Source organism: Streptomyces sp. KR80 (assembly GCF_052245555.1).
Lineage (GTDB): Bacteria > Actinomycetota > Actinomycetes > Streptomycetales > Streptomycetaceae > Streptomyces.
This window is the reverse complement of sequence record NZ_JBQQCD010000031.1, coordinates 1-50222: the sequence shown is the minus strand read 5'-3', so window position 1 is coordinate 50222 and position 50222 is coordinate 1. Positions and strand designations below refer to the sequence as shown.

At 70.5% G+C, this 50222-nt stretch carries 43 protein-coding genes and 2 pseudogenes; 27 read left to right on the top strand and 18 right to left on the bottom strand.

All coding sequences use genetic code 11. The annotated features are described in order from the left end of the window. The 4 genes from ACTWQI_RS28270 to ACTWQI_RS28255 form a co-directional block, all read left to right on the top strand. On the top strand, positions 1-2393 hold a 2393-nt coding region (locus ACTWQI_RS28270; protein WP_443274705.1), incomplete at its 5' end, for an ABC transporter ATP-binding protein. A gap of 387 nt (positions 2394-2780) precedes the next feature. After that, complete coding sequence (locus ACTWQI_RS28265; RefSeq protein WP_443274713.1) at positions 2781-3794, top strand: glycoside hydrolase family 5 protein; 1014 nt, start codon at positions 2781-2783, stop codon at positions 3792-3794. A 237-nt stretch (positions 3795-4031) separates the two neighbouring features. After that, positions 4032-4439 (top strand): hypothetical protein, encoded by a 408-nt coding sequence (locus ACTWQI_RS28260; RefSeq protein WP_443274703.1) that lies wholly within the window; start codon positions 4032-4034, stop codon positions 4437-4439. Positions 4440-4551: 112 nt separating this feature from the next. Further along, positions 4552-5982 (top strand): S28 family serine protease, encoded by a 1431-nt coding sequence (locus ACTWQI_RS28255; protein WP_443274701.1) that lies wholly within the window; start codon positions 4552-4554, stop codon positions 5980-5982. A 134-nt stretch (positions 5983-6116) separates the two neighbouring features. Here ACTWQI_RS28255 and ACTWQI_RS28250 read toward each other — a convergent pair whose 3' ends face one another. Together ACTWQI_RS28250 and ACTWQI_RS28245 are read right to left on the bottom strand one after the other, a co-directional pair. Then, on the bottom strand, positions 6117-7952 hold the full coding sequence (locus ACTWQI_RS28250) for a glycoside hydrolase family 3 protein (RefSeq protein ID WP_443274711.1): 1836 nt from the start codon (positions 7950-7952) through the stop codon (positions 6117-6119). 360 nt (positions 7953-8312) lie between these two features. Then, on the bottom strand, positions 8313-8933 hold the full coding sequence (locus ACTWQI_RS28245) for a TetR/AcrR family transcriptional regulator (RefSeq protein WP_443274699.1): 621 nt from the start codon (positions 8931-8933) through the stop codon (positions 8313-8315). Between the two features lie 58 nt (positions 8934-8991). Here ACTWQI_RS28245 and ACTWQI_RS28240 point away from each other — a divergent pair, with 58 nt between their 5' ends. The 3 genes from ACTWQI_RS28240 (at position 8992) to ACTWQI_RS28230 (ending at position 11992) form a co-directional block, all read left to right on the top strand. After that, positions 8992-9519 carry a hypothetical protein gene (locus ACTWQI_RS28240; protein WP_443274697.1) on the top strand — a complete coding sequence of 176 codons (528 nt, stop codon included), beginning with the start codon at positions 8992-8994 and terminating at the stop codon, positions 9517-9519. Continuing rightward, on the top strand, positions 9516-10988 hold the full coding sequence (locus tag ACTWQI_RS28235) for a methyltransferase family protein (protein WP_443274695.1): 1473 nt from the start codon (positions 9516-9518) through the stop codon (positions 10986-10988). The genes ACTWQI_RS28240 and ACTWQI_RS28235 overlap by 4 nt, the downstream gene beginning before the upstream one ends. A 245-nt stretch (positions 10989-11233) precedes the next feature. After that, positions 11234-11992 (top strand): heparin lyase I family protein, encoded by a 759-nt coding sequence (locus ACTWQI_RS28230; protein ID WP_443274693.1) that lies wholly within the window; start codon positions 11234-11236, stop codon positions 11990-11992. A gap of 57 nt (positions 11993-12049) precedes the next feature. On the opposite strand, the gene ACTWQI_RS28225 is transcribed toward ACTWQI_RS28230, so the two are convergent. After that, positions 12050-12481 (bottom strand): nuclear transport factor 2 family protein, encoded by a 432-nt coding sequence (locus ACTWQI_RS28225; protein WP_443274691.1) that lies wholly within the window; start codon positions 12479-12481, stop codon positions 12050-12052. 86 nt (positions 12482-12567) lie between these two features. On the opposite strand from ACTWQI_RS28225, the gene ACTWQI_RS28220 reads away from it, so the two are divergent. Next, the gene (locus ACTWQI_RS28220; RefSeq protein ID WP_443274689.1) at positions 12568-13137 is read left to right on the top strand and encodes a PadR family transcriptional regulator; all 570 of its coding nucleotides are present in this window, start codon (positions 12568-12570) and stop codon (positions 13135-13137) included. A 69-nt stretch (positions 13138-13206) separates the two neighbouring features. Here the strand turns inward: ACTWQI_RS28220 and ACTWQI_RS28215 are convergent, their stop codons facing one another. After that, on the bottom strand, positions 13207-13746 hold the full coding sequence (locus ACTWQI_RS28215; RefSeq protein WP_443274687.1) for a GNAT family N-acetyltransferase: 540 nt from the start codon (positions 13744-13746) through the stop codon (positions 13207-13209). A 215-nt stretch (positions 13747-13961) separates the two neighbouring features. Here ACTWQI_RS28215 and ACTWQI_RS28210 point away from each other — a divergent pair, with 215 nt between their 5' ends. Continuing rightward, positions 13962-14228 carry a hypothetical protein gene (locus ACTWQI_RS28210; protein WP_443274685.1) on the top strand — a complete coding sequence of 89 codons (267 nt, stop codon included), beginning with the start codon at positions 13962-13964 and terminating at the stop codon, positions 14226-14228. 19 nt (positions 14229-14247) lie between these two features. Further along, positions 14248-15429: an RNA-guided endonuclease InsQ/TnpB family protein gene (locus ACTWQI_RS28205; protein ID WP_443274684.1), complete on the top strand. Its 1182-nt coding sequence runs from the start codon at positions 14248-14250 to the stop codon at positions 15427-15429. A 104-nt stretch (positions 15430-15533) separates the two neighbouring features. On the opposite strand, the gene ACTWQI_RS28200 is transcribed toward ACTWQI_RS28205, so the two are convergent. Continuing rightward, positions 15534-16442: a LysR family transcriptional regulator gene (locus tag ACTWQI_RS28200; protein WP_443274682.1), complete on the bottom strand. Its 909-nt coding sequence runs from the start codon at positions 16440-16442 to the stop codon at positions 15534-15536. An 89-nt stretch (positions 16443-16531) separates the two neighbouring features. On the opposite strand from ACTWQI_RS28200, the gene ACTWQI_RS28195 reads away from it, so the two are divergent. Further along, a complete protein-coding gene (locus ACTWQI_RS28195; protein ID WP_443274681.1) occupies positions 16532-17545 on the top strand; it encodes an EamA family transporter in 1014 nt (337 codons plus the stop codon). Here the strand turns inward: ACTWQI_RS28195 and ACTWQI_RS28190 are convergent. Together ACTWQI_RS28190 and ACTWQI_RS28185 are read right to left on the bottom strand one after the other, a co-directional pair. Next, positions 17541-18173, bottom strand: a pseudogene (locus tag ACTWQI_RS28190) (sugar phosphate isomerase/epimerase family protein); the annotation flags it as partial. The gene ACTWQI_RS28195 and the pseudogene ACTWQI_RS28190 sit on opposite strands and share 5 nt — an antisense overlap. A 419-nt stretch (positions 18174-18592) precedes the next feature. Continuing rightward, on the bottom strand, positions 18593-19681 hold the full coding sequence (locus tag ACTWQI_RS28185) for a LacI family DNA-binding transcriptional regulator (RefSeq protein WP_443274679.1): 1089 nt from the start codon (positions 19679-19681) through the stop codon (positions 18593-18595). A gap of 173 nt (positions 19682-19854) precedes the next feature. Here ACTWQI_RS28185 and ACTWQI_RS28180 point away from each other — a divergent pair, with 173 nt between their 5' ends. Genes ACTWQI_RS28180 through ACTWQI_RS28170 form a run of 3 tightly spaced genes read left to right on the top strand, consistent with a single transcriptional unit; the run spans position 19855 to position 23156 of the window. Then, positions 19855-21006 (top strand): Gfo/Idh/MocA family protein, encoded by a 1152-nt coding sequence (locus ACTWQI_RS28180; protein ID WP_443274677.1) that lies wholly within the window; start codon positions 19855-19857, stop codon positions 21004-21006. 54 nt (positions 21007-21060) lie between these two features. Next, positions 21061-22308 carry a dihydrodipicolinate synthase family protein gene (locus ACTWQI_RS28175; RefSeq protein ID WP_443274675.1) on the top strand — a complete coding sequence of 416 codons (1248 nt, stop codon included), beginning with the start codon at positions 21061-21063 and terminating at the stop codon, positions 22306-22308. A gap of 2 nt (positions 22309-22310) precedes the next feature. Next, positions 22311-23156: a sugar phosphate isomerase/epimerase family protein gene (locus tag ACTWQI_RS28170; protein WP_443274709.1), complete on the top strand. Its 846-nt coding sequence runs from the start codon at positions 22311-22313 to the stop codon at positions 23154-23156. 125 nt (positions 23157-23281) lie between these two features. Here the strand turns inward: ACTWQI_RS28170 and ACTWQI_RS28165 are convergent, their stop codons facing one another. Together ACTWQI_RS28165 and ACTWQI_RS28160 are read right to left on the bottom strand one after the other, a co-directional pair. Further along, positions 23282-23590 (bottom strand): DUF937 domain-containing protein, encoded by a 309-nt coding sequence (locus tag ACTWQI_RS28165; RefSeq protein ID WP_443274674.1) that lies wholly within the window; start codon positions 23588-23590, stop codon positions 23282-23284. Positions 23591-23814: 224 nt separating this feature from the next. Beyond that, entirely contained in the window at positions 23815-24798 is a 984-nt protein-coding gene (locus ACTWQI_RS28160) for a ribokinase (RefSeq protein WP_443274672.1), read from the bottom strand. A 67-nt stretch (positions 24799-24865) separates the two neighbouring features. On the opposite strand from ACTWQI_RS28160, the gene recD2 reads away from it, so the two are divergent. Both recD2 and ACTWQI_RS28150 read left to right on the top strand, forming a co-directional pair. Beyond that, positions 24866-27211 (top strand): SF1B family DNA helicase RecD2, encoded by a 2346-nt coding sequence (recD2, locus tag ACTWQI_RS28155; RefSeq protein WP_443274671.1) that lies wholly within the window; start codon positions 24866-24868, stop codon positions 27209-27211. A 280-nt stretch (positions 27212-27491) separates the two neighbouring features. Next, positions 27492-28781, top strand: coding sequence for a citrate synthase (locus ACTWQI_RS28150; RefSeq protein ID WP_443274670.1), 1290 nt, complete (start codon positions 27492-27494; stop codon positions 28779-28781). A 529-nt stretch (positions 28782-29310) separates the two neighbouring features. On the opposite strand, the gene ACTWQI_RS28145 is transcribed toward ACTWQI_RS28150, so the two are convergent. Both ACTWQI_RS28145 and ACTWQI_RS28140 read right to left on the bottom strand, forming a co-directional pair. Next, positions 29311-31734, bottom strand: a complete 2424-nt coding sequence (locus ACTWQI_RS28145; protein ID WP_443274668.1) for a heavy metal translocating P-type ATPase — start codon at positions 31732-31734, stop codon at positions 29311-29313. 39 nt (positions 31735-31773) lie between these two features. Then, positions 31774-32013, bottom strand: coding sequence for a heavy-metal-associated domain-containing protein (locus tag ACTWQI_RS28140; RefSeq protein ID WP_443274666.1), 240 nt, complete (start codon positions 32011-32013; stop codon positions 31774-31776). Positions 32014-32325: 312 nt separating this feature from the next. On the opposite strand from ACTWQI_RS28140, the pseudogene ACTWQI_RS28135 reads away from it, so the two are divergent. Continuing rightward, positions 32326-32745: pseudogene (locus ACTWQI_RS28135) on the top strand (DedA family protein); the annotation flags it as partial. A gap of 172 nt (positions 32746-32917) precedes the next feature. Here the strand turns inward: ACTWQI_RS28135 and ACTWQI_RS28130 are convergent. Beyond that, positions 32918-33127 carry a helix-turn-helix transcriptional regulator gene (locus ACTWQI_RS28130; protein WP_443274665.1) on the bottom strand — a complete coding sequence of 70 codons (210 nt, stop codon included), beginning with the start codon at positions 33125-33127 and terminating at the stop codon, positions 32918-32920. Positions 33128-33490: 363 nt separating this feature from the next. Between ACTWQI_RS28130 and ACTWQI_RS28125 the strand changes: the two genes are divergently transcribed. Further along, positions 33491-34984 carry a CoA-acylating methylmalonate-semialdehyde dehydrogenase gene (locus tag ACTWQI_RS28125; RefSeq protein ID WP_443274664.1) on the top strand — a complete coding sequence of 498 codons (1494 nt, stop codon included), beginning with the start codon at positions 33491-33493 and terminating at the stop codon, positions 34982-34984. A gap of 215 nt (positions 34985-35199) precedes the next feature. Continuing rightward, on the top strand, positions 35200-35937 hold the full coding sequence (locus ACTWQI_RS28120; protein ID WP_443274662.1) for a flavodoxin family protein: 738 nt from the start codon (positions 35200-35202) through the stop codon (positions 35935-35937). 64 nt (positions 35938-36001) lie between these two features. On the opposite strand, the gene ACTWQI_RS28115 is transcribed toward ACTWQI_RS28120, so the two are convergent. Continuing rightward, complete coding sequence (locus tag ACTWQI_RS28115; RefSeq protein WP_443274661.1) at positions 36002-37300, bottom strand: ArsB/NhaD family transporter; 1299 nt, start codon at positions 37298-37300, stop codon at positions 36002-36004. A 27-nt stretch (positions 37301-37327) separates the two neighbouring features. Further along, positions 37328-37798 (bottom strand): CBS domain-containing protein, encoded by a 471-nt coding sequence (locus ACTWQI_RS28110; protein ID WP_443274660.1) that lies wholly within the window; start codon positions 37796-37798, stop codon positions 37328-37330. Positions 37799-38219: 421 nt separating this feature from the next. On the opposite strand from ACTWQI_RS28110, the gene ACTWQI_RS28105 reads away from it, so the two are divergent. From ACTWQI_RS28105 to ACTWQI_RS28095, 3 genes are read left to right on the top strand one after another with little or no spacing between them, the layout of a single operon-like run. Next, positions 38220-39617, top strand: coding sequence for a TrkH family potassium uptake protein (locus tag ACTWQI_RS28105; protein ID WP_443274658.1), 1398 nt, complete (start codon positions 38220-38222; stop codon positions 39615-39617). Next, positions 39610-40329: a potassium channel family protein gene (locus tag ACTWQI_RS28100; protein ID WP_443274656.1), complete on the top strand. Its 720-nt coding sequence runs from the start codon at positions 39610-39612 to the stop codon at positions 40327-40329. The genes ACTWQI_RS28105 and ACTWQI_RS28100 overlap by 8 nt, the downstream gene beginning before the upstream one ends. Positions 40330-40383: 54 nt before the next feature. Continuing rightward, the gene (locus ACTWQI_RS28095) at positions 40384-42291 is read left to right on the top strand and encodes an NAD-binding protein (RefSeq protein WP_443274654.1); all 1908 of its coding nucleotides are present in this window, start codon (positions 40384-40386) and stop codon (positions 42289-42291) included. A gap of 16 nt (positions 42292-42307) precedes the next feature. On the opposite strand, the gene ACTWQI_RS28090 is transcribed toward ACTWQI_RS28095, so the two are convergent. The 3 genes from ACTWQI_RS28090 to ACTWQI_RS28080 form a co-directional block, all read right to left on the bottom strand. Then, the gene (locus ACTWQI_RS28090; RefSeq protein ID WP_443274652.1) at positions 42308-43414 is read right to left on the bottom strand and encodes a PucR family transcriptional regulator; all 1107 of its coding nucleotides are present in this window, start codon (positions 43412-43414) and stop codon (positions 42308-42310) included. Positions 43415-43832: 418 nt separating this feature from the next. Next, positions 43833-44021, bottom strand: a complete 189-nt coding sequence (locus ACTWQI_RS28085; RefSeq protein WP_443274651.1) for a hypothetical protein — start codon at positions 44019-44021, stop codon at positions 43833-43835. Positions 44022-44260: 239 nt separating this feature from the next. Continuing rightward, entirely contained in the window at positions 44261-44533 is a 273-nt protein-coding gene (locus tag ACTWQI_RS28080) for a GlsB/YeaQ/YmgE family stress response membrane protein (RefSeq protein WP_443274650.1), read from the bottom strand. Positions 44534-44796: 263 nt separating this feature from the next. On the opposite strand from ACTWQI_RS28080, the gene ACTWQI_RS28075 reads away from it, so the two are divergent. Then, positions 44797-45207: an ATP-binding protein gene (locus tag ACTWQI_RS28075; protein ID WP_443274648.1), complete on the top strand. Its 411-nt coding sequence runs from the start codon at positions 44797-44799 to the stop codon at positions 45205-45207. 190 nt (positions 45208-45397) lie between these two features. Next, a complete protein-coding gene (locus tag ACTWQI_RS28070) occupies positions 45398-46591 on the top strand; it encodes a Glu/Leu/Phe/Val dehydrogenase dimerization domain-containing protein (RefSeq protein ID WP_443274707.1) in 1194 nt (397 codons plus the stop codon). A gap of 39 nt (positions 46592-46630) precedes the next feature. On the opposite strand, the gene ACTWQI_RS28065 is transcribed toward ACTWQI_RS28070, so the two are convergent. Beyond that, positions 46631-47170 (bottom strand): extensin, encoded by a 540-nt coding sequence (locus ACTWQI_RS28065; RefSeq protein ID WP_443274647.1) that lies wholly within the window; start codon positions 47168-47170, stop codon positions 46631-46633. Positions 47171-47742: 572 nt separating this feature from the next. Between ACTWQI_RS28065 and ACTWQI_RS28060 the strand changes: the two genes are divergently transcribed. The 3 genes from ACTWQI_RS28060 to ACTWQI_RS28050 all read left to right on the top strand — a co-directional run bounded on the left by ACTWQI_RS28060 (position 47743) and on the right by ACTWQI_RS28050 (position 50104). After that, entirely contained in the window at positions 47743-48291 is a 549-nt protein-coding gene (locus tag ACTWQI_RS28060; protein WP_443274645.1) for a thioredoxin family protein, read from the top strand. Positions 48292-48533: 242 nt separating this feature from the next. Continuing rightward, the gene (locus ACTWQI_RS28055) at positions 48534-49550 is read left to right on the top strand and encodes an S-adenosylmethionine:tRNA ribosyltransferase-isomerase (RefSeq protein WP_443274643.1); all 1017 of its coding nucleotides are present in this window, start codon (positions 48534-48536) and stop codon (positions 49548-49550) included. A 98-nt stretch (positions 49551-49648) separates the two neighbouring features. Then, positions 49649-50104: an RpiB/LacA/LacB family sugar-phosphate isomerase gene (locus ACTWQI_RS28050; protein WP_443274641.1), complete on the top strand. Its 456-nt coding sequence runs from the start codon at positions 49649-49651 to the stop codon at positions 50102-50104. Positions 50105-50222: the final 118 nt, after the last annotated feature.

Genomic DNA, 50222 nt, shown 5'->3' with positions numbered 1-50222 from the left:
CCGGCGGGCACCCCGAGGCGAGGCGGGAGGAGGCCGATGGTCTGGCGCGCCGGGACTCGGGCCGTGCCGGGACGTTCGATGGCGATGGCTCGCCGACGGGGCTCGCATCGTCGGAGCGCGATGGCGACGATGCCGGTCTGCAGGCGTCGGACCGTGCCGGGGGCTCCGGAGGCAAGGCGTCGGCCACCGGGCCCGGCGAGCCGGAGTTCGTCGAGCCGGAGTTCGTCGAGCAGAAGGAAGATGACTGGTGGCGGCGCGTCGAGCCCGCGTGGCGCCGTGAGCGGGCGTACGCCGCGGACCGCCGGGCATCCGACGCGGATCTGCGGCTCGACGTCGGCATCGAGGTCGAGGCCGAGATCGACTGTGAGCCCGTCAACGCCCGGCGCCGCGTCGTGGACGGCGTGACGCCCGAGCTGTGGGGCCGGGACAGCTCCGGCGCGAAACCCCGCACGGGCTCGACCGCGGTGGGCACGGCCGACGCCGTCGTGGCCCCGAAGCCCGCCGCCGGCGTCGCCGCGGGCCCCGGGATCGCCGGGGCGCTGGCCGGGATGCCGGCCACGCCCGAACTGCTCGCGCAGGTCGCCGCGCTGCCGCCCGCCACCGACACCCCGCAGGTGGACGAGGAGCGAGCGGTGCGGTCCGAGAAGGACTACGGGCTGCGGCAGTTGCTGCGCGGCTTCGGCGCGCCACTGCTGCTCAGCCTGGCGCTGGTCGCCGTCGACGCCGTCGCCGGTCTCCTGCTCCCCCTCCTCATCCGGAACGGCATCGACGACGGCGTCCAACGGCTCGCCCTCGGCGCGGTGTGGACCGCCTCCGCGCTCGCGCTCTTCGTGGTACTGGCCCAATGGGCCGCCCAGATCGGTGAGACCCGGATGACCGGCCTGACGGGCGAGCGCGTCCTCTACAGCCTTCGCGTCAAGATCTTCGCCCAGCTGCAGCGGCTCGGGCTCGACTTCTACGAGCGCGAGCTGTCCGGCCGCATCATGACCCGGATGACGACCGACGTGGACGCGCTGTCCACGTTCCTCCAGACCGGCCTGGTCACCGCGGTCGTCTCGCTGCTCACCTTCTTCGGCATCCTGGTCGTGCTGGTCCTCATCGACGCGGGTCTCGCCCTCGTCGTCTTCGCCACGCTGCCCGTCCTCGTGGTCGGGACCGTCGTCTTCCGGCGCAAGAGCGTCGTGGCGTACGAGCTGGCGCGGGAGCGCGTCAGCGCGGTCAACGCCGACCTCCAGGAGAGCGTCGCCGGGCTGCGCATCGTGCAGGCGTTCCGCCGCGAGCGCAGCGGCGCCGAGCGGTTCGCCGCCCGCAGCGACGCCTACCGGCAGGCGCGGGTGCGCGGACAGTGGCTGATCTCCGTCTACTTCCCCTTCGTCCAGCTGCTGTCGTCGGTCGCCGCGGCGCTGGTGCTGATCGTCGGGGCGGGCCGGGTGAGTGCGGGGACGCTGACGGCGGGCGCGCTGGTGGCGTACCTGCTCTACATCGACCTGTTCTTCGCGCCCGTTCAGCAGCTCTCACAAGTCTTCGACGGCTACCAGCAGGCGACCGTGTCGCTCGGCCGCATCCAGGAGCTGCTGCGGGAACCCGCCACGACCGCGGTCCCGGAGCAGCCCCGGCCCGTACGGTCGTTGCGCGGCGAGATCGCCTTCGAGGGCGTGCACTTCCGGTACGGCACCGCGGACCCGCCGGCGGGCGACGAGGCGCTGGCGGGCATCGATCTGCGCATCCCGGCGGGCCAGACGGTCGCCTTCGTCGGCGAGACCGGCGCGGGCAAGTCGACGCTGGTCAAGCTGGTCGCGCGGTTCTACGACCCGACGGCCGGCACGGTCCGGGTGGACGGCACCGATCTGCGCGAGCTCGACCTCACCGGCTACCGGCACCGGCTCGGTGTCGTGCCCCAGGAGTCGTACCTCTTCCCGGGCAGCGTGCGCGACGCCATCGCGTACGGCCGCCCGGAGGCGACCGACGCCGAGGTGGAGGCCGCCGCCCGAGCGGTCGGCGCGCACGAGATGATCGCCTCGCTCGACGGCGGTTACCTCCACGAGGTCTCCGAGCGGGGCCGCAACCTCTCCGCGGGCCAGCGGCAGTTGATCGCGCTCGCCCGCGCGGAGCTCGTCGACCCGCGCATCCTGCTGCTCGACGAGGCCACGGCCGCCCTCGACCTGGTGACCGAGGCATTGGTCAACCGGGCCACGGACCGGCTCGCGGGGCGGCGTACGACGCTGGTCGTCGCCCATCGCCTGACCACGGCGGCGCGTGCGGACCGGGTGGTGGTCATGGACCACGGCCGCGTCGTCGAGGACGGCACGCACGCCGAACTCCTCGCGGCGGACGGCCACTACGCGCGCCTCTGGCGGACCTTCGTCGGCGAGCCGGAGGCCGCCCCGGCGTGAAGTGATGGCCTGCGACCGTACCGGAAACTGCAGGGGCCGCCGGTGGGACGGCAGGCTGCCCTCATCGTCTTGCACGCGGGTGCACAGTCGCCGGTCGGGCCCGCCGGCCGGCCCATTGCCCCACCCCGCCCCGGGCAATGGGCCGTGTCCGTGCGGCGGCACGGACACGGCCCGCACCGCGTCCTCCTCCGAACCGTCCGGCCGGCTCAACGTGAGCTGACCGGATGGTTCGTTTCATACGCCGGTGTCGGATGTCTTGACGGGACACTGTCATCGCTGCTCTCATCCATTGAAAAGTTCGGAAACTTTCCTAACAGTTAGGAGAGTCACGTGCGAACCCCCATGTCCGGACGCTCGCGCACCGCGCGGGTGTTCACCGGTCTCGCCATGACCCTGACGCTCGGCCTCGGCGCGGCACTTCTGGCCACGACTTCCGGGAGTGCCGCCGCCGCCCCGGCCGCCGACACCCCCGTCGGCATCAACGGCAAGGTCTCGGTCTGCGGGACCAAGCTCTGCAACAAGGACGGCAAGCCGATCCAGCTCCGCGGCATGAGCACCCACGGCACCCAGTGGTACAGCCAGTGCGTCACGGACGGCTCACTCGACGCCCTGGCCACGGACTGGAACGCCGACATCCTGCGTGTCTCGACGTACGTCCAGGAGGGCGGCTACGAGAGCAACCCCAAGAGGTTCACCGACCTCGCCAGCCAGATCGTCGACCAGGCGACGGCCCGCGGCATGTATGTGATCGTCGACTGGCACATGCTCGACCCGGGAGACCCGAACTACAACCTCGACCGCGCAAAGACCTTCTTCACCGAGATGACGAAGCGTCACGGCAGCAAGACCAACGTCCTCTGGGAGATCGCCAATGAGCCGAGCGGCGTGAGCTGGGCGAAGGTCACGAGCTACGCCGAGAAGATCATCCCGGTGATCCGCGGCAACGACCCGGACGGAGTCGTCCTCGTCGGCACCCGAGCCTGGTCCTCGCTCGGCGTCTCCGAGGGCAGTGACGAGAAGGAGGTCGTGAACAGTCCGGTCAACGCCTCCAACATCATGTACACCTTCCACTTCTACGCCGCCTCGCACAAGGACGAGTACCTCCAGACGCTGTCCCGCGCGGCGGACCGCATCCCCATGTTCGTCACCGAGTTCGGCACCCAGAACTACGCCGGCGAGGGCGCGAACGACTTCACCATGTCGAAGAAGTACCTCGACCTGATGGCCCAGAAGAAGATCGGCTGGACCAACTGGAACTTCTCCGACGACCACCGCTCCGGCGCGGTCTTCAAGCAGGGCACCTGCAAAGGCAGCACCTGGGCCGGGACGTCCGTCCTCAAGCAGGCGGGCGTCTGGGTCCGCGACCATATCCGCACCCCCGACAACTTCCCCACCGGCTGACCCTCCCCTGGGGGTACTCCCCCAGCTAACGCCGGGGGTGCCCCCGCCCGGGCCGTTAGGCCCAGGGGGACTACCGCTGGGAGGTGCCCCCACCCCCAGGGTGGGGGTCCCCCCGGCGAAGCCAAGGGGGCGTGCCCCCAGGATCGGCCGGCCCGGGGACCCCGGGAACCATCCGCACCACCATGCGCGTGTAGCTTGGCGATCGGCCTTGTGTCCGAACGTCGGACACCTGACCCCGTGGGGGAGGCACTCGTGCGCGGTGGTGCGGTAAGCCGTCGAATAGCGCTGGGGGCGGCGGCCGTCGTGGCCTTCGGGATGGTCGGACTGGCCGGGGCCGGTGCCGCCCGGGCAGCTGAGGCCGCCCGGTGCCCCGGGTGGAAGGTGAAGACGCTGACCTTCGCCTCCGGTTACGTCCGTATCTACAAGAGCAACAACTTCGTGTGCGCGGTCACGGTGGCCAAGAATCCGGGACCGAAGCGGAAGATGAGCGTCAGCGTTCAGGCGCGCGGCGGCCACCCGTACACGGACAGCGGCTGGTACACGCGCCACGCGGGCCCGGTCCGGGTGTCGGCGGGCGGGCGCTGTGTCCTCGTCCGCGGCTCCATCGGCAGTCATCGGGTGAGCTCCGGCTGGATCCTCTGCTGAGCCGAAACCGTGTCGAACGCATTCGCGTATCAGGTCTGGCGGCCGCGGGAGTTGCACCGGTAGGTTCGCGGCGACCTTTGCATACCCATGTGCAAAACCCAGGGGAGGGCGAATGCGCAAGTCGCTCAGATGGCTGCTGGCGCTCGTGGTGCTCATAGGCACCGTCGGGGCCGGCAGTGCGGCCGGAGCGGTTACCGCCGCGGAGCCGAACGAGGACATAAAGGACCGGATTCTCGCGATACCCGGTATGAGTCTCATCGAGGAGAAGCCGGTCGTCGGATACCGGTACTTCGTCCTCAATTACACCCAGCCGATCGACCACCGACGCCCGTCCAAGGGCACCTTCAAGCAGCGGCTCACCGTGCTGCACAAGGCCACCGACCGTCCGACGGTCTTCCATACCTCCGGCTACAACGTCTCCACGAACCCCGGCCGCAGCGAGCCGACCCGGATCGTCGACGGCAACCAGGTCTCTATGGAGTACCGCTTCTTCACACCGTCCCGTCCCGACCCGGCCGACTGGTCCAAACTGGACATCTGGCAGGCCGCCAGCGACCAGCACCGCATCTTCAAGGCGCTGAAAGAGATCTACGGCAAGAACTGGCTGGCCACCGGTGGCAGCAAGGGCGGCATGACGGCCACCTACTTCCGCCGCTTCTACCCGAACGACATGGACGGCACCGTCGCGTACGTCGCTCCGAACGACGTGAACAACCGCGAGGACTCCGCCTACGACACATTCTTCGAAAAGGTCTCCACCAAGGCGTGCCGCGACGCCCTCAACGCGGTCCAGCGCGAGGCGCTCGTCCGCCGCAAGGAGATGGTCGATCTCTACGGCAAGTGGGCCACGGAGAACAGCGCCACCTTCAACACCGTGGGCAGCCTGGACAAGGCGTATGAGAGCGTCGTGCTCGACTTCGTCTGGGCCTTCTGGCAGTACAGCTCCGAGAAGGACTGCGCCACCGTGCCCAAGCCGACCGCCTCCACGAAGGAGCTGTACGACTACGTGGACGAGAAGTCCGGCTTCTCCTTCTACACCGACCAGGGCCTCGCGCCGTACACGCCGTACTACTACCAGGCGGGCACCGAGCTGGGCGCACCGACGCTGGAGTACCCGCACCTGAAGGGCCTGCTGCGCTACCCCGGGTACTTCACCCCGCGGGCCTTCGTGCCGCGCGACATCCCGATGAAGTGGAAGAACAGCGTCATGCGGGACATCGACCGCTGGGTCATGGACCGCAGTGAGCGGATGCTCTTCGTCTACGGCGAGAACGACCCGTGGGGCGCGGAACCGTTCCGGCTCGGCGAGGGCTCCGAGGACTCGTACGTCTACACCGCTCCCGGCGCCAACCACGGCGCGAACATCCTGGGCCTGAGGGCCGACGAGCAGGCCAAGGCCACTGCCGAGGTGCTCGAGTGGGCGGGCGTCGCCCCGGCCGGCGTCCTGCAGGGCAAGATCCTGCCGAAGCCGCTGGCGAAGGCCGACAGCAAGCTCGACCGCCAGCCGGTGGAGCGCGAACTCCGGCAATTCCTGCGCCCGTAAGGCGCGGCCGTTGCCTCTCGGCGCTTCGCGCCGATCTTCCTACCTGCCCGCTCCGCTCAGGGCGGGCAGGTAGGAAGGACACCGCGCCGCAGGCGCAGCCGCGGGTTCCCGCCACCGCCGGGGTCTCCCGGGAGTCAGTACGACAGCCCGTACCCGATCGGGTACAGCACCTGGTCCGGATCGTCCCCCCGGGGGACGGGCACCGGCAGCTTGCCCACCGGACGGGCCCGGCCGGCGATGACCCGCGCAGCCGCGCGCAGCTCGACGTCCGTCCAGGAGTACGTGGCGAGCGACGCCCGGGCGCCGGTGATCCGCGCGATGTCGTACGGATTGCGGATGGCCAGGTGGATCACGGGTACGCCGGTCTCGGCGAGCGACGAGACCAGCGAGCGCTGCGAGGACTTGGCGGACACGTTGTACGTCGCCACGATCACCGCGTCCTTGCCCTTCGCCGCCGCGACCGCCGCGTCGATCTTCTCCTGCGTCGGGTCGGGCCGGCTTCCCGTGCTGGTGGACAGTGCGGTGGCGGTGAACCCCAGTTCTTTGAGGGCCTTGGCGAGAACGGTGGTCGGTGGGCCGCCGGTGCCGGACGGCGCGGCCGGATCGACGCCGACGACCAGCAGGTTCCGCTGCTTCCGGCGGTTCAGCGGCAGCAGACGGCCGGTGTTCACCAGCAGGGTCGTGGTGCGCTCGGAGACCCGGTCGGCGGCGACAAGGTGCGGCCTTATGCCCACGGTCCGGTCCACGCCCTTGTGGGTGACGTACGGGTCGCGGAACAGGCCGCGGCGGGTCTTGAGTTCCAGGATGCGAAGGATCGATTCATCGATCCGCTTCTCCTCGATCTCGCCGTTCCGTACGGCCTTCAGGACCGCGTTCCAGGCGACGGACAGAACCGGCGGGTTGAGCAGCTGGTCGACACCCGCCTTGAGCGCCAGCACCGGCACCCGGTCGTCGCCGTACTTCTGCCGTACGCCCGCCATGCCGAGTGAGTCCGTCACCACCACGCCGTCGTAGCCCAGCTTCTCGCGCAGGATGCCGGTCAGGATCGGCCGGGAGAGGGTGGCCGGGTCGTCGGCCGGATCGAGGGCGGGGAAGAGCAGGTGCGCCGTCATGATGGAGTCGATGCCGGCGGCGATCGCGGCCTTGAAGGGCGGCGCGTCCAGCCGCTCCCACTGCTCCCGGCTGTGGGTGATGAGCGGCAGGCCGTAGTGGCTGTCGACGGCGGTGTCGCCGTGCCCGGGGAAGTGTTTGGCCGTGGCCGCGACGCCGGAGCTCTGGTAGCCCTCCACCTGGGCGGCGACCAACCGGGCGACGGCCTCGGGGGCGGCGCCGAAGGACCGCACGCCGATGACCGGGTTGGCCGGGTTCACATTGACGTCCGCGACCGGCGCGTAGTTCTGACGGATGCCCAGGGCGGCCAGCTCCGCCCCGGCGACCCGCGCGGCGATCCGGGTGTCCTCGCGCGAGGCGTGCGCACCCAGGGCCATGGCTCCCGGCATCAGGGTGGCGGGCGCGCCGACACGGGCCACTATGCCGTGCTCCTGGTCCGTGGAGATGAGCAGCGGTACGGGGGTGGGCTGGGCGAGTCCGGCCTTCTGGATGCCGTTGGAGAGGTCCGCGATCTGGTGCGGATCCCGGGTGTTGTGCGCCCAGGTGAAGTAGATGATGCCGCCGACGTGGTACCGGGCGATGAGCTCGGCGGCGTTCTTGACGCCGATCTCCTTCTGGTTCGAGGCGACGTCGGCCGGGTCGGGGTCGGTGGCGGAGTGCCCGAAGACCCGCATGACGAAGAGCTGGCCGACCTTCTCCTCCAGGCTCATCCGGGAGATGAGCCGGCGGAGGCGCTGTCGGTCGGCTTGGGACGGCGTGCTCAGGGCGTGGGCGGCGGAGCCGGTCGCGGCGAGGGATACGGCCGCGGTGGCGGCCGTGGCGCCGGCGAGGACGGCGCGTCGGGAGGGCCGGGACGTCACCGACGTTCCGGCGTCGGGTCTCGCGTCGGGTCTCGGGGAGGACGTTTCTTCGGGGAGCACGTGCACTCCTTCCGGGAGGAGGTGCGTGGCGGTCGAAGGGGCGGCCCGTAGGGCCTCGGTTGAGGGCGGTGGTGGGAGACGGGTGGGAGACGGGCGGGCGCGTGAAGGAAATTTCCAAGGAATCGTCAGGAAACACGCATAGCTGGAAAGTTATCGCCAGTCAATGGGGAGCGCCGCGATCGCCACTCTGGGGCGACGACCGTCACCGGCGACTGCGGACAGGGGGCGCGAGCAGGCCGCCCGGCATGGCTGCCTGCGACCGCTGCGATGCCGCTGAGCGGGCCCCACGCACGGCTGCGCTCACCGAGGTCCGCCGGCCGTCCGGCGCCGGCTGGGCAGGCGCATCGTCAGCAGCTTGGCGCGCGGGGCGATCCGGCGGGCCATGGCGAAGACCGAGTCGGTGCGCGAGCGGTCGGTATCCAGCACCGTGAAGAGGTTCACCCCGAGATAGAAGGTGATCGCGGCATTGGCCAGATCGCGGGGCGGGGTGAGCCGGGCGAGCGCGGTACCGCCGATCACGCGCTCCAGGGTCGCCTCGATGAACTCCAGCCAGGGCTCGGCGCGCTGCGACAGCGGCTCGCGCAGCTCCGGCTTGGCTACGGCCGCGGCGACCAGCTCGGAGAAGAGGGTGATGTGGCCCCCGTCGAGGTCGTCGCGGTAGATGCGGGTGGCCGCCTCGGCCAGCTCCTCCAGGGTCCGGACGTCGGCGACGGTGGCGCTGTGCCGGGCCATCCGTTCGGCCGACGAGCGGTCCAGTGCGGCGAGCAGCAGCTGGTCCACGCCGCCGAAGTGGTAGAAGACCAGCGCCGAGTTGACCCCGGCCTCCTTGGCGACCGTACGGGCGCTCGTACCGCTGTAGCCCTGGGTCTTCAGGACGGCCGTCGCCGCGTCGATCAGCCGGTCCTTGGTGTCCACCGTCATTGACCATCCTCCCGTTGTGTCTTCATCATACGGTTTAATCGAGTGATTAAACCGGTCGATGAAAACGCTGGAACGACACTTCGGCGTGGGTCCCGCGCGGTACGAGGCGGCCCTCGCCGCGCCACCCCGCTTCGCCGCGCCGGAACCCGTCTTCCTCAAGATCCCCTTCCCTCACCCGCAGAAGGCCGAAGGCTCGGGACTCGACGTCGGCGACGACCGGGTCATCACCTTCAACCCGCGCAAGTCCCTCGGTATCGGCGCGCGCCCCACACCGCGCTCCATGCGCCTGGTCGTCGCCGAACGGGCCCCCGGGCGCGTCCTCTTCCGCGTCGAGCGCGACACCACCCTGGCCCGCTGGCTCGACCTCGGATCCGCGGAGGTGACCTGGCGGCCCACGGCCGGGCGCCGTACGGAGGTCACCTGGACTCTCCACTACCGGCGCACGTACGACCCGGGCTGGTACTTCGGCCCCCTGCAGAGTTACGGCATGGAGCAGGCCGCGGCGTATCTGTCCGACACGTTCGACGCATCGGCTTCCGAGCTCGCTTCCGTCTCCGGCTCATCGTCCGCGGTGGCCGCCCGATGAGTGCGACGAGCGGCGCAGACCCCGTGCTCATCCGTGCCGTATGCCTCTTCGGGCCGCTGCTCGCGACCGCTGCCGCCGTCGCTTTGCGGCCGCCGCCCGGACGCCCGGCCATCGGCGCCGCGATTCTCGCCACCGCCTGGAACGCGGTCTGGCTGCCCGCCGTCAACCTCCTCGCACTACGCACCGGGTGGTGGACCTTCCACGCCGACGGCGGCACCGTGGCCGGTCTCCCCGTCGACCTGTTGATCGGCTGGGCCCTGCTCTGGGGTGCACTGCCCGTTCTCGCGGGCGCCGAGCGGATGCCGCTGCCGCTCCTCGTCGCCGGACTCGCCTGGTTCGACCTCCTCGTGATGCCGCTCGCCGACCCGGTCGTACGGCTCGGCGGCAACTGGCTCGCGGGTGAGGCGGTCGCGATGGCCGCCGCGCTCGTGCCCGGACTGCTGCTGGCCCGCTGGACCGTACGCGGCACGCATCTGCCCCTGCGTGCCGCCCTCCAGATGCTGCTCAGCGGCGTGCTGATGTTCGCGCTGCCCCTGGGCCTGATCCGCCCGGAGATCCCGGGCGGAACAGCCGGTCTTGCGGTCACGGTCCAGCTCCTCGCCGTCCCTCTGCTGCTCGGCGTCGTCGCCGTCCGCGAGTTCGTCCAGCGCGGCGGCGGCACGCCCGTGCCGTACGACCCGCCGAGCCGACTCGTCACCAGCGGCCCGTACGCGTACGTCCGCAACCCCATGCAGCTGTCGATCGTGCTCAGCCACAGGCTGCTGGGCCTGATCGCGCTGGACTGGCGGCTGCTCGCCGCTGCCGTGGTGTCCTTCGCCTACGGCGCGGGGCTCGCCGACTGGCACGAGTCCGCCGGGCTGCGTGCGGCGTACGGCGAGCACTGGGCCGCCAACAGGGCCGGGGTGCGCGCCTGGCTGCCGCGCTGGAAGCCGTGGAGCGGCAGCGCACCGGCGCGGCTGTACGTGTCGCAGACCTGCGGCCCGTGCAGCCGGTTCGGCCGCTGGGTGGCTCATCGTCGGCCGGTCGCGATGGAACTCGCACCGGCCGAGCACCATCCCCGCCCGCTGCGCCGGATGAAGTACGAGACGGACGACGGCGCCGTACGGGCGGAGGGCGTCGCCGCGCTGGGTCGGATGCTGGGTCATCTGCATCTGGGGTGGGCGGTGGTGGGCTGGCTGCTCGCGGTGCCGGGCGTGCGCTGGTTCGCCCAACTGTGCGCCGATGCCTTCGGCGCGGGCCCGCGCGACATCCCCCATCAGGGGCAGGCCAATCCCCGTGCCCTGCAAGGGGTGAGTGGCTGGGAGTCCCGGCGTGGAACGCCGAGATGGACGCGGTCCTGCGAAAGTCCCGCTGCGGGCCGGGAGGTCCGCGTGCAGATCGAGTTCCCCCCGGCGCAAGCGGCGTCTCCGCTGAATTGCCCCCGCCCGAGCCTGGACGTGTCAGTCGGGCAGCGCTACGTTGCGAATTAGTCTAGACCAATACTCGGTCCACGGGTGAGCTCGAGTCCCCACCGCCCGGATCCTTACGCCGACCACGGCTGCTGTGCCCGCCGCGGTGCAGCTGTCGCTTCGGAATCGATCGGCGGCCCTCCCCCTTGGCTCCGCCGGGGTGTCCCCTGTCGGCGAGCGGCTGGGGGGGCGTGTCCGGGGACTTCGGCCACACCCCATGATGCCGAGCGCGGCCATGGCTTTCCGCTTCGCAAAGGAGTGATCACGTGTTCAAGAACCGCATCACCGTGTTCCTCGCCGTTGCCGCGATGGCGGGCGGGTTGGTGGTCGTCGGGTCCACCGACCCTGCCGAGGCCGCCCTGCCGCCCGGGGTGTTCTTCGAGGACACCGGCAACGTCCAGAACTGGAACAATTACCCGCAGAAGCCGCAGAAGAAGGGAGTCCTGCGCAACGTCGGCAACCCCGTGTACAAGGGGAACAGTGCGATCGAGGCGCAGCAGACCTATATCAACGAAGGCGGTGGCTACCACTCCGAGACCGTCCAGCACGGTTCCCAGGTCGTGGGCCAGGACCGCTACTACGGCCAGGCGATCTACATTGCGCCGAACTGGCAGTTCCACGACCAGAACGTGACCTTCCAGCAGTGGTCGCCGGAGAACCCCTCCGGACCCTGGGAGTTGATGTTCATCCAGAACGACGAGCTGAGGTACGGAGGGTCCGGCGGCTTCAGGGGAACCATCAGCAAGATCACGAACTTGCGCGGAACGTGGATCCGGATTGTCACCCGGCTCAAGTTCCATGAGACCGACGGCGCGATCGAGATCTGGGTCAACGGCGCGAAGAAGGTGAGCAGGACCGGTATCCCGGTTCTGCCGAAGACGTCCAAGTCGATCCGGTGGTCGTCGGGGATCTACTGCACCGGTTGGCGTGACGGCCTTCCCAGCGGACAGCGGGTGCTGTCCGTCTTCCACGACCACGCGCGGATCGCGTCCTCGTACAACCTGGCGGAGCCGGCGAACTGGTGACCCGGACCGGGCGGCGTCCCGTCCGCGCCTTCGGGCGCGGATGGGCTGCGTCGCTTCTTACTGATCGGCGGGCGCTGGGAGCAGACCGTCGGCGATCAACCCGGCGAGGACTGCCTCGCCCAAGGCGTGGACGGCGGACTGTGGCCGGACCATGACCGTGAACTCCTTGATTCGGCCGTCGTCGTCGAAGTGCAGCAGGTCGATGCCGTGGATCTGCTTGCCGTTGGCGGTGGCCCGGAAGAGCAGGACCGCCGAGGGGGAGGTGGTGCCGTCCGTGCTCGTCTCAGCGGTACCGGTGTAGTGGCCGATGTAGCGGAAGTCCTCGAAGGTGCGCAGCAGGACTGCGAAGAGGCCCAGCACCATCGGCTTGCCTTCGAAGGGCGTGAACTTGACGGGGCTGTAGAAGCGGATGTCGTCGGTGAACAGGTCGTCCAGGGCGGCGAGGTCGCGGTTGTCGACGGCGGCGCGGAAGCGGTCGGCTGTGGTCACGACTCCTCCTCATACTCATGAATGTGACTAGTCAGAATCATGAGTATCATGCGGGTGAGCCCATGGGTAGAGGAGGAGGCGATCCGATGGCGTTGCGGCACGCCGTGCTGGCCGCGCTGCTCGACGAAGAGCTCAGCGGGTACCAGTTGGCCAAGGCGTTCGACCTCGGGGTGGCGAACTTCTGGCACGCCCAGCCGCAGCAGCTGTACGCGGAGTTGACCCGGCTGGAGAAGGACGGGCTGATCACGGGCCGGGAGGTGGTCCAGGACACCCGGCCCAACAAGCGCCTGTTCAAGGTCACCGATGCAGGCCTGGCCGAACTGGACGACTTCACCGCCACCGCAGCCAAGCCCTCCTTCATCCGCGATGACCTGCTCGTCAAAGTCCAGGCCGCCGACCACGTCGACCCCGAGACACTGGTCGCGCAGCTCACCGAGCGGGCTGCCTTCGCCCAGGCCAAGATCGACTTGTTCGGCAAGCTGCTGCGCACCATGCGGGGAGAGCGCACCGAAGAGGACTTCCTGCGGCACGGCGAGCGCATCGGCCCCTACTTGACCTGCCTACGCGGCCTCGCTTTCGAGCAGGGCAACCACGACTGGTGCGAACGCACGATCGCCATCCTGCGCAAGAGGCAAACTGCCCGTGCCCGGCGCTGACCCGCGCTACCTGCGCTATGTGGGCCCTGGGCGACAGCCAGACCGAGGGCGCCCAGCCGGGGACTCTGTTCAGTCGGGCAGGTTCGCCGCAAAGATCCAGTCGAAGCCGTCGTAGCCGGTTCCATCGAGGTGTTCCGCCCGGGTCAGGCCGGCACGGATCGCCACGCGATGGGAGGCGACGTTTGCCGGCCTGACCCGGGCGATCAACGGGAGATCGGGAACGTGCCGGGATGCCCAGGTGGCGACTGCGGTCGCCGCCTCGCTGGCCAGGCCCTGACCCCACGCCTCGCTGTCGAAGCGGTAGAAGAGGTTGAGGACCTTCATGTCGCTCAGTGCCATGGGCTTGACCCCGCAGAACCCCAGTTGCAGGGGAGAGCCGTGGCGTCGGACGACCCAGTACCCGTATCCGCAGCGCTGCCACTGGTCGTTCCAGCGTTGATAGAGCTCCTCGGCCTCTTCGTGCCGAGCGAGCGCGTCGGAGGGATTGTGCAGGCAGGTAAGGGGGTCACTGTGGATCACATGAATCGCGTCGATGTCAGTTGCGGTCGGGCGCCGCAACGACAGTCGGGCCGTCTGCAGCTCTTCGTCGGCGAGGCTCCGGTCAGTCATGCCGAGATCGTAGGGCCGTGGCACGCGGCTCCGGGGGGATAGTCGGCCCAGGTGCGGATCGCCGCGTCCGGGGGCGCCCGCCGGCCGAGTGGCGGCCGGGCGCCAGGGCCAGCCCTTTCTGCTTCGCCGTGTGGTGACGCCGCTGGTGAAGACGGTGCTCAAGGACATCTACGCGGACTTGGCGGCCATGGAGGACGAAGATCCGGCACAGTGCCGTGGACTGGACCGTCGTACGCCCGCCGCGGCTGCTGAACAAGCCGGTGACGGGCACGTACCGGACCGCCCTGAATGCGAACCTGCGGGGCGGTCGCGCCGACGTGACGCACGCGATGCTGAGCTTCATCGGAACCTGCGAGGGAGATTCCCGCGCGGGGAGGAGCTCGGTCTCCTGCGGAGCAGGGCAGGGAAAGCCGTTCTGCCGCCTGGGCGGAACGGCTTTCATCACCAACCGCCCGCCCGCTGTTCACAAGTTGAGGTGCTAGTGTGTGACCCACCACGTGCGTGAAGCGGGCGTTCAAGTACCGCTGTTACCCGACTCCGGAGCAAGCCAGTGAGCTTGCCCGGACGTTTGGGTGTGTGCGGAAGGTCTACAACCTGGCGCTCGCGGCCCGTACCGAGGCGTGGGCGCGGCAGGAGCGGGTCAACTACAACGCCACGTCGGCGATGCTGACGGCGTGGAAGAAGACCGAAGAACTGGCCTACCTCAACGACGTGTCCTCCGTGCCGCTCCAGCAGTGTCTTCGGCATCTGCAGGGTGCGTTCGTGGCGTTCTGGGAGAAGCGGGCCCGGTACCCGCGGTTCAAGAGCCGGAAGAAGTCCCGCAAGTCCGCGGAGTACACCTCCTCGGCGTTCCGGTACCGGGACGGCAAGCTGACTCTGGCGAAGATGGCAGAGCCGCTGGCGATCGTGTGGTCCCGACCCCTGCCCGAGGGGGGCAAGCCGTCGACGGTGACCGTCAGCCAGGATGCGGCCGGACGCTGGTTCGTCTCCCTCCTAGTAGAGGACCCCAGCGTCAAGCCGCTCCCGACAACAAACACGGCCGTCGGGATCGACGTGGGCCTGGAGCACCTCCTGACGCTCTCCACCGGTGAGAAGGTCGCCAACCCGAGGCACGAGCGCCGGGACCGTGCCCGTCTCGCCAAGGCTCAACGCGCGTTGGCGAAGAAGGCCAAGGGCGACGGAGCCAATCGGGCCAAGGCCCGGCGCAAGGTCGCCAAGATCTACGCCCGGATCACCGACCGCCGCCGGGATCACCTGCACAAGCTGACCACTCGACTCGTGCGTGAAAACCAAACGCTCGTGATCGAGGACCTGACCGTGCGCAACATGGTCAAAAACGGCAAGCTCGCCCGCGCCATCAGCGATGCGGCGTGGACCGAGTTCCGGAACATGCTGGAGTACAAGGCAGCCTGGTATGGGCGGAACGTGGTCGCGGTGGACCGGTGGTTCCCCTCGTCCAAGCTGTGCTCCACCTGCGGCACCCTGCAAGAGAAGATGCCGCTCAACGTCCGTACGTGGACGTGCGACTGTGGCACGACCCACGACCGGGACGTGAACGCAGCGAAGAATCTGCTGGCCGCCGGACGAGCGGTGACAGTCTGTGGAGCTGGTGTAAGACCTCAACGGAGACCTCCGGGCAGGCAGTCGGCTACGAAGCAGAAAGCCTCACGGCGCGAGCCGTGAGAATCCCCCTCGTTTACGAGGGGGCGACGTCAACGACGATCCGACGACCGTGAAGCAGGCGGTGGGAGTCGCGTACTAGACCTGTCCGCCGGCAGGCGGCCGGCTCAGGTCGATGCGAGCCGCGGATAGTGGGCGCGCAGGACGCGGACCGCCTCGCGGATCGCCGGGCGGCGGGCCGCGCCCGGCCGCCACAGCGCGTAGAGCCGTCGGACCGGCGTCGGGTCGAGAGGCAGGGCCACGGCGCCTTCCGGCAGCGGGCCGCGGCCGAGCCGCGGCACCAGCGCGATGCCAAGGCCGGCGGCCACCAGCGCCAACTGGGTCTGGTACTCGGCGACCTGATGGGCGAGATCCGGCTCGTGCCCCGCGGCGCGCAGCGTTCTCACCAGCCAGTCGTGGCAGACCGAACCAGGCGGCTGGCAGATCCACCGCTGTCCCGCGAGGTCCTCGCGGGAGAGCTTGCCGCGCCGCGCCAGAGGGTTCCCGGCCGGTACGACCACGTCCGACGGGTCGTCACCGATCACCGCACGCTCGACACCTTCGGGTGCGGGCATCGGTGCGATGTCCCAGTCGTGCACTACCGCGAGATCCACCACGCCACGGGTCACCATGCCCGACGAGAGATGAGGGTCGACTTCAAGGAGCCGGGAGTCCAACGCGGGGTGCTGATCGGCGAGTTCGGCCAGGACACTCGGCAGCAGCCCGCGCCCCGCCGAGGCGAACGACGCCACCAGCAGCCGTCCCGACGGCTGCCCGCGGCGCTCCTCCAGTTCCGTCTCCGCCCGCTCCACGATGGCCAGCAGCTCCTCGGCGGTCTCTGCCAACTGCACGGCCGCGTCGGTCAGGGCGATCCCACGGCCCCGCCGCTCCAGCAGGGTCGTACGGGTCTCCCGCTCAAGCTTCGCGATCTGCTGCGATATCGCCGACGGTGTGTAGCCGAGCGCGATGGCGGCGGCGCCGATCGAACCGTGCACCGACACCGCGTGCAGTGCCCGCAGTCGGGACAGATCCAGCATGGATCCCCTCCACTCTTCAGCGCTGCTGTATCCAATCATGAAGAGATCTGTGCTGGTGCTTCATGGTTGAGGCCCGCGATCCTCGGTCCATGCGACCTGCACACATCGCTCTGGCCGTTGTCGTCGCCGCGGTCTGGGGGCTGAACTTCGTCGTCATCGAGATCGGACTCGACCACTTCCCGCCCTTGCTCTTCAACGCCCTGCGCTTCCTCGTCGCCGCGCTCCCCGCCGTCTTCTTCATCCGTCGGCCGCCGGTCGCCTGGCGGTGGATCGTCGCGGTGGGGCTGGTGCTCGGCGGGGTGAAGTTCGGGCTGCTGTTCACCGGTATGCATCTGGGTATGCCTGCGGGGCTGTCGTCCCTTGTGGTCCAGGTCCAGGCGGTGTTCACGGCGATCGTCGCCGCGCTGGTGCTGGGCGAACGCCCGGGGCGCATCCGTGTCGTGGGCATGGCCGTGGCGCTCGCGGGCATCGCGGTGGCCGCTGTCGACGAGGGCGCCTCCGGCCCGGTCCTCGGTTTCGTTCTCGTCGTCGCGGCCGCGTTCTTCTGGGGCGTGTCGAACGTCCTCACCCGTCAGGCCGCCCCGCCCGACGCCCTGGCCTTCATGGTCTGGGCGAGCCTCTTCCCGGTGCTTCCGCTGCTCGCCCTCTCCCTCCTCCTCGAAGGCCCGGACGCCGATCTCGCGGCGCTTCGCTCGCTCGACTGGAGCGCTGCCGGAACCGTCGCGTACGTCGCCTGGGTCACCACCGTCTTCGGCTTCGGCGCCTGGGGGTTTCTGCTCCGTACCTACCCCGCCTCGTCCGTCGCACCGTTCTCGCTGCTGGTGCCCGTCTTCGGGATGTCCTCGGCGGCGCTGTTGCTCGGCGAGGGGATCAGCCCGCTGCGGTGGTGCGCGGCCGCGCTGCTGGTGGGCGGTGTCGCCGTCACCTCCTTCGGCGGGGGCGGAGTCGGGTCCTTCGGCCGGGGCGGGCTCAGGCGGACTGGGCGATCAGCCTCGACAGGTGGTCGCGCGCCGGCACCAGCAGCGCCGGGAGACTCGCTGCCCGCGGGTACCAGCGCTTCTCGTACTCCCAGCACAGCCAGCCGTCCCAGCCCGCGCGGCTGAGCAGTTCGACGCACTCGGTCAGGGGCAGGATGCCCTCGCCGAGCGGCAGCGGGGTGGTGTCGTCGGCCGAGGCGATGTCCTTCACCTGCACATAGCCGAGGTGTGGGGCGAGCACCGCGTAGGTGGCGGCGGGTTCCTCGCCGGCGAGCCAGGGGTGCATCACATCCCAGATCGCGCCCACATTGCGGTGGCCCACCAGACCGAGGACGCGGGCCGCGTCCACCCCGCGTCGGTGCGAGTCGTGTGTCTCCAGCAGGAGCCGTACGCCCGCGTCGGCGGCGTACGGGGCGGCCGCGCCGAGGCGGCGGGCGGCGATCGCGTCCGCCTCGTCGGCCGGTAGGTCCCCACCGCCCGGGAAGACCCGCACGTACGGGGCCCCCAGATCGCGGGCGAGGGCGATCAGCGCCTGCAGCGCGTCGAGCACGCGCTCGTCGTCGCCGGGCTCCGCGACCCGGACGTACCCCGCCACGGCGAGGATCTTCACCTCGGCGTTCTTGAACTGCTCGACCACGTCGACGCGTTCGCTCAGACCGATGCCGGGATGGACCGGCTCCTCGGGATGGGCCCGCAGCTCCACACCGTGATAGCCGTGCACGGCGGCCAGTCGCGCCACGTCCGCGACGGGCATGCCGGGCACTCCGAGGGTCGAGAAGGCGAGTTTCACAGTGGCTCCAGGGAGAGGCTCGCTGGGTGGTGGGACAAGCGGTTGCTGTGCTGCGGTTGCTGTGCAGCGGCGCGGGCGGACGCCGGGAGCGCCGGCTTACGGTCAACCCTGCCGGGCGCCGGGACTGCGCGCATCCGGGGCCCGTCGGCGCCGACCGGTGCGACGCGTCCTGGGAGGGGCTCGTCCGCGGAGAGTCGGGCCGCCCCGGTCCCGGCCCGCCCTCGGGCCGGTCGGGCGAGTGCGGTCATCGTCGCCGGTGCCCGGCCGACCGTGTCCCGCGCCTCGGCCGTGACGGTGAGCGGCCGTACGCCCCGGTGAGTCGTCGTCGGCCTGTCATCGCTCCCCCCAGAGGTGCGCGGCGCCGGGCGATCGGCCGGCGGTGGCTAGGAGGCCGTGGGTGGGGGAGCGGTCGAGGCGCGGGCCATCAGGTCGGCGCGGATCGTCGCCACCCCGCCCGGCGGCGGGGTCTCCCGCGCCATCGCCAGGCGCCCGGCCCGTGCCCCCGCCTCGTACAGCGGCAGCCGTACGGTCGTGAGCGCGGGAACGGCGTCGACGCTGAAGGGCAGGTCGTCGAAGCCCGCGACCGAGACCTCCTGCGGGATGCGCAGGCCGCGGTCGCGGAGAGCCGCGCACACCCCCAGCGCGATGGTGTCGTTGGCGGCGGCGATCGCGGTCAGGTCCGGCTGTCTGCGCAGGAGTTCGAGGGTGGCGTCGTAGCCCGAGGACCGGTCGTACGAGCCGTGCACCGTGAGCCGGTCCGCGCTGTCCCCGAGGCCGGCGGCCTCGAGCGCCGCGCGGTGGCCCTCCAGTCGGTGGCGGGTCGTGGTGCGGTCGGCCGGGCCCGCTATGTAGCCCATCCGGCGGTGGCCGAGGGCGATCAGGTGCTCGGTGAGCCGCCGGGCGCCGCCGCGGTTGTCGAAGGCGAGGGTGGCGGCCGCTCCCGGCTCCGCGCCCGTTCCCGGGCCGGAGGGCAGGGGCGGGCGCCCGCAGAGCACGATCCGCGTGCCCGACGCCGCAAGGCGGCCGAGCTTCTGGGTGACCGCCGCGGCGTACTCGGCGTCCTCCGCCGCACCGCCGGTCAGGACGACCGCGGCGGCGCGCTGCCGCTGGAGCAGGGTGAGATAGGTGAGTTCCCGCTCGGGCGAGCCGCCCGTGTTGCACACCACCGCCAGCTTCTCGGCGCCGCTCGCGCCGCCCGCCTCGCGTCCGCCGCCGATCTCGGACTGAACGGCGCCGGCGATGATGCCGAAGAAGGGGTCGGCTATGTCGTTGACCAGGATGCCGACGAGGTCGGACGTGGCGGCGGCGAGTGCGCTGGCGGGCCCGTTGAGCACGTAGTCCAGTTCGTCGACCGCGCGCAGCACTCGGGCGCGGGTGGCCTCGGAGACGGGGTAGTTGCCGTTGAGCACCCGGGAGACCGTGGCCGAGGACACTTTGGCCCGGGCCGCCACATCCGCCAGGGTCACTGCCATCGCCGCCTCCGGTCCTCGTTCGCCGGGCCCGCACGTCAGGGCCCGTGGCACCACTGCTCCGAGCCGCTCAGGTTAAACGCTTCCTCTTACCCCGGCTTATTGAATCTCACTATGGGGCACGCTAACTTACCTTGATAGAAAGCGCTTACTGGTGGACGAGGTCGGGGAGCTGCATGACACGCAGGACAGTGCGGATCGCCATGAACGGCGTGACCGGCCGCATGGGCCACCGCCAGCACCTCGTACGATCCGTCCTCGCCCTCCGTGAGCAAGGCGGCCTCGACCTCGGCGACGGCACCGTGCTCTGGCCCGAGCCGGTCCTCCTCGGTCGCCGCGCGCCCACCCTGAAGGCCCTCGCCGAGCACCACGGCCTGGAGCACTGGTCCACCGACGTCGAGGCGGTCCTCGCCGATCCCGCGACCGACATCTACTTCGACGCGCAGGTCACCTCCGCCCGCGAGGACGCCGTTAAGGCGGCGATCGCCGCCGGCAAGCACGTCTACTGCGAGAAGCCGACCGCCACCGGGCTCAGGGGCGCGCTCGAGATCGCCCGGCTGGCCCACGCCGCCGGGGTCAAACACGGCGTCGTCCAGGACAAGCTCTTTCTGCCGGGGCTGCGCAAGCTCAAGCGGCTGATCGACGGCGGCTTCTTCGGCCGGATCCTGTCGGTGCGCGGGGAGTTCGGCTACTGGGTCTTCGAGGGCGACTGGCAGGAGGCGCAGCGGCCGTCCTGGAACTACCGGGCGGAGGACGGCGGCGGCATCGCGGTGGACATGTTCCCGCACTGGGAGTACCTCCTGCACGAGCTGTTCGGCCCGGTACGGACCGTGCAGGCGCAGGTCGCGACCCACATCCCGCAGCGCTGGGACGAGCGCGGCAAGCCGTACGACGCCACCGCGGACGACGCGGCCTACGGGATCTTCCAGCTGGAGGGCGGGGTGGTGGCGCAGATCAACTCCTCGTGGGCGGTGCGGGTGCACCGCGACGAGCTCGTCGAATTCCAGGTGGACGGTACGCAGGGGTCGGCGGTGGCGGGGCTGCGCGGCTGCCGGGTGCAGCACCGCTCCGCGACCCCGAAGCCGGTCTGGAACCCGGACTTCCCGCCCGAGACCCGGTTCCGCGAGCAGTGGCTGGACGTGCCGGACAACGGCGACTTCGGCCATGCCTTCAAGGCGCAGTGGGAGCTGTTCCTGCGGCATGTGGTGCTCGATGAGCCGTGGCGCTGGGACCTGTTCGCCGGCGCCCGCGGGGTGCAGCTGGCGGAGCTCGGTCTCCAGTCGTCGGCGGAGGGCCGTCGGCTGGAGGTGCCGGAGCTGGCACCGTGACGCTGCCCCAGACTCCGTCTGCCCGCCGTCCGGGGGTGTGAAGAAAGGTGCGCTGTGATCCGACTGCCCGATGACCGTGGCGCGTTGCGCGCGTACGAACCACGGCGTGAGCCCGCGCCGTCCGCCCGCCCTCCCCTGGCCTTCGGCATGGGGGACCCCACCACCCCCGCCCTCAACGGAGGCCCTACGGGCCGCTCCATCGCGCTCAGCCCCGGCGCCGCCGGCCGGCCGCTCGCCTCCCGTTCGGTTCTCGCCGCGGCACACGTCGTCGCCGACCCCTTCGCCGACCCGACGGCCGACGGCTCCGCCGCCGTCGACTGGGATGCCACCCTCGCCTTCCGCCGCCACCTCTGGGCGCACGGGCTCGGCGTCGCGGAGGCCATGGACACCGCGCAACGCGGCATGGGCCTCGACTGGGGCACGGCCGCCGAGCTGATCCGCCGTTCTGCTGCGGAAGCCATGGCGCTCGGCGGCCGGATCGTCGCCGGGGCGGGCACGGACCAGCTGACGGAGCCCGGGGCGCCGCTCGCCGCCGTACGCGCGGCGTACGAGGAGCAGCTGCAGTTCGTCGAGGGGACGGGCGCGCAGGCCGTCCTCATGGCCTCCCGGGCGCTGGCCGCCGCCGCCCGCGGACCCGAGGACTACCGAGAGGTCTACGGGCAGCTGCTGCGCCAGGCCGCCCGGCCCGTCATCCTGCACTGGCTGGGGCCGATGTTCGATCCGCTGCTCGCCGGCTACTGGGGGAGCACCGATCTCGATGCCGCCACCGACACTTTTCTCGAGATCATCGCGGACCGGCCGGACAAGGTGGACGGCGTCAAGGTCTCGCTGCTGGACGCCGATCGCGAGGTCGGCCTCAGGCGCCGCCTCCCCGAGGGCGTGCGCTGTTACACCGGCGACGACCTTCACTACCCCGAGCTGATCGAGGGCGACGAGCAGGGCTTCAGTGATGCTCTACTCGGCGTCTTCGACCCGCTGGGGCCGACGGCCGCGGCGGCTGTCCGGCGCCTCGACACCGGTGACACCAAGGGCTTCCGTGCGCTCCTGGACCCGACGCTCGAGCTCTCCCGGCACCTCTTCGAGCCGCCGACCCGCTTCTACAAGACGGGCGTGGTGTTCCTGGCCTGGCTGTCGGGACACCAGTCCCACTTCACGATGGTCGGCGGGCTGCAGTCGGCGCGGTCCCTGCCGCACCTGGCGCGGGCGTACGAACTGGCGGACGGGCTGGGCCTGTTCCCCGATCCGACGCTCGCAGAGGCCCGTATGCGGTCGCTGCTGAGCGTCCACGGAGTGGCGCGGTGAGCGTGGTCCCGGAGGCGCCCCCGAGTCTGACGCGGCTCAGCCTCAACCAACAGACCATCAAGCAGTGGTCGCTGCCCGAGCTGGCGGACGGTTGCGCCACGGCGGGCGTGCCCGGCGTGGGACTGTGGCGCGCGCCCGTACAGGAGTACGGGCCGGAGCGCGCGGCTCGGCTCGTACGGGACGCCGGCCTGAGTGTGACGAGCCTGTGCCGCGGCGGCTTCCTCACCGCGACCGACCCGGCCGCGCGGGCGGCCGCGCTCGACGACAACCGGGCGGCCGTCGACGAGGCGGCGACGCTCGGCACGGACACGCTGGTCCTGGTCTCCGGCGGCCTCCCGGACGGCGACCGCGACTTGGCGGGAGCGCGGGAGCGGATCGCGGACGCGCTGGGGGAGTTGGCGCCGTACGCCGCCGAGCGGGGTGTGCGGCTTGCGGTCGAGCCGCTGCACCCGATGTACGCCGCCGACCGCTGCGTCGTCTCGACCCTGGCCCAGGCGCTCGACCTGGCCGAGCGCTTCCCGGCGGACCGGATGGGCGTCGTCGTCGACACCTACCACCTGTGGTGGGACGACTCGGTGGCCGAACAGATCGCCCGCGCGGGGCGGGGCGGCCGGATCGCGGCCTTCCAGGTCGCGGACTGGGTGACGCCGCTGCCGGAGGGCGTGCTGCTGGGGCGCGGGCAACTGGGGGACGGGTGTGTGGATCTCCGGTGGTTCCGGGAGCGGATCGACGAGGCGGGCTACGGCGGGCCCATCGAGGTCGAGATCTTCAACCCGGGGCTGTGGGCGCGGGACGGCGCCGAGCTGCTGGCCGAGATCGCCGAACGCTTTCGGGAGCATGTCCTCTAGGCGCCTCTGGGCGCATCAGGGCGTGTCCACCAGATGTGGCTGATGGGTGGCGGCCTGTGCGGGCGTTCGGTGGAGCGGCGATGGTGGTCGCAGGTGCGTCGGCGTCGTGCAGTGCTGCGGTGTGGTCAGTTCGGGGCCTGGCGGCGGCCGGCGATGACGGACAGGACCACGGGGAGCAGCAGTTCGAGGGCCCGAGTGACGTCGGGGAGCGGCAGGCCGGTCTGGCGGGACACCGTCTCGGCGGTGGGTGTGGCGAGCCGGTCGAGGACCCCGGCCAGCGGGCCGTCGCCGAGGGCTTCGGGGAGCGTGGTGACGGTGGATTCGACGACCTGGCGGGCCCCGTAGGAGTCCGTGCCGAGCTCCCGGGCGAGCTCCTCGATCCGGTCGTCGCCGAGTTCGGCCAGTACCTCCTGCTGCAGCGATGCATCGCTCATGCCGAGAACGCTACGACCTGCGCCCCTGGTCGGCACGTCGGGTAACACAAAGATAACCGTGGGGAATCATGCAACCCTCTCGGACCTTCATGGGTCGAACAAGGCGTCTGGCTTCCCGTGGAGGGCCCGAGGGGGGGTCCGGGAGGCCGCAGGGGGGACGCGAGGGGGCTTGGCCGACGGGCCGGGCCCCCTCGATGCGCGGTGTGCTGCTCGATCACCCGAACTCATCCTGTGGGGAGTTCGTCCGCCGCGGGGAACGATGTCTGCGCTCCGGCCCGGGTCACCGCCGCTGCCCCCACCCGGACGGCGAACCGTACGGCTGTCTCCAGGTCGTCGCCGAGTGCGAGCCGCCAGGCCAGTGCCCCGGTGAAGGCGTCGCCCGCACCTGTGGTGTCCACCGCCTCGACGGGGACCCCCGGTACGCGTACGGGCGCGCTGCCCCGGACGGCGACGAGCGCGCCCCGTGCGCCGAGTGTCACCACGACCGAGCGCGGGCCGCGGGCCAGCAGCGCCGAGGCCCACGCTTCGGGGGCCGTGCTCCCGGCCGCCGCCTCCGCCCCGGCGGTTTCCGGCGCCTGAGCGGCCGTGGTCTCCCGGGTCCCTTCGGCCTGGACGGCGGGGTGCGTCCGCAGCAGAAAGCGGGCCTCGTGCTCGTTGACCACCAGCGGATCGCAGGCCGCCGGCACCTCCGCCGGGAGTGGTGCGGGCGGCGAGGCGTTGAGCACCACGCGTGTGCCCGCCGCCGCGGCCGCGCGCACCGCTGCCGCCACCGTGGCCGCCGGGATCTCCAGCTGCAGGGAGACCACCCGCGCGGCGGCGAGCAGGTCAGCGGCGGCGTGTACGTCCTCGGGCGTGAGCCGGGCGTTGGCGCCGGGGGAGACGACGATGCCGTTGTCGCCGGCCGGGTCGACGGTGATGAGCGCGACCCCGGTGGGTGCCCCGCCGACGAGGACACCGGTGGTGTCGACGCCCGCCGCGCGCTGGGACTCCAGGAGCAGTCGGCCGTGGGCGTCGTCGCCGACCCGGGCGAGGAGCGCCGTACGGGCACCCAGGCGGGCGGCGGCGACGGCCTGGTTGGCCCCCTTGCCACCCGGGTGGATGACCAGGTCGGAGCCGAGGACGGTCTCGCCGGCCGACGGGCGGCGGTCGACGCCGACCACCAGATCGGCATTGGCCGACCCGATGACCAGCAGGTCGTAGCGGTGCATCCGGTTTCCTTCCGCAGTCGTCCACAGACCGGACGGAGTGTCGGTGCCCGACGGTACCGTCGGCTGTATGGCGCAACTGGCGGTGGTCGAAGGGGTCCTGGAGCGGATCACGTACGCCAACGAGGAGAACGGGTACACGGTCGCGCGGGTCGACACCGGCCGGGGCGGTGGAGAGCTGCTGACGGTCGTGGGCTCGCTGCTCGGTGCCCAGCCGGGCGAGTCGCTGCGCATGGAGGGCCGCTGGGGCTCCCACCCGCAGTACGGCCGTCAGTTCACGGTGGAGAACTACACCACCGTGCTGCCCGCCACGGTCCAGGGCATCCGGCGCTATCTCGGCTCCGGGCTGATCAAGGGGATCGGGCCGAGGATCGCCGAGCGGATCGTGGACCACTTCGGCATCGACACGCTTGACGTCATCGAGAAGGAGCCGGAGCGGCTCATCGAGGTCCCCGGCCTCGGCCCCAAGCGGACCCGGCTGATCGGCGCCGCCTGGGAGGAGCAGAAGGCCATCAAGGAGGTGATGGTCTTCCTCCAGGGGGTCGGCGTCTCCACCTCCATCGCCGTGCGGATCTACAAGAAGTACGGGGACGCCTCCATCTCGGTGGTGAAGAACCAGCCGTACCGCCTGGCCGCCGACGTCTGGGGCATCGGCTTTCTGACCGCGGACCGGATCGCGCAGGCCGTCGGCATCCCGCACGACAGCCCCGAGCGGGTCAAGGCCGGACTGCAGTACGCCCTTTCGCAGTCGACCGACAACGGGCACTGCTATCTGCCGGAGGAGCAGCTCATCGCGGACGCCGTGAAGCTGCTGCAGGTGGACACCGGGCTCGTCATCGACTGTCTCGGCGAGTTGGCTGACGACGAGGAGGGAGTCGTCCGCGAGACCATCCCCGGACACGGCGGAACGGCCCGCGGCGATGGGGTTGGGAGCGATGGAGCGGCCCGTAGGGCTTCGGTTGAGGGTGGTGGTGGGATGGGGGCACGCTCCCAGCTACCGCTGGGGGTACCCCCACCCAGCGGTAGCTGGGGGAGGGTGGGTGAGCCGCTTTCCGCGGTGTATCTGGTGCCCTTCCACCGCGCCGAGGTCTCGCTGGCGGGGCAGCTGCTGCGGCTGCTGCGGACCGGGGAGGACCGGTTGCCCGCCTTCCAGTCCGTGGAGTGGGACAAGGCTCTGGCGTGGCTGGCGGACCGTACGGGTGCCGACCTGGCGCCCGAGCAGCGGGAGGCCGTCAAGCTGGCCCTGACGGAGAAGGTCGCCGTGCTGACCGGAGGGCCGGGCTGCGGCAAGTCCTTCACCGTTCGCTCCGTGATCGAGCTGGCGCGTGCCAAGAAGGCCAAGGTGACCCTGGCCGCGCCGACCGGCCGTGCGGCCAAGCGGCTCTCCGAGCTCACCGGCGCCGAGGCCGCCACCGTCCACCGGCTGCTGGAGCTCAAGCCGGGCGGCGACGCGGCGTACGACAAGGACCGTCCGCTGGACGCCGATCTGGTGGTCGTCGACGAGGCCTCGATGCTCGATCTGCTGCTCGCCAACAAGCTGGTGAAAGCGGTGCCGCCGGGCGCGCACCTGCTGCTGGTGGGTGATGTGGACCAGCTGCCGTCCGTGGGGGCGGGGGAGGTGCTGCGGGATCTGCTCGCGCCGGGCAGCCCCGTCCCGGCCGTTCGGCTCACCCGGATCTTCCGGCAGGCCCAGCAGTCGGGCGTGGTGACCAATGCCCACCGCATCAACTCCGGGGTCCCGCCCATCACCCAGGGGCTGCCGGACTTCTTCCTCTTCGCCGAGGACGACACGGAGGAGGCGGGTCGGCTGACGGTCGATGTGGTGGCCCGCCGCATCCCGGCGAAGTTCGGGCTCGACCCGCGCCGGGACGTGCAGGTGCTCACGCCCATGCATCGCGGGCCCGCGGGAGCCGGGACGCTCAACGGGCTGCTGCAGCAGGCCCTCACCCCCGCCCGCCCGGACCTTCCGGAGCGGCGCTTCGGCGCCCGGATCTTTCGCGTCGGCGACAAGGTCACCCAGATCCGGAACAACTATGAGAAGGGTGCGAGCGGGGTCTTCAACGGCACGGTCGGTGTCGTGACGTCGCTGAACACCGTGGATCAACGGCTCACCGTCCTGACGGACGAGGACGAGGAGGTGGGCTACGACTTCGACGAACTGGACGAGCTCGCCCACGCGTATGCGGTGACGATCCACCGTTCGCAGGGGAGCGAGTACCCGGCCGTGGTGGTCCCCGTCACCACCGGTGCCTGGATGATGCTGCAGCGCAATCTGCTCTACACCGCCGTAACGCGGGCGAAACGGCTGGTCGTGCTGGTCGGCTCGCGCAAGGCCCTGGGGCAGGCCGTGCGCACGGTCTCGGCGGGACGGCGCTGCACCGCCCTCGACCATCGGCTCAGCGGGGCGATCGGGTAGGGGCACCCCTGGGGGCACGCCCCCTGGCTACGCCGGGGGACCTCCACCCAGACGGAGTCCGGGGGTGGGGGCACCCCTGGGGCACCTGGGGAGGTTCGTCGACCCGGTTCGTTTCCTAATCGGGGGCGAAGAGGAGCAGGATGGGACCGACACGTGCGGCACTGCGTGCCACATATGGGCCTTGCGGCCGACCCCGAGTGCACGACCTCGTGCCGAATGGGGGAAGGTAGAGATAGTCAGGGCACCTCGAAGAAGAGGCACAACGTCGGTGAGGGATGACGTGAGCGACAACTCTGTAGTACTGCGGTACGGGGACAGCGAATACACCTACCCGGTGGTCGAAAGCACCGTCGGCGACAAGGGCTTCGACATCGGGAAGCTCCGAGCCGAGACCGGTCTGGTGACCCTGGACAGCGGTTACGGCAATACCGCCGCGTACAAATCGGCCATCACCTACCTCGACGGAGAGCAGGGCATCCTGCGCTACCGCGGCTACCCGATCGAGCAGCTCGCCGAGCGCAGCACGTTCCTCGAGACCGCGTTCCTGCTGATCAACGGTGAGCTGCCGACCGTCGATGAGCTGGCGCACTTCAAGAACGAGATCACGACGCACACGCTGCTGCACGAGGACGTCAAACGCTTCTACGACGGCTTCCCGCGCGACGCACACCCGATGGCGATGCTGTCCTCCGTGGTCAGCGCGCTGTCGACGTTCTACCAGGACAGCCACAACCCCTTCGACGAGGAGCAGCGGGACCTGTCGACCGTCCGGCTGCTGGCCAAGCTGCCGACCATCGCCGCGTACGCGTACAAGAAGTCGGTCGGCCACCCGATCGTCTACCCGCGCAACGACCTCGGCTATGTCGAGAACTTCCTGCGGATGACCTTCTCCGTGCCGGCCGCCGAGTATGACCTGGACCCCGTCGTCGTCAGCGCCCTGGACAAGCTGCTCATCCTGCACGCCGATCACGAGCAGAACTGCTCCACCTCGACGGTGCGGCTGGTCGGCTCCTCGCAGGCCAACATGTTCGCCTCGATCTCCGCGGGGATCAGCGCGCTGTGGGGCCCGCTGCACGGCGGCGCCAACCAGTCGGTGCTGGAGATGCTCGAGGGCATCCGGAACTCCGGCAGCGACGTCGACACCTTCATCCGCAAGGTGAAGAACAAGGAAGACGGCGTGAAGCTCATGGGCTTCGGGCACCGCGTCTACAAGAACTTCGACCCCCGGGCGCAGATCATCAAGGCGGCGGCGCACGACGTCCTCTCCGCGCTCGGAAAGTCCGACGAGCTGCTGGACATCGCGCTGAAGCTGGAAGAGCACGCGCTCGCCGACGACTACTTCGTCTCCCGCAAGCTCTACCCGAACGTGGACTTCTACACCGGTCTGATCTACCGGGCGATGGGCTTCCCGACCGAGATGTTCACGGTGCTCTTCGCGCTCGGCCGGCTTCCCGGCTGGATCGCCCAGTGGCACGAGATGATCAAGGAGCCGGGTACCCGTATCGGCCGCCCGCGCCAGATCTACACCGGCGTCGTCCAGCGCGACTTCGTCCCCGTCGAGCAGCGCTGAGTTCGCGGCGACCCTCGCCGCGCCCTGTCCCCGGACCGCCTGGGCCCACGGCTCGTAGCGGCCGAGGGCGCTCGTGCGGGCGGGAGTGAAAGAGGCGGAAAAGCGGGGAGCGCCCCGCGATCGATCCCCCCACGGGTCGATCTGCGGGGCGCTCCCCTTCCCGATCGGATTCCCCCCACGGGATCCGGCCGGGCGTCTGCTGCTCGCAGAGGCTCAAGCGGCGCGCCTTTGCGATCTGCCGGGACGGGTGCGGACGGGGGGGCCGCTCAAGCTCCCCGGGCACGTCGCCCCGGCCACGCACAGCCCGACCCGTCCCCCAAGACGAACCCGGCCTGGCCGATGCCTCTCCGCCGGAGTGTGGCATCGCACGGTTAGACTCGCGACCCCCCGGAATGGTTACGTTCGGACGAGTGTGATCTGGGTCTCCTGCCATAAGGGCACCAACAGGGGCAACAGCCTCGATTTGAGGATCGCGGTTCTCCCGTAAGGGTGATGTGTCGCTTGTGAAGATGTTGTGAAGCGTCGGGGGTCAGCTGTGACCCGGAGCGAAGCGCCGCAGTCGCAGACTGTTCGTCACGACGAAGACCGATGAGAAGGCCATCGCCGCCCCGGCGATCATGGGGTTGAGGAAGCCCGCGGCCGCCAGCGGCAGGGCCGCCACGTTGTAGCCGAATGCCCAGAAGAGGTTGCCCTTGATGGTGGCCAGCGTCCGGCGCGAGAGCCGGATCGCATCGGCCGCCACCCGCAGGTCGCCCCGTACGAGTGTCAGATCGGCCGCCTCGATCGCCGCGTCGGTGCCGGTGCCCAGCGCCAGGCCCAGGTCCGCGGTCGCCAGCGCCGCCGCGTCATTCACCCCGTCCCCGACCATGGCCACCACCCGGCCCTCGCTCTGGAGCCGTCGCACCGCCGCCACCTTGTCCTCCGGCAGCACTTCGGCGACGACCTCCGTGATCCCCACCTCGTGCGCCACCGACTCGGCCACGGCCCGGTTGTCTCCGGTCAGCAGCACCGGAGTCAGTCCCAGCCGCTGCAACTCGGCGACCGCTTCCGCGCTGGACTCCTTGATCGCATCGGCGACCACGAGCACACCGCGCGCCGCGCCGTCCCAGGCGACGAGCACCGCCGTACGGCCCTGCTCCTCGGCCGCCGCCTTCGTGGCGGCCAGCTTCTCCGGCAGCTCGATGGCCCGGTCCAGGAGCAGCTTCTCGCGGCCGACGAGCACCTCGTGCCCGTCGACGATGCCCTGAACGCCCACGCCGGCGACGCTGCCGAACCTCTCCGGCACGGGCAGGACCCCGGCCCCGGACCGTAGATCCCCCGGCCCACCGGCCGCCCGCTCGAGGGCGCCGACCGCGACAGCCCGGGCGATGGGGTGCTCCGAGGCATGCTCCAGGGAGCCGGCCAGCCGCAGCAGTTCCCCCTCCTCGACCCCGTCGGCCGGGACGACGTCCTGGAGGGTCATCCGTCCGGTCGTCACCGTGCCCGTCTTGTCCAGGACGACGGTGTCCACGCGCCGGGTCGACTCCAGCACTTCCGGGCCCTTGATGAGAATCCCGAGCTGCGCGCCGCGGCCCGTACCGACCATGAGCGCGGTCGGTGTCGCCAGACCCAGGGCGCACGGGCAGGCGATGATCAGCACCGCCACGGCGGCGGTGAAGGCGGCGCCGACGTCGTCGCTCGCCAGCAGCCAGGCCACCAGGGTGCCGAGCGCGATCAGCAGCACCACCGGCACGAAGACCGAGGAGATCCGGTCGGCGAGCCGCTGCACCTGCGCCTTGCCGTTCTGCGCGTCCTCGACGAGCCGGGCCATCCGGGCCAGCTGGGTGTCCGACCCGACCCGCGTGGCCTGCACCACCAGCCGTCCCGCGGCGTTCACGGTCGCGCCGGTCACGCCGTCACCGACCTCCACGTCCACCGGTACGGATTCGCCGGTCAGCATCGAGGTGTCCACGGCGGAACCGCCCTCGACGACCACGCCGTCCGTGGCGATCGTCTCGCCGGGCCGTACGACGAACCGGTCGCCGACCGCCAGCCGGGCGACGGGTATGCGCTCCTCGCGCCCGTCGGGGCCCAGCACGGCCACGTCCCGGGCGCCCAGCTCCAGCAGAGCGCGCAGTGCCGCTCCCGCCCTCCGCCTGGACCTCGCCTCCAGGTACCGGCCGAGCAGGATGAACGTGGTCACCCCGGCAGCGACTTCGAGATAGATCGTCGACGACCCGTCCGTACGGGCTGCGAGGCCGGACGCTGCTGCTCCCGGCACGAAGTCGAAGCCGTGCCGCATGCCCGGCATCCCGGCGTCGCCGAGGAACAGCGCCTGGAGCGACCACCCGAAGGCGGCCAGCGTGCCGACGGAGACCAGGGTGTCCATGGTGGCGGCGCCGTGCCGGACATTGGTCCACGCGGCCCGGTGGAAGGGCAGCCCGCCCCACACCACGACCGGTGCGGCGAGGGTCAGGGAGAGCCACTGCCAGTTGTCGAACTGCAGCGCCGGGACCATCGCCATGAGCACGACGGGCACGGACAGCGCGAGCGAGACGAGCAGCCGCTCGCGCAGTGGCCGTGCTTCGTCGGCCGAGCGGCTGGACTCGGTCAGGTGCGGGGCGGTGGCGCCGGCGGCCAGCGGTGAACTCGTGGGCTCCGGCGGCGGGGGCTGGGCTGCCGTGTACCCGGCCTTCTCCACCACGGCGATGAGGTCGGCGACCTCGAGGCCGGGGCGGTAGGACACCTTGGCCTTCTCGGTCGCGAAGTTGACCGTGGCGATGACGCCGTCCAGGCGATTGAGCTTCTTCTCGATGCGTGCCGCGCAGGCCGCGCAGGTCATGCCGCCGATGACGAGTTCGACGTCCGCGAGGATCGTCTCCTCGGTTTCTCCCCCGGACTCCGGCCGGGTGGAGGTGGCTGGGGGAGTGTCCGGGGGAGGGGCCGGGGCGGTGGTGCGTGGAGGCGTGGCCATGGTTGCGGTCTCCTGAGAGGGAGGGGATCGGGCGGAGGGTCAGGAGGCCCGGCTCACCAGCTCGTACCCGGCCTCTTCGACCGCTGCGCGGACGGCCGTGTCGTCCAGTGGGGCGGCGGAGACGATGGTGACCAGACCGGTGTCGGCCTCGGCCTTGACGGAGCTGACGCCGTCGAGCGCGGAGATCTCCTCGGTGACCGCGCCCTCGCAGTGACCGCAGGTCATTCCGGTGACCTTGTAGCTGGTGGTGACGGGGCCGATGGTGGTCTCGGCGGTCATGGTGCTCTCCTTGTCTCGGACGTCGCTGCGGTTCCGGCCTTCCCCGCCGTGCGCGGTTCCCGGTCGGCCCTCAGGCGATCTCGGTAGCCGGAACCTTACTATACCCCTAGGGGGTATGACCCCGACTCGGGTCGCCGAGGCACGTCGTGTCCGCCCGCCCACGGTCCGGGCGGACTCCGTGTTCCAGTGAGGTGTGCTCACCGGGCCGCCCCGGACCCCCGCGCGTAGGCTTGTTGTGCCGGACGGAATCTGCCGGTCCGTCGGCTCCGATGCCGACGCCAGGCCGCAGGTTCCCGATGAGGGGCGGCCTTCATGGACGTGTTCGGTACCTACGCCCTGCTGGCGTTCACCACTGCCCCGCCCCTCCTGCCCAACTCGGCGCTGCTCGTGACCGCCGGCGTGCTCGCCTCCCGCGGGAGTCTCGACATCGTGCTCGTCCTGCTGGTCGTCGCGGGCAGCGCGGTTGCCGGTGATGTCCTGATGCACGCCGTCGGACGGCGGTTCAGCCGCCCCGTGCAGGTCTGGATGGGGCGCGACCGCCGGCGCCGCGCACTGCTGGAGTGGGCGACCGTGCAGATCGAGCGTCACGGCGTGCCGTTCGTGGTCGGCGCGCGGTTCCTGCCCAGCGGGCGGCTGGTCGGGGCTCTCGCCGCGGGCGTGGTCCGCTATCCGGCGCGTCGCTATCTGATCGGCGCGGGGATCGCCGAAGCGGTCTGGGCCACGTACTCCGTAGGTCTCGGTTATGTGGGCAGTGCGGCAGCGGGCGAGCCGCTCCATGCCGTGGTCATCGGGATCGGTGTCTCGGCGGTGGTGGCGCTCACCGCCGGTCTGCTGCAGGTGGTCGCCGGGCGTATGGGGCGCCGCGCGGGGCCGGAGCCCTCCGTCGAGGTGCGCGCGCCCTCGGTCACCACCGCTCTCCGCCGCCGCGCCCCCGGTTGCCCGGACGCCGCGCGACCCAGGCCCGGATCGTGTCGTCGAACCAGTAGGGCTTGCCGCCCTCCACGTGGTCGGGAGGCGGCAGCAGCCCATGCTTGCGATACGAGCGGACGGTGTCGGGCTGCACGCTGATATGGGCGGCGATCTCTTTGTACGACCACAGTCTTCGGTCGGTCATCTCACGCATCTCCTCGCGGTGCCTGTGATCGGTGAACGGCGCCGACTAAGGGAAGGGGGACAGATGTTGATCATTTGTGACGGGCATCCCGCGTAACCGTGACAACTGTGGCGAGATCCGGATGAAGTGATCGGATGCGGTGGGGGACCTTCCAAGGCCTCGGTCCGCCGTACAGATGTCTATGCGGAGCCCGAAACAGCCGACAGTGTGTCCGGCGCGCCCGCCGCCTCGGCGTGGTGGGATGTTTCTGGTGGCCGAGCCCGCCGTCCGCCTCCCCGCCCTCGGCCTGCCCGGCCGCCGCCCTACGACCGACCTGCGCCCGATGATCTCCCACCTGCCGCTCACCCTGAAGGAACCGCACACATGAAGACCATCGACCACTGGATCGACGGCAAGTCCGTCGAAGGCGCTTCCGGCACCTACGGGCCCGTCACCGACCCTGCGTCCGGCGTGCAGACGACCCGCGTGGCCCTGGCCTCCGCAGCGGAGGTCGACCGGGCCGTGGCCGCCGCCAAGGCCGCGTACGAGACCTGGGGCTCCACCTCGCTCGCGGCGCGCACCGCGATTCTCTTCAGGTTCCGGGCGCTCCTCGACGCCCACCGAGACGAGATCGCCCGGCTGATCACGGCCGAGCACGGCAAGGTCCACTCCGACGCGCTCGGCGAGGTCGCCCGCGGCCTGGAGATCGTGGAGCTGGCCTGCGGCATCACCACGCAGCTCAAGGGCGAGCTGTCCACCGAGGTCTCCAACCGCGTGGACGTCGCCGCGATCCGGCAGTCGCTCGGCGTCGTCGCAGGCATCACGCCCTTCAACTTCCCGGCCATGGTGCCGATGTGGATGTTCCCGCTCGCCATCGCGTGCGGCAACACCTTCGTCCTCAAGCCGAGCGAGAAGGACCCCTCGCCTGCGATCAGGCTCGCCGAGCTCGCCGCCGAGGCCGGTCTGCCGAACGGTGTGCTGAACGTCGTCAACGGTGACAAGGTCGCCGTCGACCGGCTGCTGGAGCACCCTGACGTCGCCGCCGTCAGCTTCGTCGGCTCCACTCCGATCGCCCGCTACATCCACCACACCGCCTCCGTGCACGGCAAGCGCGTCCAGGCGCTCGGCGGCGCCAAGAACCACATGCTGGTGCTCCCGGACGCGGACCTGGACGCGGCCGCCGACGCCGCCGTCTCCGCCGCGTACGGCTCGGCAGGCGAGCGCTGCATGGCCATCTCCGCGGTCGTCGCGGTGGGCGCCATCGGCGACGAGCTGGTGGAGAAGATCCGCGAGCGCGCCGAGAAGATCAAGATCGGTCCCGGCGACGACCCGGACTCCGAGATGGGGCCGCTGATCACCAAGGCTCACCGCGACAAGGTCGCCGGTTACGTCACCGGCGCGGCCGCCCAGGGCGCCGACGTGGTGCTCGACGGCACCGGCTTCACCGTCGAGGGCTACGAGGACGGCCACTGGCTCGGCATTTCGCTGCTCGACAAGGTGTCGACGGACGCGGACGCGTACCGGGACGAGATCTTCGGCCCGGTGCTGTGCGTGTTGCGCGCCGAGACGTACGAGGACGGCGTCGCCCTGATCAACGCCTCCCCGTTCGGCAACGGGACCGCCGTCTTCACGCGCGACGGCGGCGTCGCGCGGCGCTTCCAGCTGGAGGTCGAGGCCGGCATGGTCGGCGTGAACGTGCCGATCCCGGTGCCGGTGGGGTACCACTCCTTCGGCGGCTGGAAGGACTCCCTCTTCGGCGACCACCACATCTACGGCAACGACGGCGTGCACTTCTACACCCGCGGCAAGGTCGTCACCACCCGCTGGCCGAACCCTGAAGACCGGGGCGTGGACCTCGGCTTCCCGAAGAACCACTGACGGGGAGCCGGGAGTCGCCGGTCCGCCGACCGGCGACTGCCGCCACCCCGGCCGGAGCGCACAGGGGATGACGGTCCCTCACGTCTGCACCTCCTCACGTCCGATCGGCGGAGCGCGATCGCGGTGCGGCGCTGCACCGGGCCGTGTCGCGTTCCGTGTCGGTGCCTCGCATGGTGGGCTGAGCGCCGGGGGGGCGCCGACTCGAGGAGGAGACCGTGACCGCACCCGCCGCCGGACAGACCGCGGCCCCAGGGAGCTACGACGATCTGCGCGCGCTGTTCGTCAACTGCACGCTGAAGCCCTCGCCCGAGAAGAGCAACACGCAGGGCCTGATCGACATCAGCCGCTCCATCATGGAGCGGGAGGGCGTGCAGGTGGACCAGATCCGCGCGGCCGACCACGACATCGCCACCGGCGTCTGGCCCGACATGACCGAGCACGGCGCGTCGAGCGACGAATGGCCCCGGCTCTACGAGCGGGTGCTGGCCGCGGACATCCTGGTGCTGGCCGGTCCCATCTGGCTGGGTGACAACAGCTCGGTGGCCAAACGGGTCGTCGAGCGCCTCTACAGCTGCTCATCGCAGCTCAACGACGCGGGGCAGTACGCGTACTACGGCCGCGTCGGCGGTTGCCTGATCACCGGCAACGAGGACGGGGCCAAGCACTGTGCGATGAACCTGCTCTACAGCCTGCAGCACCTCGGCTATGCGATCCCGCCGCAGGCCGACTCCGGCTGGATCGGCGAGGCGGGCCCCGGCCCCTCGTACCTCGACCCCGGGTCGGGCGGCCCGGAGAACGACTTCACCAACCGCAATACAACGTTCATGACCTGGAACCTGCTCCACCTTGCCCGGCTCCTGAAGGACGTCGGCGGGTTTCCCGTGTACGGCAACCAGCGCTCCCAGTGGGATGCGGGCTGCCGCTTCGACTTCGAGAACCCCGAGCACCGCTGACCCTCCGTCACTCAGGATCTCTGCCGACCCGTTGGTCACCGTGGCGCTCGCCGGCGCCCCCGGCTCAGGCCAGCGCGAAGTAGCGCAGCCAGATGTAGACCGCCGCCAGCACCACCGTCACGGCCGTCACCACGAGTCCGTGCTTCGTGAACTGCCAGAAGCTGATCGGCGTGCGGTTCCGCTCCGCGATGCCCAGCACGACCACGTTCGCCGAGGCGCCGATCGCCGTTGCGTTGCCGCCGAGGCCCGCGCCCAGGGCCAGGGCCCACCACAGGACGTGGTTGGTGTCGCCCCCCAGGCTCTCGACCAGGTCGCTGGTGATCGGCGCCATCGTGGCGACGTACGGGATGTTGTCGACGATGCCGGAGAGGATGGCGGAGGCGCCCAGCAGGAGCATGGAGCCGCCGAGTTCGTTGTCGCCGATCACGCTCGCCAGGCCCTCCGAGATGTCGGAGATCACGCCGGTCTCGATGAGGCCGCCGATCATGATGAACAGGCCGGCGAAAAAGGCGAGTGTGGGCCACTCGACCTCGCTCAGCGCGTCTTGGATGTCCGCGGTGGAGATGGCGACCAGCAGGCCCGCACCGAGCAGGGCGACGACGCTCGGCTCGTAGTGCAGCACGGGGTGCAGTACGAAGCCCGCGCCGACCAGGGTGAGCACCCCCAGGCCCTGGATCAGCAGCACCGGATCGCGGATCGCCTCGCGCTCCTCCAGCGCCATCACTTCTTCCGCCAGCGTCTCGTCGTAACGGAAGGACGCGCGGAAGATGAACCGGCACACCCCGATCAGCACCACGACCAGGACCATGCAGAGCGGGGCGAGGTGCACCAGGAAGTCGTTGAAGGTCAGCCCGGCGCGGCTGGCGATGATGATGTTGGGCGGGTCGCCGACCAGGGTGGCGGTGCCGCCGACGTTCGAGGCGAGGACCTCGGCGATGAGGAAGGGCGTCACGGGCAGCGCGAGTCGCTCGCACACCAGCAGGGTAACGGGGGCGATCAGCAGCACGGTCGTGACGTTGTCCAGCAGGGCCGACGCCACCGCGGTGATGACAACCAGCATGACCATCACCCGGAAGGGTCTGCCTCTGGCCCTCTTCACCGCCCAGATCGCCAGGTACTCGAACATCCCGGTCTTCTTCAGCACCCCGACGATCATCATCATGCCGAAGAGCAGAAAGATGACGTTCCAGTCGACGCCGCTGTGCTCGGAGTAGAACGCCGACTTGTCGTCGGTCGCCCCGATCGCCAGCATCAGGGCGGCGCCGCCGAGGGCGGCGGCGACCCGATGCACCCATTCGCCGATGATCAGCGCGTATACCGCGATGAAGACGGCGAGGGCCGCATAGCTTTGCCAGTTGTTCACGTCGTCTGTCTCTCCGGCTAGGGACGGCTACGTAGGTACGGCTTCCAGAAGGCGGCGGAGGAGGTGGGCAGCGGTGATCACACCGAGCAGACGGAGGCCCGCCTTGTCCCGCTCGCAGACCGCCACCAGCGGGCTGCGCACCCGTGCCATGTGTGCTGCCACCTCCAGCGCGGTGTCGTCGGGGGCCGCGATGGCCCATCGCGGCTTGGGGGTCGTGGGCGAGAGGCAGTCCCCGACCCGCCGCCCGCGCAGCGCCTCGCACAGCCGGTCGGCGTGCCGCTCGTCCACGACCGACGCAAGGGTCGGGTCCTCGATGACGTACGGCGGGACGATGACCTTCACCAACTGGGAGGCTGGCAGGATCGCCTTCGGTGACCCTGCCTCGTCCAGGACCAGCAAGCCGGGCAGCTTGTGCTCGGCCATCAGCCGGGCGGCGTCCAGCGCATCGCTGTCGACCGTCACCGACTCGTACTCAACCGCCAGGTCGCGCGCGCGCATGGACGGCTCCTTTCCGTTCCGAACCGTGGCCGTGCCGGCCGTCGTCCCCGACCGGGGAGGACGACCGAGTTGTCTACGGGGAACATAAGGGCCGACGGCGCCGGTGAGCTGTTGCGCGGGGCCGTTCACAACGCCGGGCATACGATCCGTCCTTCGATCGGCGAGAGAGCTGTCTCGTCATCGCCGACCAGGCTTCCCGGCACTCCGCCAGTGACACTACAGGTCCTTGACGGCTCGTTGACACATCTTTGACATGGCGATGTGCCTGCCCGCACACGCGGTCACTGCAGCGCATCCGCCGGGACGAACCGGCACTTGAACCCCCTGTTCGGCGGCGAATGTCGCCACGGTGAACGCCGCACGCGCCGGTAGGGTGACGCAGCGCTGGGTGTGTCGGTGACGGACGGGAAGGGTCGGTGCGGTGGCCGTGGTCCCGGCTCGGACACGGTGGTCCCGGCTGGCCACCCACCCGGCACAGGGGGCCGTACTCGCCTTCGCCCTCTTCATCGCCCTCGGCGCAGCCGTGTTGACCATCCCCGCCGCCACCGAGGACGACAGGGCCACCAGCTTCCTGACGGCCCTGTTCACCTCCACCGGCGCGGCCACCGGAGGCCTGGCCATCGTGGCCACCGGCTCCCACTGGAGCCCCTTCGGCGAGGGCGTCGTCCTCGCCCTCATCCAGATCGGCGGCTTCGGCATCATGACGCTCGCGTCGCTGCTCGGTCTGATGGTCGCCGGGCGTATGCGGCTGCAGCTCCAGCTCACCGCCCAGGCCGAGCGGGCGGCCCTGGGGATCGGCGACGTGCGCCGGGTGGTGCTGGGCGTCGCCGGCACCACACTCGCCATTGAACTCGCCGTCGGGGCGGTCCTCTCGCTCCGCTTCCGCTTCGGTTACGGCCAGTCGGCCGGGGGAGCGCTCTACAGCGGCTACTTCCACGCGATCTCGGCGTTCAACAACGCCGGCTACGGGCTGCGGGACGCCAACCTCGTCGAGTTCGCGGGCGACCCTTGGGTCATCCTGCCCATCGCCATCGCCTGCGTCCTCGGAGCCCTGGGCTTCCCCGTTCTGCTCGAGCTGGTACGGGGCGGCCGCCGCAGCCGCAGGGGCATCCGGAGCACCCCTGGCCGGGCCGCCCGCCACTGGTCCCTGCACACCCGGCTCACCCTCGTCACCTCGGCGATCCTGCTCGTCGTCGGCACCGCGCTGACCTGCCTGCTGGAGTGGCGCAACTCCGCGACCATCGGCCCCATGCCGTGGGACGACAAGCTGCTCAACGGGTTCTTCACCGCCGCCAGCGCCCGTACCGCCGGCTTCAACACCGTCGATGTCGGCGGCATGGAGCCCGCCACGCTGCTGGGCACCTGCGTGCTGATGTTCATCGGTGGCGGCAGCGCGGGCACCGCGGGCGGCATCAAGGTCACCACCTTCGCGATCCTGGGGGCCGCGATCCTGGCCGAGGTCCGTGGGGACACCGCGGTGGAAACCATGGGCCGCCGGATCTCCCCGGCCGTGCTGCGCCAGGCCCTCACCGTGGCGCTGCTGGGCGTCGGCGTGGTCATGGCGGGCACGCTGGTGCTGCTCACCCTGGTCGACGACGTGGTCGAGGTCGAAGCCGTGCTCTTCGAGACGGTCTCCGCCTTCGGGACGGTCGGCTTGACCACCGGCATCACCGGGGACCTCCCGGCGGCGGCCCAACTCGTCGTCATCGCCCTGATGTTCATCGGCCGCCTCGGACCGATCACTCTCGCCTCCGCGCTCGCGCTGCGCGAGCGCGTCCGCCGCTACGAGCTTCCCGAGGAGCGACCCGTCATTGGATAGCAAGTACCTGACCAGGCTTCGCTCGCGCGGCGGCCCGCGCCGGGCTCAGCACCCGCAGAACCACGACACTCGCGTCGCCGTCATCGGCCTCGGCCGTTTCGGCGGCTCCCTGGCGTTGGAGCTGATGCGGCGCGGCTGGGACGTGCTCGGTATCGACTCCGACCCCCGGCTGGTCCAGCACCTCAGCGAGGAGCTGACCCACGCCGTGGCCGCCGACTGCACCGATCCCCAGGCGCTGGACCAGCTCGGCCTCGGCGACTTCACCCGGGTGGTGGTCGGGATCGGGACGGATGTGGAGTCCAGCATCCTGGTCACCTCCAACCTGGCGGAGGCGGGCGTGCCCAACATCTGGGCGCGGGCCATCAACCGCCAGCACGGCACGATCCTGGAACGCGTCGGCGCGCACCACGTCGTACTGCCCGAGCACGACATGGGCGAGCGCGTGGCCCACCTGGTCACCGGACGCATGCTGGACTTCATCGAGTTCGACAGCGACTACGCCCTGATCAAGACGATCGCCCCGGCGGTGGTCGGCGGTGTACCGCTGGGCGAGAGCCGGGTGCGCAGCAGGTACGGCGTGACGATCGTGGGCATCAAGCGGCCCGGCGCGGACTTCACCCACGCCACCGCGGAGACCGTCGTCCAGCCGGGCGATGTCATCGTCGTCACCGGCAAGACGCAGGCCGTGGAGGCGTTCGCCGAACTTCCCTGACATCACGGCGAGTTGGTCGTGACGTTCGCGCCGGCGAACCGGCATGCTCATGCCGTGCCCTCACTCCCGTTCCAGCTGCCGTTCCCGCGCCGCGGCCCGTCCGCCGGCCACCTGGCCGGCCATATGGTGGTCTGCGGCGACAACGCCCTGGCGCACCGGCTCATCACCGAACTGGCCACCGTTTACGGCGAGCAGATCGTCGTCGTGCTGCCCTCGGTGCGCCGCCGCCACGGCCCGCGGATCGCGGCGCTCGCCAGCCGCCCCGGGCTGTCCGTGACCGTGATCGAGGCCGCCGAGCCGGACGACGACGTGCTGCTCGACGCCGGCGTGGAGAGCGCCGCCGCGCTCGCTCTCGCGATGGGCGACGACCAGGGGAACATCCACACGGCGCTGCGCGCCCGTCGGCTCAACCCCGACCTGCGGCTGGTCGTACGGCTCTTCAACCGCAAGCTCGGCCGCCACCTCGAAGACCTCCTGGAGCGGGCCTCGGCCGTACGGGCCCCGGGGCTCGACGCCCGCGCCATCGACGCCTCGACCACCGTCCTCTCCGACGCCGACACCGCCGCGCCCTCACTCGTCGCGGCCGCCGTCGCCGGCACCAGCAAGATCGTGCAGGCGGACGGGCTCATGCTGCGCGCCGCGGACCGCACCGTGGGCGACGGCCGGGGCGCGCTGTGCACGCTCGCCCTGCATCCCACCACCGACGACGGCGACCCCCAACTCCTCCCGGACGACGGGGCGTTGAGTCATGCGCACGCCGCCCGTCCGGCCGTCGTCCTCGAAGCCCTCAGCAGCGGCAGCAAGCAGTCCGCCGCCGTCCCGCCGCTCGCCAGGTCCCTGCCGCTGGGCTCCTTCTTCTCCCGCAGGCTGCGCATCGCCATCGCCGCACTCACCGGCGTCGTCGCGCTGCTGGCCGTCATCACCTCGCTGGTCACCGAAGAGCCGCTGCTGCACGCCACCTACCTCGCCCTGCTCGACGTCTTCGCGATCAACGAACCGGCCGTCGAAGCACCGCCTGAGCGCCAGATCCTCCAACTCCTCGCCGGATTCGCCGGAATGCTCGTCCTGCCGCTGCTCTTCGCGGTCGTCCTGGAGAGCTACGGGGCCTTCCGCGCCGCCTCCGCCGTGCGCCGCCCGCGGCGCGGTCTGTCCGGACACGTGGTCCTCCTCGGCCTCGGCAAGGTCGGCACCCGCGTCCTCGACCGGCTCCGCGAGCTCGACATCCCTGTCGTGTGCGTCGAACGTGACCAGAACGCGCGCGGCATCGCCCTCGCCCGCAGCCGCCGAGTGCCCGTCGTCATCGGGGACGTCACCGAGGAAGGGGTGCTCGAAGCCGCGAAGATCAAGCGCAGCAAGGCGCTGCTCGCCCTGACGAGCAGTGACAGCACCAACCTCGAAGCAGTGCTCTACGCCCGAGAGGTCCGGCCCGACCTGCGGGTCGTACTGCGGCTGTACGACGACGAGTTCGCTCTCACCGTCTACCGCACTCTGCGTGACTCCTACCCCGGCGCCCTCACCCGCAGCCGCAGCGTCTCCGCGCTGGCCGCACCCGCCTTCGCGGCCGCGATGATGGGCCGTCAGGTCCTCGGCGCCATTCCGGTCCAGCGGCATGTGCTGCTCTTCGCGGCGGTCGAGGTGCGCGGCCACCCCGAACTCGAGGGCCGTACTGTCGCCGAGGCGTTCAGCCCCGGCGCCTGGCGGGTCCTCGCCCTCGACGTGGCGGCCCCCGAGGACCGCCGCCCCGACCTCTCCCTGCCGTTTCAGGTCGGTGTGGTACGCCGCGAGCCGGAGCTGGAGTGGGACCTGCACCCGGGTTACGTACTGCGCGCGGAGGACCGCGTCGTCATCGCCGCCACCCGCCACGGTCTCGGCCACCTTCTCCAGCGCGGCACCGCGAGCCCGGCGCAGGAGCCCGGCCGGTCGCCCGCGGAGCGCAACGAGGCGGGCAACGAGGCCGGATAGGGCCGCACTTCACGTCTCAGAGCTCGCTGGCCGGCCAGTCCAGCAGCCGAGCGCCGATCACCGCCGTCTGGAGGGTGTAGCGGTGCAGCGGATCAGCCGGGTCCGCGCCGGTGAGCTGGTGGATCCGGGCCAGCCGGTAGGTCAGAGCGCGCACGCTCAACGACAGCCGTCGGGCGGCCTCCGCTGCCACGCATCCGGCGTCGAAGTAGGCGTCCAGCGTCGCCAGCAGGGGCTCGGCCCCGCCCCGCGCCCGCTCCAGCGGGCCGAGCGTGGACCGCACGAGATCGGACATCGCTTCCCGGTCCCGCGTCAGCACGGGAAAGACCAGCAGGTCGGCGGCGCGCAGAACGGGAGCGTCCAGCCTCATGCGGTCGGCCAGGTCCAGTGCGCCAAGCGCCTCCTCGTACGAGTGGACGACCCCGCCCGCACCAGGGTGCGGGCGGCCCACGGCGACCCGCCCGCCGTCCGTCGCCGCCCGGGCCTGCTGGGCGAACTCACGCACCACGCTCTCCTGGTCGGCCGGTGCCACGCAGATCAGCCGGCCATCCTTGGTGGTCAGCAGGACGCGGCGGTCGCCGAAGCGGCCGATGAGGGCGGCCTCCACCCGGCGGGTCACCGGATGCGTGTCGTCGTAGCTCTCCGGCCCGGCGGTCACCGCCACGATGTGCGCCTGCGCCAGCCGCAGTCCGAACCGCTCCGCCCGCTGCGCCAGCCGCCCCAGATCGCTGCGCCCGTACAGCAGATCGTCGATGAACTCCCGGCGGGCCGCCTCCTCCTGGCGGACGGCCAGGCGCTGTGCCCGTTCGTAGCCCTCCGCGATCGCGTCGATCGCTTGCTCGGCCGCTGCGAGCACGCTCTCCGCCGCCACTCGCAACTCCCTTGCGTGCGCGGTGCCGAGACCGGCGCCCGCGCTGGCGGCGAGCTTCGGCCAGGCGGCGCGGGTGGCGGCCAGGTGCCCGACGACGAGCCCGCGGAGTCCGAGGCCGTCCTCGGCGGCGCGCTCGCCCAGCGAGCGGCGCGACTCCAGCTCATCGCGCGTCAGCCGACGGCCGGTTGCGGACACCTCGGCGAGGATCTCCGCGTAGCCCGCCAGGTAGTCGTCGAGTGTCCGTTGCCTCGTCACGCCTGCTCATCGCTCCTCTGCCGGCACCCGCCGACCGCGTCCGGCGTGGCGGTGGAGAAGTATCCCCCGGACATCAAGAGGGCGTAAAGATTGCCGGATTCCGGCAATGCGCAAGGCTTTGCGCCGCTGGCAGGATGTGTGGCACAGGGGTACGGGGGATGGCCCCGGTGCCGGGTCGCGGAATCCTGCGGTCCGGCACCGGGGCCGGGCGCGTCGCGACGCGCAGGGCGAGCTGGGGGTACTCCCCCTGGGGGCGCTCCCCCAGCTACCGCCGGGGGGACCCCCGCCCGGGCCGCCAGGCCCAGGGGGACTTACGCCGGGGGTACCCCCACCCAGCGACAGCCAGGGGGAGGGTGACGGGCGGCGTGACGGACATGGGCGAACTCTTCGATGCAGCACTCCGCTTCCCCGCGGTTCTCTACAGCTCCGCGCTGGTCGTGGTGGTCGGCTTCTGGGTGGCCGTGCTGTTCGGGGCCACCGGGCACGACGCATTCGACAGGGACGTGGACACCGATGCGGCAGGGATCGGTGGAGTGCCCGTCGCGGTCGCGGGCACGCTGCTGACGTTGGTCTCCTGGTCGGTCGCCGTGGCCGGCTGCGTGCTCATGCACCGGACCGGCCTGGACGGTGTCCCGCATGCGGCCGCCGCTCTCGGGCTCCTCGTTCTGGCGCCGTCGGTCGGCTGGTGGACGACCCGGCTGACGGTACGCCCGCTGCGCAAGCTCTTCCCCGGGACGCCGTATGTGCCGTCCGTGTCCGCGCCGTACGCGTCGGGGGCGCGGGACGAGGAACGGTCATCGCGCGGGGCGGGGCCTCCGGCCAGGGAAGAGGCCCCGCGCGCACCGGCTACCGGCGCTCGCGCGAGTGGCCGAAGAGGATCCGGTACCCGATCAGCAGCGCCAGCGACCCGGCGATGGCCGAAACCCACATCGCCGGGTCGTAGAAGTCCCGATCCACTGGCCGGTCGAGGAACGTCGCCGACAGCCAGCCGCCGACGAACGCCCCCGCGACCCCGATGAGCGTGGTGCCGAAGAGGCCGCCCGGATCTCGTCCCGGCAGGAGGACCTTGGCGACGACTCCGGCGATGAGGCCCAGGATGATCCAGCTGATGATGCCCATGTCGGAGTCCTCTCCAAGAGACTGCTGTTCAAGCGTCTGATTTCCGTGCCCGGAGATCGCATCCGGACACGGGGAATGACGCTTCCGATCGACTTCGCGGTTCATTCGATCGTGATCCGTATGCGTCGGCGCAAATCCAGTGACGCGTGGTGTCGGACGATGACCGGGAGTAGCGTCCTATTGCGGATCACGCTTCGTGCCTGCCGTGGCAGAGCGTGCCCGTCCGGCGGCTGGTCCTTCAGGGAGGTCGAGGTGACGATGCCATGAACGCGCACATGGCGGACCCCCAGGAGCGATTGCTGGAACTGCTGTTCGTGGGCGAGGACGTGCCCCGGCTGCGCACGCGTATCGCGGAGTGTGTGGCGCAGGCCGGACTGCACGAACCGCGCCGGAGCGACTTCGTCCTCGCCGTCCACGAAGTGGCGTGCAACGCCGTGGAACACGGCGGCGGGGCGGGACGACTGCTGCTCTACCGCAGCGACGGCACCCTTCGCTGCCGGGTCACCGACAACGGGCCGGGTTTCACCGAGGACGTCATTCCGCCCGATCCGCCCGGGCTGCTCGCCGGGGAGGGCGGCCGAGGGCTGTGGCTGACCCGGCAGCTGACGGACCGTCTGGAGATCGCCGCAGGTGCGGTGGGAGCCGTGGTCACCCTGGTCATGGCCCTACGCTGATCTCGGCGTTGACGGCGAGGTGCCGCCCCATCGATACTGAATCGCAAGTCAGTAAAAGCCGTGGAGACCGGAGGAGTCCGTGCACCACCTCGCCACCGAGACCGGCCGGTTGACCACGGAGCGGTCCGACATCGCAGTCACCACAGTGACCAGGGGCTCCCTCTCCGACTCCGACTCTCCGCCCGCCCGCCTGCTCGGCGGCGGGCCTCGACCGCCCCTGCTGGCGGTCACCTGGACCGACCATGTCACCGGCCGCAACGGCTATGTGGTGATCGACCGTCTGGTCCGGGGCGTCTCCAGCGGCGGGCTGCGCATGCGCGCCGGCTGCACGCTCGAAGAAGTCCGGGGCCTCGCCGCCGGGATGACCATGAAGGAGGCCCTGCACTACGACCCGACCGCCCGGTACGTCCCGCTCGGCGGGGCGAAAGGCGGTATCGACTGCGACCCTGCGGACCCCGAGGCGTACGGGATCCTCGTCCGCTACCTGCGGGCCATGGCCCCGTACGTCGAGCGGTTCTGGACCACCGGCGAGGATCTGGGCCTCAGCCAGAGCGTGGTGGCCCGAGCCGCCGCGGAGGCAGGCCTGAAGAACTCCGTCCAAGCGGTCTATCCGCTGCTGGACGACGAGCAGAAGGCCCGGCGGCGGCTCGCCGACGCCTGCGCCGTGCAGGTCGACGGCATCGGATTGGACGAGCTCGTGGGTGGCTGCGGCGTCGCCGAGTCGGCGCTGGTCGCACTGGACCGCGACGGTCTGGACCGCGCGGGCGGCCGGGTCGCCGTGCAGGGCTTCGGCACCATGGGCGGTGCCACCGCCCGCTTCCTGGCACGGGCCGGGCTGAAGGTCGTCGCGGTGGTGGATGTGCGGGGGACCATCGCCAACCCCGAAGGTCTCGACGTCGAAACGCTGCTGGCCGCGCGCGACGAGCACGGCACCGTCGCCCGGAGCGCTCTGCGCCGGGGCGACACCGAGCTGCCCGGTGACGCCTGGCTGGCCGCGGACGCCGAGATCCTGGTGCCGGCCGCCGTCTCGTACTGCATCGATCCCGGCAACCAGGCACGGATCACGGCCAAGTACATCGTCGAGGCCGCGAACATGCCCGTTCTGCCCGAGGCCGAGAGGCTGCTCGCGACCCGGGGCATCGCCGTGCTCCCCGACGTCGTCGTCAACTCCGGCACCAACGCCTGGTGGTGGTGGACGCTGTTCGGGGACATTGCCGCCGATGCCGAGGAAGCCTTCACCAAGGTGCGTGCCTCCATGCGGAGCCTCGTCACCACCGTGCTGGACCGGGCCGCGGCGGACGGCGTCACACCGCGTGCCGCCGCACATGCCATCGCGGAGGACCAGATGTCCGTCATATCCGATGTATTCGGCTGGCATCGGTGAGCACCGGGCTCTCCGGTTCGCCGATCGGTCGCCTTACGGTCAGCGCGAGAGCAGGGTCCCGCCAAGGCCGCCGACCGTATCGTTGACGCCGTCGACCGCGCCGCCCACCAGGCCAGTGTCCCGGCCGCCATCATCCGACTTCTGCCCGTCGGACTGTTTCGTGGGAGCGGGCGCATCCGGGGTGGAAGCGTCACCTGCGGAGGAGGTCGTCGTGGAGTCCTGCTTCTCGGACTGGGTCGCAGGCGTGGACGCAGGGGAGGGCGCAGCAGTGGGGGCGGCCGCGGAGTCGCTGTCCGGTGTGCGCGTTTCGGGGCGGCTCGTCCGGGTTTCCTCGGTCGTGCGGGTCTCTACGAGCTTCGGCTCCGCGGAGGCGGAGGGGGTCAGTCCCGTGCGCGTGGAGCTCTCGGTGGCGGCCGACTCGAGCTCGGGCGCCATCGGGTCGTCGTACAGGGAGGTGGCGCCGGGGCGCGCCTCCGCGGGCTCGTCGTCGCCGGTCGTCGAGTAGAGGGCGAGGGCAATGGTGCCCGCCACGCCCAGAGCGGTGGCTGCCTTGAGCGTTGTGGCGTGTGCCTGCTGCACACGGGTATGTCGTTTGTGTCTGCCCATCTCGCTTGCGTCTCCCCATGGTGTCGCTGGTTGCGCGCGCACCAGTAAAGCTTGAATAGGTAGTTGAACGACGATCCGATGCGCACTCGTTACGAGGTGGGGACAAGTGGGGGATATGTCTGCACCGAACGTCCGTTTTGCCCTCTACTCGCGAGCGGGTCCGCTCTCGGCGACGCCTTGCTCGCCGTCCTCGCATTTCTGTGTGTTTCTCCGCGAATCTGCACATATGTGCCTCGCGCCGGACCCGCCGGACGTACGGATCGCCCTCGCCGCCGCCCCCGATCCCCCTGCTGTGGCGCTCATCCGGGCTTGCGGGCGGTCCCGCCGAAGGTATGACTGAAGAACCCGTGGGAGCGTAGCGGCGGAATCGGTCTTAAATCGCCTGCCACCGCCCGTAGGTTAAACGATAAATGCAATGGCTTTTCCCATTTCAGCTCACGTTACCGTTGCCCATATTGCAACGGTTAACGGTGAGCAGCCGTTGCCTATAATGCAACGGCGTATTTTCCTTGGCTTTACGAGAACCTTCGTTATATGCTCGAATCATGGTTCTCATCTCATCTCAGATGGTCCCGCTTGGCACGCCTGCGCCGCAGTTCTCGTTGCCTGACCTGGCGGGCAAACCCGTCTCCCTCGGTGACTTCGCCTCATCACCAGCGCTGTTGGTCATGTTCCTCTCCAATCACTGTCCCTATGTCCAGCACGTGGAGCAGGGAATCACGGAGACGCTGAGGAAGTTCCCGACCCTGGCAGTGGTGGCGATCTGCGCCAATGATGCGGAGGCCTACCCTGAGGACGGTCCTGATCGACTGCGTGAGCAGACCGAGCGTGCCGGATGGACATTCCCTTACCTGATCGACGAATCCCAAGAGGTCGCCAAGGCGTACAACGCCGCGTGCACGCCGGACTTCTTCCTCTACAACGCCGAGCGAAAGCTTGCCTACCGTGGATGCCTGGACGAATCCTCGCCAGGCAATGACAAGCCGGTCACCGGTGACCATCTGGCAGCTGCGATCGAGTTGGTACTCGCGGGGAAAGACGTCCCGGAGCCGCACCGCCCCAGCACTGGGTGCAATGTGAAATGGCGTGAATGAACGAGCAGTGGCCTGGACCGGTCTCGCCGAGTCCGGTCCAGGCCGCACGGTTTGAACCACAGCCCAGGCGTTGTCGACGCGAAGCGCACGGGGTGGGCCAGATGCTGAGCAGCGGAAAACGCGCCGCATGATTCGTGGCCCCGGGCTTGCCTCGGATTTTGATGACCGCCGGCTCGATAGCCGAGCGGCTGCTGACTGACCCTCCCCCAGCTAACGCTGGGGGTGCACCCAGGAGTGTCCGCGTGATCCTGAATGACGACAGACTTGATTTTTTGCTCACGGACGATTGCAAGGCAACCGAACCTGCGGAAATCAGGGGCGGTGAACGTGATGCCGTGCGACTCCTCGTGTGCGATCGGGCAACCGGGCTCATAGCTCATCATGAATTCCGCGAATTGGCCAGTGTGCTGGAACCGGGCACGTTGCTGGTGGTGAACAATTCGGCCACGATACCGACTGAGGTGCAGGCGGGTGGCCGAACGTTTCGCTTCGCGGCGGCCCTTCAAGACGAGACCTGGCTGGTAGAAATATGCGACCCGGCCGCAACCGATGGAAGTCTCGATGCGGCTGTTGTCCTGGGCAGCCGGTGTTCGCTTCCGGCCGACGCGATGCTCACCGTGTTAGCCCGCCCCACCGAGACGTACTGGCAGGTGTCGACTGATTTTCCCGTAGTGGACTATCTGCGGGAGCACGGTAGGCCGGTGCGATCTTCGTGCGCCGGGGAGGAGTGGCTGCTCGACACCTACCAGACCGTGTTCTCCACCCATCCGGGAAGCACGGCCATGCCGAGCGCGGGGCGCCCCTTCACCCGGGAGCTGGTCGCCCGCCTCATCGCACGTGGAGTTGCGATTGCTCCCATCACCCTGCACACCAGCGGCACGTCGATCGAAGAGAATGGACTTCCGCTTTCGGAACGATTCTCCGTGCCCGCTTACACCGCACATCTCGCCAACGCCACCCGAGAGAGCGGTGGCCGGGTGATCGCGGTCGGGACGACGGTGGTTCGCGCATTGGAGAGTGCGATGACCGTGACCGGTCAGCTGCAGGGGGCCAGTGGCTGGACCGATCATGTGGTGTCCCCGGCCACTGGGGTGCAGGCCGTCGACGGGCTCATCACCTCCCTGCACGAGCCTCGGTCAAGCCATCTGTCGATGATGTCCGCCATCGCCGGACCGGAACTCCTCGCCCGAAGCTATGCGGAAGCCATTCAAGAGAAGTACTTGTGGCACGACTTCGGAGATATGCAACTTGTCTGGTGAATTCAGTATTCGGGCGGGTCGGACTCGGGCCGAGAGGCGGCGTATGCGCGCCGATGATCGCCGGATCCACGCGCGTGCGCGCGGGTAGGCTCCGTGACATGCGGATCTCCGTTTCCTCGGACATGGACGAACCCGTGGCCCAGTTCCTCCTCGCGGAGCTGCGCCGCCGCGGCCACGATGTACAGCCGCACGGGGCGCTGCTCCCCGGAGACAACGCGGAGTGGGCGCCGTGCTCGGAGGCGGCTGCCCGCGATGTCGCCGACGGCCGCTCCGACCAGGCGGTCGTGTGCTGCTGGACCGGTACGGGGGCCGCCATCGCGGCGAACAAGGTGCCCGGCGTGCGGGCCGCCCTGTGCGTCGACGCGTACACGGCGGACGGCGCCCGCCGTTGGAACGACGCCAACGTGCTGGCGCTCAGCCTGCGGTTGACCTCCGAGCCCTTGCTCAAGGAGATCCTTGACGCGTGGTTCACGGCCGAGGCCAGCCCGGACCCCGGCGACCAGGAGAACGTCGCCCATGTCGGGCGACTCGACCACCACCGGACCGCGCGCTGACCGTCCTCGTACGCTGCCCAGCGCAGGGTCGTTGCTGACGGAAAGGCTCCTCCTCGCGGCTCAGCCGTAGTGTCCGTCTGCCCTGTGGGCGCCGTGGGGGCGGGGGCCAGGAACCAAA

Excerpts from the sequence above, each read along its gene's own strand:
- ACTWQI_RS28060 (WP_443274645.1), top strand. The coding sequence starts at position 47,743 with ATGGTTCTCATCTCATCTCAGATGGTCCCGCTTGGCACGCCTGCGCCG.
- ACTWQI_RS28245 (WP_443274699.1), bottom strand. The coding sequence starts at position 8,933 with ATGACGGTGGACACCAAGGACCGGCTGATCGACGCGGCGACGGCCGTC.
- ACTWQI_RS28165 (WP_443274674.1), bottom strand. The coding sequence starts at position 23,590 with ATGAGCGATGCATCGCTGCAGCAGGAGGTACTGGCCGAACTCGGCGAC.
- ACTWQI_RS28180 (WP_443274677.1), top strand. The coding sequence starts at position 19,855 with ATGACACGCAGGACAGTGCGGATCGCCATGAACGGCGTGACCGGCCGC.
- ACTWQI_RS28255 (WP_443274701.1), top strand. The coding sequence starts at position 4,552 with ATGCGCAAGTCGCTCAGATGGCTGCTGGCGCTCGTGGTGCTCATAGGC.
- ACTWQI_RS28140 (WP_443274666.1), bottom strand. The coding sequence starts at position 32,013 with ATGACCGCCGAGACCACCATCGGCCCCGTCACCACCAGCTACAAGGTC.
- recD2 (WP_443274671.1), top strand. The coding sequence starts at position 24,866 with ATGGCGCAACTGGCGGTGGTCGAAGGGGTCCTGGAGCGGATCACGTAC.
- ACTWQI_RS28200 (WP_443274682.1), bottom strand. The coding sequence starts at position 16,442 with ATGCTGGATCTGTCCCGACTGCGGGCACTGCACGCGGTGTCGGTGCAC.
- ACTWQI_RS28220 (WP_443274689.1), top strand. The coding sequence starts at position 12,568 with ATGGCGTTGCGGCACGCCGTGCTGGCCGCGCTGCTCGACGAAGAGCTC.
- ACTWQI_RS28240 (WP_443274697.1), top strand. The coding sequence starts at position 8,992 with ATGAAAACGCTGGAACGACACTTCGGCGTGGGTCCCGCGCGGTACGAG.
- ACTWQI_RS28185 (WP_443274679.1), bottom strand. The coding sequence starts at position 19,681 with ATGGCAGTGACCCTGGCGGATGTGGCGGCCCGGGCCAAAGTGTCCTCG.
- ACTWQI_RS28050 (WP_443274641.1), top strand. The coding sequence starts at position 49,649 with ATGCGGATCTCCGTTTCCTCGGACATGGACGAACCCGTGGCCCAGTTC.
- ACTWQI_RS28265 (WP_443274713.1), top strand. The coding sequence starts at position 2,781 with ATGACCCTGACGCTCGGCCTCGGCGCGGCACTTCTGGCCACGACTTCC.
- ACTWQI_RS28125 (WP_443274664.1), top strand. The coding sequence starts at position 33,491 with ATGAAGACCATCGACCACTGGATCGACGGCAAGTCCGTCGAAGGCGCT.
- ACTWQI_RS28235 (WP_443274695.1), top strand. The coding sequence starts at position 9,516 with ATGAGTGCGACGAGCGGCGCAGACCCCGTGCTCATCCGTGCCGTATGC.
- ACTWQI_RS28130 (WP_443274665.1), bottom strand. The coding sequence starts at position 33,127 with ATGACCGACCGAAGACTGTGGTCGTACAAAGAGATCGCCGCCCATATC.
- ACTWQI_RS28195 (WP_443274681.1), top strand. The coding sequence starts at position 16,532 with ATGCGACCTGCACACATCGCTCTGGCCGTTGTCGTCGCCGCGGTCTGG.
- ACTWQI_RS28085 (WP_443274651.1), bottom strand. The coding sequence starts at position 44,021 with ATGAGCACGCAGCCGGCCACGGCGACCGACCAGGAGACCAACGTCAGC.
- ACTWQI_RS28215 (WP_443274687.1), bottom strand. The coding sequence starts at position 13,746 with ATGACTGACCGGAGCCTCGCCGACGAAGAGCTGCAGACGGCCCGACTG.
- ACTWQI_RS28145 (WP_443274668.1), bottom strand. The coding sequence starts at position 31,734 with ATGGCCACGCCTCCACGCACCACCGCCCCGGCCCCTCCCCCGGACACT.
- ACTWQI_RS28080 (WP_443274650.1), bottom strand. The coding sequence starts at position 44,533 with ATGGGCATCATCAGCTGGATCATCCTGGGCCTCATCGCCGGAGTCGTC.
- ACTWQI_RS28075 (WP_443274648.1), top strand. The coding sequence starts at position 44,797 with ATGAACGCGCACATGGCGGACCCCCAGGAGCGATTGCTGGAACTGCTG.
- ACTWQI_RS28110 (WP_443274660.1), bottom strand. The coding sequence starts at position 37,798 with ATGCGCGCGCGCGACCTGGCGGTTGAGTACGAGTCGGTGACGGTCGAC.
- ACTWQI_RS28160 (WP_443274672.1), bottom strand. The coding sequence starts at position 24,798 with ATGCACCGCTACGACCTGCTGGTCATCGGGTCGGCCAATGCCGATCTG.